The 57,671-nt window shown below is 30.1% G+C and carries 67 protein-coding genes and 8 tRNA genes (1 of these 75 only partly in view); 51 read left to right on the top strand and 24 right to left on the bottom strand.

Going from position 1 to position 57,671, the window contains the following annotated elements; all coding sequences use genetic code 4:
• Positions 1 to 35: 35 nt before the first annotated feature.
• The 3 genes from rplS to rpsP are packed head-to-tail and all read right to left on the bottom strand — an operon-like array spanning position 36 to position 1,371.
• Positions 36 to 401 carry a 50S ribosomal protein L19 gene (rplS, locus tag CJF60_RS01955; protein ID WP_084232426.1) on the bottom strand — a complete coding sequence of 122 codons (366 nt, stop codon included), beginning with the start codon at positions 399 to 401 and terminating at the stop codon, positions 36 to 38.
• Entirely contained in the window at positions 391 to 1,086 is a 696-nt protein-coding gene (gene trmD / locus CJF60_RS01950; protein ID WP_084232425.1) for a tRNA (guanosine(37)-N1)-methyltransferase TrmD, read from the bottom strand. The genes rplS and trmD overlap by 11 nt, the downstream gene beginning before the upstream one ends.
• A 9-nt stretch (positions 1,087 to 1,095) precedes the next feature.
• Complete coding sequence (gene rpsP, locus CJF60_RS01945) at positions 1,096 to 1,371, bottom strand: 30S ribosomal protein S16 (RefSeq protein WP_084232424.1); 276 nt, start codon at positions 1,369 to 1,371, stop codon at positions 1,096 to 1,098.
• 315 nt (positions 1,372 to 1,686) lie between these two features.
• Here rpsP and deoD point away from each other — a divergent pair, with 315 nt between their 5' ends.
• Complete coding sequence (deoD, locus tag CJF60_RS01940; RefSeq protein WP_084232423.1) at positions 1,687 to 2,391, top strand: purine-nucleoside phosphorylase; 705 nt, start codon at positions 1,687 to 1,689, stop codon at positions 2,389 to 2,391.
• Positions 2,384 to 3,682, top strand: a complete 1,299-nt coding sequence (locus CJF60_RS01935) for a thymidine phosphorylase (RefSeq protein WP_084232422.1) — start codon at positions 2,384 to 2,386, stop codon at positions 3,680 to 3,682. Before deoD ends, CJF60_RS01935 begins: the two co-directional genes overlap by 8 nt.
• A gap of 56 nt (positions 3,683 to 3,738) precedes the next feature.
• Here CJF60_RS01935 and CJF60_RS01930 read toward each other — a convergent pair whose 3' ends face one another.
• The 16 genes from CJF60_RS01930 to CJF60_RS01855 all read right to left on the bottom strand — a co-directional run bounded on the left by CJF60_RS01930 (position 3,739) and on the right by CJF60_RS01855 (position 13,399).
• Positions 3,739 to 4,182: a large conductance mechanosensitive channel protein MscL gene (locus CJF60_RS01930; RefSeq protein ID WP_084232421.1), complete on the bottom strand. Its 444-nt coding sequence runs from the start codon at positions 4,180 to 4,182 to the stop codon at positions 3,739 to 3,741.
• Positions 4,183 to 4,529: 347 nt separating this feature from the next.
• The gene (locus CJF60_RS01925; protein WP_084232420.1) at positions 4,530 to 5,333 is read right to left on the bottom strand and encodes a hypothetical protein; all 804 of its coding nucleotides are present in this window, start codon (positions 5,331 to 5,333) and stop codon (positions 4,530 to 4,532) included.
• A gap of 40 nt (positions 5,334 to 5,373) precedes the next feature.
• Positions 5,374 to 6,072, bottom strand: a complete 699-nt coding sequence (locus CJF60_RS01920; RefSeq protein ID WP_084232419.1) for a hypothetical protein — start codon at positions 6,070 to 6,072, stop codon at positions 5,374 to 5,376.
• Positions 6,073 to 6,203: 131 nt separating this feature from the next.
• Positions 6,204 to 7,193, bottom strand: coding sequence for a hypothetical protein (locus CJF60_RS01915; RefSeq protein ID WP_084232418.1), 990 nt, complete (start codon positions 7,191 to 7,193; stop codon positions 6,204 to 6,206).
• A 276-nt stretch (positions 7,194 to 7,469) separates the two neighbouring features.
• Positions 7,470 to 7,545, bottom strand: a tRNA-Phe gene (locus CJF60_RS01910).
• A 1-nt stretch (position 7,546) separates the two neighbouring features.
• Positions 7,547 to 7,623: transfer RNA gene (locus tag CJF60_RS01905), tRNA-Asp, on the bottom strand.
• 1 nt (position 7,624) lies between these two features.
• A tRNA-Met gene (locus CJF60_RS01900) sits at positions 7,625 to 7,700 on the bottom strand.
• A 40-nt stretch (positions 7,701 to 7,740) separates the two neighbouring features.
• Positions 7,741 to 7,831: transfer RNA gene (locus CJF60_RS01895), tRNA-Ser, on the bottom strand.
• A 4-nt stretch (positions 7,832 to 7,835) separates the two neighbouring features.
• A tRNA-Ile gene (locus CJF60_RS01890) sits at positions 7,836 to 7,911 on the bottom strand.
• Positions 7,912 to 7,937: 26 nt separating this feature from the next.
• A tRNA-Met gene (locus tag CJF60_RS01885) sits at positions 7,938 to 8,014 on the bottom strand.
• A 4-nt stretch (positions 8,015 to 8,018) separates the two neighbouring features.
• Positions 8,019 to 8,095 (bottom strand) — tRNA-Ala (locus CJF60_RS01880).
• A 6-nt stretch (positions 8,096 to 8,101) separates the two neighbouring features.
• Positions 8,102 to 8,178: transfer RNA gene (locus CJF60_RS01875), tRNA-Pro, on the bottom strand.
• Between the two features lie 197 nt (positions 8,179 to 8,375).
• A complete protein-coding gene (gene obgE / locus CJF60_RS01870) occupies positions 8,376 to 9,644 on the bottom strand; it encodes a GTPase ObgE (protein WP_084232417.1) in 1,269 nt (422 codons plus the stop codon).
• A 63-nt stretch (positions 9,645 to 9,707) separates the two neighbouring features.
• A complete protein-coding gene (locus CJF60_RS01865; protein ID WP_143823407.1) occupies positions 9,708 to 10,673 on the bottom strand; it encodes an ABC transporter permease subunit in 966 nt (321 codons plus the stop codon).
• Positions 10,621 to 11,541 carry a carbohydrate ABC transporter permease gene (locus tag CJF60_RS01860; protein ID WP_084232415.1) on the bottom strand — a complete coding sequence of 307 codons (921 nt, stop codon included), beginning with the start codon at positions 11,539 to 11,541 and terminating at the stop codon, positions 10,621 to 10,623. Before CJF60_RS01860 ends, CJF60_RS01865 begins: the two co-directional genes overlap by 53 nt.
• Complete coding sequence (locus CJF60_RS01855) at positions 11,531 to 13,399, bottom strand: ABC transporter ATP-binding protein (protein WP_084232414.1); 1,869 nt, start codon at positions 13,397 to 13,399, stop codon at positions 11,531 to 11,533. Before CJF60_RS01855 ends, CJF60_RS01860 begins: the two co-directional genes overlap by 11 nt.
• Positions 13,400 to 13,522: 123 nt before the next feature.
• Between CJF60_RS01855 and CJF60_RS01850 the strand changes: the two genes are divergently transcribed.
• A complete protein-coding gene (locus CJF60_RS01850) occupies positions 13,523 to 15,352 on the top strand; it encodes a P68 family surface lipoprotein (RefSeq protein WP_084232413.1) in 1,830 nt (609 codons plus the stop codon).
• A gap of 60 nt (positions 15,353 to 15,412) precedes the next feature.
• Here the strand turns inward: CJF60_RS01850 and CJF60_RS01845 are convergent, their stop codons facing one another.
• The 5 genes from CJF60_RS01845 to CJF60_RS01830 all read right to left on the bottom strand — a co-directional run bounded on the left by CJF60_RS01845 (position 15,413) and on the right by CJF60_RS01830 (position 20,751).
• Entirely contained in the window at positions 15,413 to 16,645 is a 1,233-nt protein-coding gene (locus CJF60_RS01845) for an endonuclease/exonuclease/phosphatase family protein (protein WP_084232412.1), read from the bottom strand.
• Positions 16,645 to 17,148: a deoxycytidylate deaminase gene (locus tag CJF60_RS01840; RefSeq protein WP_084232411.1), complete on the bottom strand. Its 504-nt coding sequence runs from the start codon at positions 17,146 to 17,148 to the stop codon at positions 16,645 to 16,647. Before CJF60_RS01840 ends, CJF60_RS01845 begins: the two co-directional genes overlap by 1 nt.
• 91 nt (positions 17,149 to 17,239) lie before the next feature.
• A complete protein-coding gene (locus tag CJF60_RS01835) occupies positions 17,240 to 18,754 on the bottom strand; it encodes a type 2 periplasmic-binding domain-containing protein (RefSeq protein ID WP_084232410.1) in 1,515 nt (504 codons plus the stop codon).
• 110 nt (positions 18,755 to 18,864) lie between these two features.
• Positions 18,865 to 18,996 carry a hypothetical protein gene (locus CJF60_RS05380; protein ID WP_268875531.1) on the bottom strand — a complete coding sequence of 44 codons (132 nt, stop codon included), beginning with the start codon at positions 18,994 to 18,996 and terminating at the stop codon, positions 18,865 to 18,867.
• A gap of 66 nt (positions 18,997 to 19,062) precedes the next feature.
• A complete protein-coding gene (locus CJF60_RS01830; RefSeq protein ID WP_084232409.1) occupies positions 19,063 to 20,751 on the bottom strand; it encodes an endonuclease/exonuclease/phosphatase family protein in 1,689 nt (562 codons plus the stop codon).
• 498 nt (positions 20,752 to 21,249) lie between these two features.
• On the opposite strand from CJF60_RS01830, the gene CJF60_RS01825 reads away from it, so the two are divergent.
• The 48 genes from CJF60_RS01825 to CJF60_RS01600 form a co-directional block, all read left to right on the top strand.
• Positions 21,250 to 24,783 carry a hypothetical protein gene (locus tag CJF60_RS01825; protein ID WP_084232408.1) on the top strand — a complete coding sequence of 1,178 codons (3,534 nt, stop codon included), beginning with the start codon at positions 21,250 to 21,252 and terminating at the stop codon, positions 24,781 to 24,783.
• A gap of 322 nt (positions 24,784 to 25,105) precedes the next feature.
• Complete coding sequence (gene rpsJ, locus CJF60_RS01820; protein ID WP_084232407.1) at positions 25,106 to 25,411, top strand: 30S ribosomal protein S10; 306 nt, start codon at positions 25,106 to 25,108, stop codon at positions 25,409 to 25,411.
• Between the two features lie 34 nt (positions 25,412 to 25,445).
• Positions 25,446 to 26,261 carry a 50S ribosomal protein L3 gene (gene rplC, locus CJF60_RS01815; RefSeq protein ID WP_084232406.1) on the top strand — a complete coding sequence of 272 codons (816 nt, stop codon included), beginning with the start codon at positions 25,446 to 25,448 and terminating at the stop codon, positions 26,259 to 26,261.
• A 2-nt stretch (positions 26,262 to 26,263) separates the two neighbouring features.
• On the top strand, positions 26,264 to 27,175 hold the full coding sequence (gene rplD / locus CJF60_RS05275; RefSeq protein WP_200807540.1) for a 50S ribosomal protein L4: 912 nt from the start codon (positions 26,264 to 26,266) through the stop codon (positions 27,173 to 27,175).
• The gene (gene rplW, locus CJF60_RS01805; RefSeq protein WP_084232405.1) at positions 27,175 to 27,624 is read left to right on the top strand and encodes a 50S ribosomal protein L23; all 450 of its coding nucleotides are present in this window, start codon (positions 27,175 to 27,177) and stop codon (positions 27,622 to 27,624) included. The genes rplD and rplW overlap by 1 nt, the downstream gene beginning before the upstream one ends.
• A 49-nt stretch (positions 27,625 to 27,673) precedes the next feature.
• Positions 27,674 to 28,519 (top strand): 50S ribosomal protein L2, encoded by an 846-nt coding sequence (gene rplB, locus CJF60_RS01800; RefSeq protein WP_084232404.1) that lies wholly within the window; start codon positions 27,674 to 27,676, stop codon positions 28,517 to 28,519.
• Entirely contained in the window at positions 28,519 to 28,794 is a 276-nt protein-coding gene (gene rpsS, locus CJF60_RS01795) for a 30S ribosomal protein S19 (RefSeq protein WP_084232403.1), read from the top strand. Before rplB ends, rpsS begins: the two co-directional genes overlap by 1 nt.
• Positions 28,794 to 29,126 (top strand): 50S ribosomal protein L22, encoded by a 333-nt coding sequence (gene rplV / locus CJF60_RS01790; RefSeq protein WP_084232402.1) that lies wholly within the window; start codon positions 28,794 to 28,796, stop codon positions 29,124 to 29,126. Before rpsS ends, rplV begins: the two co-directional genes overlap by 1 nt.
• Positions 29,127 to 29,129: 3 nt before the next feature.
• The gene (gene rpsC / locus CJF60_RS01785) at positions 29,130 to 29,798 is read left to right on the top strand and encodes a 30S ribosomal protein S3 (protein WP_095279122.1); all 669 of its coding nucleotides are present in this window, start codon (positions 29,130 to 29,132) and stop codon (positions 29,796 to 29,798) included.
• The gene (gene rplP, locus CJF60_RS01780) at positions 29,776 to 30,204 is read left to right on the top strand and encodes a 50S ribosomal protein L16 (protein WP_084232400.1); all 429 of its coding nucleotides are present in this window, start codon (positions 29,776 to 29,778) and stop codon (positions 30,202 to 30,204) included. Before rpsC ends, rplP begins: the two co-directional genes overlap by 23 nt.
• Positions 30,204 to 30,404, top strand: coding sequence for a 50S ribosomal protein L29 (rpmC, locus tag CJF60_RS01775; protein ID WP_084232399.1), 201 nt, complete (start codon positions 30,204 to 30,206; stop codon positions 30,402 to 30,404). Before rplP ends, rpmC begins: the two co-directional genes overlap by 1 nt.
• Positions 30,404 to 30,679 carry a 30S ribosomal protein S17 gene (gene rpsQ, locus CJF60_RS01770; RefSeq protein WP_084232398.1) on the top strand — a complete coding sequence of 92 codons (276 nt, stop codon included), beginning with the start codon at positions 30,404 to 30,406 and terminating at the stop codon, positions 30,677 to 30,679. The genes rpmC and rpsQ overlap by 1 nt, the downstream gene beginning before the upstream one ends.
• On the top strand, positions 30,679 to 31,047 hold the full coding sequence (rplN, locus tag CJF60_RS01765; protein ID WP_084232397.1) for a 50S ribosomal protein L14: 369 nt from the start codon (positions 30,679 to 30,681) through the stop codon (positions 31,045 to 31,047). The genes rpsQ and rplN overlap by 1 nt, the downstream gene beginning before the upstream one ends.
• Before the next feature lie 8 nt (positions 31,048 to 31,055).
• Positions 31,056 to 31,397 (top strand): 50S ribosomal protein L24, encoded by a 342-nt coding sequence (rplX, locus tag CJF60_RS01760; RefSeq protein WP_084232396.1) that lies wholly within the window; start codon positions 31,056 to 31,058, stop codon positions 31,395 to 31,397.
• A 3-nt stretch (positions 31,398 to 31,400) separates the two neighbouring features.
• Entirely contained in the window at positions 31,401 to 31,949 is a 549-nt protein-coding gene (gene rplE, locus CJF60_RS01755; protein ID WP_084232395.1) for a 50S ribosomal protein L5, read from the top strand.
• Entirely contained in the window at positions 31,949 to 32,134 is a 186-nt protein-coding gene (locus CJF60_RS01750; protein WP_084232394.1) for a type Z 30S ribosomal protein S14, read from the top strand. Before rplE ends, CJF60_RS01750 begins: the two co-directional genes overlap by 1 nt.
• A 3-nt stretch (positions 32,135 to 32,137) precedes the next feature.
• On the top strand, positions 32,138 to 32,536 hold the full coding sequence (rpsH, locus tag CJF60_RS01745) for a 30S ribosomal protein S8 (RefSeq protein WP_084232393.1): 399 nt from the start codon (positions 32,138 to 32,140) through the stop codon (positions 32,534 to 32,536).
• A 6-nt stretch (positions 32,537 to 32,542) separates the two neighbouring features.
• On the top strand, positions 32,543 to 33,082 hold the full coding sequence (gene rplF / locus CJF60_RS01740) for a 50S ribosomal protein L6 (RefSeq protein WP_084232392.1): 540 nt from the start codon (positions 32,543 to 32,545) through the stop codon (positions 33,080 to 33,082).
• Between the two features lie 13 nt (positions 33,083 to 33,095).
• A complete protein-coding gene (gene rplR / locus CJF60_RS01735) occupies positions 33,096 to 33,452 on the top strand; it encodes a 50S ribosomal protein L18 (protein ID WP_084232391.1) in 357 nt (118 codons plus the stop codon).
• Entirely contained in the window at positions 33,452 to 34,219 is a 768-nt protein-coding gene (gene rpsE, locus CJF60_RS01730) for a 30S ribosomal protein S5 (RefSeq protein WP_084232390.1), read from the top strand. The genes rplR and rpsE overlap by 1 nt, the downstream gene beginning before the upstream one ends.
• A 10-nt stretch (positions 34,220 to 34,229) precedes the next feature.
• Positions 34,230 to 34,664, top strand: a complete 435-nt coding sequence (gene rplO / locus CJF60_RS01725; protein WP_084232389.1) for a 50S ribosomal protein L15 — start codon at positions 34,230 to 34,232, stop codon at positions 34,662 to 34,664.
• Positions 34,664 to 36,079 (top strand): preprotein translocase subunit SecY, encoded by a 1,416-nt coding sequence (gene secY / locus CJF60_RS01720; protein WP_084232388.1) that lies wholly within the window; start codon positions 34,664 to 34,666, stop codon positions 36,077 to 36,079. Before rplO ends, secY begins: the two co-directional genes overlap by 1 nt.
• Positions 36,073 to 36,720, top strand: a complete 648-nt coding sequence (locus CJF60_RS01715; RefSeq protein WP_084232387.1) for an adenylate kinase family protein — start codon at positions 36,073 to 36,075, stop codon at positions 36,718 to 36,720. Before secY ends, CJF60_RS01715 begins: the two co-directional genes overlap by 7 nt.
• Before the next feature lie 16 nt (positions 36,721 to 36,736).
• Positions 36,737 to 37,492: a type I methionyl aminopeptidase gene (gene map / locus CJF60_RS01710; protein ID WP_084232460.1), complete on the top strand. Its 756-nt coding sequence runs from the start codon at positions 36,737 to 36,739 to the stop codon at positions 37,490 to 37,492.
• Positions 37,492 to 37,734 carry a translation initiation factor IF-1 gene (gene infA / locus CJF60_RS01705; protein WP_084232386.1) on the top strand — a complete coding sequence of 81 codons (243 nt, stop codon included), beginning with the start codon at positions 37,492 to 37,494 and terminating at the stop codon, positions 37,732 to 37,734. The genes map and infA overlap by 1 nt, the downstream gene beginning before the upstream one ends.
• On the top strand, positions 37,724 to 37,837 hold the full coding sequence (gene rpmJ, locus CJF60_RS01700) for a 50S ribosomal protein L36 (RefSeq protein ID WP_084232385.1): 114 nt from the start codon (positions 37,724 to 37,726) through the stop codon (positions 37,835 to 37,837). The genes infA and rpmJ overlap by 11 nt, the downstream gene beginning before the upstream one ends.
• Before the next feature lie 3 nt (positions 37,838 to 37,840).
• Positions 37,841 to 38,245, top strand: coding sequence for a 30S ribosomal protein S13 (rpsM, locus tag CJF60_RS01695; protein ID WP_084232384.1), 405 nt, complete (start codon positions 37,841 to 37,843; stop codon positions 38,243 to 38,245).
• A 3-nt stretch (positions 38,246 to 38,248) separates the two neighbouring features.
• A complete protein-coding gene (rpsK, locus tag CJF60_RS01690; RefSeq protein ID WP_084232383.1) occupies positions 38,249 to 38,656 on the top strand; it encodes a 30S ribosomal protein S11 in 408 nt (135 codons plus the stop codon).
• 6 nt (positions 38,657 to 38,662) lie between these two features.
• Positions 38,663 to 39,661 carry a DNA-directed RNA polymerase subunit alpha gene (locus CJF60_RS01685; RefSeq protein WP_084232382.1) on the top strand — a complete coding sequence of 333 codons (999 nt, stop codon included), beginning with the start codon at positions 38,663 to 38,665 and terminating at the stop codon, positions 39,659 to 39,661.
• Complete coding sequence (gene rplQ, locus CJF60_RS01680; RefSeq protein WP_084232381.1) at positions 39,661 to 40,023, top strand: 50S ribosomal protein L17; 363 nt, start codon at positions 39,661 to 39,663, stop codon at positions 40,021 to 40,023. The genes CJF60_RS01685 and rplQ overlap by 1 nt, the downstream gene beginning before the upstream one ends.
• 101 nt (positions 40,024 to 40,124) lie before the next feature.
• Positions 40,125 to 40,703: a hypothetical protein gene (locus tag CJF60_RS01675; RefSeq protein WP_084232380.1), complete on the top strand. Its 579-nt coding sequence runs from the start codon at positions 40,125 to 40,127 to the stop codon at positions 40,701 to 40,703.
• Between the two features lie 74 nt (positions 40,704 to 40,777).
• On the top strand, positions 40,778 to 41,935 hold the full coding sequence (locus CJF60_RS01670) for a hypothetical protein (protein ID WP_084232379.1): 1,158 nt from the start codon (positions 40,778 to 40,780) through the stop codon (positions 41,933 to 41,935).
• Between the two features lie 103 nt (positions 41,936 to 42,038).
• Positions 42,039 to 43,316: a hypothetical protein gene (locus tag CJF60_RS01665; RefSeq protein WP_084232865.1), complete on the top strand. Its 1,278-nt coding sequence runs from the start codon at positions 42,039 to 42,041 to the stop codon at positions 43,314 to 43,316.
• Positions 43,317 to 43,505: 189 nt separating this feature from the next.
• Positions 43,506 to 44,690: a hypothetical protein gene (locus CJF60_RS01660; RefSeq protein ID WP_095279121.1), complete on the top strand. Its 1,185-nt coding sequence runs from the start codon at positions 43,506 to 43,508 to the stop codon at positions 44,688 to 44,690.
• Positions 44,677 to 44,814 carry a hypothetical protein gene (locus tag CJF60_RS05225; RefSeq protein WP_159444225.1) on the top strand — a complete coding sequence of 46 codons (138 nt, stop codon included), beginning with the start codon at positions 44,677 to 44,679 and terminating at the stop codon, positions 44,812 to 44,814. The genes CJF60_RS01660 and CJF60_RS05225 overlap by 14 nt, the downstream gene beginning before the upstream one ends.
• A 3-nt stretch (positions 44,815 to 44,817) precedes the next feature.
• Positions 44,818 to 45,846: a hypothetical protein gene (locus CJF60_RS01655; protein ID WP_084232851.1), complete on the top strand. Its 1,029-nt coding sequence runs from the start codon at positions 44,818 to 44,820 to the stop codon at positions 45,844 to 45,846.
• Entirely contained in the window at positions 45,836 to 45,985 is a 150-nt protein-coding gene (locus CJF60_RS05220) for a hypothetical protein (protein ID WP_159444226.1), read from the top strand. Before CJF60_RS01655 ends, CJF60_RS05220 begins: the two co-directional genes overlap by 11 nt.
• A complete protein-coding gene (locus CJF60_RS01650; protein ID WP_180737976.1) occupies positions 45,978 to 47,651 on the top strand; it encodes a zincin-like metallopeptidase domain-containing protein in 1,674 nt (557 codons plus the stop codon). The genes CJF60_RS05220 and CJF60_RS01650 overlap by 8 nt, the downstream gene beginning before the upstream one ends.
• Before the next feature lie 12 nt (positions 47,652 to 47,663).
• On the top strand, positions 47,664 to 48,137 hold the full coding sequence (locus CJF60_RS01645) for a hypothetical protein (RefSeq protein ID WP_084232857.1): 474 nt from the start codon (positions 47,664 to 47,666) through the stop codon (positions 48,135 to 48,137).
• A gap of 25 nt (positions 48,138 to 48,162) precedes the next feature.
• The gene (locus tag CJF60_RS01640; RefSeq protein WP_084232858.1) at positions 48,163 to 48,636 is read left to right on the top strand and encodes a hypothetical protein; all 474 of its coding nucleotides are present in this window, start codon (positions 48,163 to 48,165) and stop codon (positions 48,634 to 48,636) included.
• 1 nt (position 48,637) lies between these two features.
• Positions 48,638 to 50,671: a type IV secretory system conjugative DNA transfer family protein gene (locus tag CJF60_RS01635; RefSeq protein ID WP_095279119.1), complete on the top strand. Its 2,034-nt coding sequence runs from the start codon at positions 48,638 to 48,640 to the stop codon at positions 50,669 to 50,671.
• Between the two features lie 47 nt (positions 50,672 to 50,718).
• A complete protein-coding gene (locus tag CJF60_RS01630) occupies positions 50,719 to 51,138 on the top strand; it encodes a single-stranded DNA-binding protein (protein ID WP_084232855.1) in 420 nt (139 codons plus the stop codon).
• Between the two features lie 11 nt (positions 51,139 to 51,149).
• Positions 51,150 to 52,310 carry a hypothetical protein gene (locus tag CJF60_RS01625; RefSeq protein WP_084232854.1) on the top strand — a complete coding sequence of 387 codons (1,161 nt, stop codon included), beginning with the start codon at positions 51,150 to 51,152 and terminating at the stop codon, positions 52,308 to 52,310.
• Positions 52,311 to 52,775, top strand: a complete 465-nt coding sequence (locus CJF60_RS01620) for a hypothetical protein (RefSeq protein ID WP_095279118.1) — start codon at positions 52,311 to 52,313, stop codon at positions 52,773 to 52,775.
• Positions 52,765 to 53,142, top strand: a complete 378-nt coding sequence (locus tag CJF60_RS01615; RefSeq protein ID WP_084232868.1) for an Mbov_0395 family pilin-like conjugal transfer protein — start codon at positions 52,765 to 52,767, stop codon at positions 53,140 to 53,142. Before CJF60_RS01620 ends, CJF60_RS01615 begins: the two co-directional genes overlap by 11 nt.
• Positions 53,130 to 54,881: an Mbov_0396 family ICE element transmembrane protein gene (locus CJF60_RS01610; RefSeq protein WP_095279117.1), complete on the top strand. Its 1,752-nt coding sequence runs from the start codon at positions 53,130 to 53,132 to the stop codon at positions 54,879 to 54,881. The genes CJF60_RS01615 and CJF60_RS01610 overlap by 13 nt, the downstream gene beginning before the upstream one ends.
• Entirely contained in the window at positions 54,868 to 57,591 is a 2,724-nt protein-coding gene (locus tag CJF60_RS01605; RefSeq protein ID WP_084232844.1) for an Mbov_0397 family ICE element conjugal transfer ATPase, read from the top strand. The genes CJF60_RS01610 and CJF60_RS01605 overlap by 14 nt, the downstream gene beginning before the upstream one ends.
• Positions 57,575 to 57,671, top strand: the start of a protein-coding gene (locus CJF60_RS01600; RefSeq protein ID WP_084232845.1) for an Mbov_0398 family ICE element protein. It continues 1,010 nt past the right edge of the window; only the first 97 of its 1,107 coding nucleotides appear in the window; the start codon lies at positions 57,575 to 57,577; its stop codon lies off the right edge, out of view. Before CJF60_RS01605 ends, CJF60_RS01600 begins: the two co-directional genes overlap by 17 nt.

Below are 57,671 nucleotides of genomic sequence, written 5' to 3'. Positions count from 1 at the left end.
TTAAAAAACAACCCTTTTTAGGCTGTTTATAATTTTTATTTAAGTGCTTTAAGTCTAGCGCTTTTACCACTTTTATTACGGATGTAGTAAAGTCTTTTACGACGAACTTTATTACGTCTTACAACTTCGATTGAACTTATAATAGGTGAATTTAATGGGAATGTTCTTTCAACTCCAATTCCTCCACCAACACCAACTGAAACTTTTCTTACTGTGAAAGTTGCGCTTGTACCTTTACCAGCACCACTTTTTGTAATAACTAAACCTTCAAAAACCTGAATACGTTGTTTATCTCCGTCACGGATTAAAACATTAACACGTACAACATCTCCTGTTTTAAATTCAGGTAGATCTTGTCTAATTTGACTTTTTTCAACTAATTCAATTAATTTATTTCTCATTTTTTAGCCTTTCATACTTTAGATATAAATCTGGACGATTTTTCTTTGTTTTTGCAATTTGACTTTCTAATCTTGCTTGCTCAATTTTTTGGTGGTTACCACTGATATAAACTTCAGGTACTAAATGCCCTTCAAAATCACGTGGTCTTGTATATTGTTCATAATCTAATAAATGATTATTAAAACTTTCATACTCACTGCTTTCTTGTTTGATTACATCAGGGATTAGCCTGATGTAAGCATCTGCCATTACCATTGAAGGTAATTCGCCACCAGTAAGAACAAAATCACCAATTGAAATTTCTTCATCTACATAATTTAATAAACGCTCATCAAAACCTTCATAACGTCCTGAAATAAAAGTTATTTGTTGATGTTTATCAACTCATTCTTGAGCCATTTGCTGAGTGAAGATTTTTCCTTGCGGAGAAACTAAGACAATAAAATTTTCTTTTGTTTCAAGGCTTCTTAGTCCTTTAACAATAGGCTCTAGTTGCAATAACATACCTTTGCCACCACCGTAGATTTCATCATCTACTTTTTTCTGCTTAGTTTCAACAAAATTTCTTCAGTCAATTACATTAATTTCAACTAAATTTTTTTGTATTGCTTTTGCAATAATGCTCTCACTAATAAATGGATTGTAATAATTAGGAAAGAGCGTAAAAAAATTTATTTTTTTCATATTTTAAGACTATTTCTGAATTGTTGATTTTTGTTTTGAAGATGCAAATTCTTCTCAAACTTTTTGTTCTCTTAAAAGTCTTTTAACAGTATCTGAAGGTTGTACACCTTTTTTTAGTCATTCAAGAATAACTTCTTTTTTCAGATTAAGTTCTTTTCTATGTGGGTTGTATTGTCCAACTTCGTCGATAAAACGACCATCACGTGGTGAACGAGAGTCAGCAACAACGATTTTGTAAAATGCATTGAATTTTGATCCGACTCTTTTTAAACGGATTTTTACCATTTTGCTCCTTTGTTAAGTTATAGATATTTAAAAAATAACTTTTCTATAATACACTAAAATCTAAGAGTTAAGTAAAAATACTTTACACTTTATTTAGTAGTTTTAGAGCAGTTTTTGGCTAGTTTTTACTAGTTAAAATGAGCATTAAAATCATAATTTTAATGCCAATAAGCCCCAAAAACCTGCCTTTTGGTCTAAAAAACCTAGCAAATTCTGCAAAGAGTATGAAAAAAACACTGATTTGCTAATATTTAGTAAGATAGTCATTTTTAAATTTATAATTAGGTTCTATTTAAAGAAATTTGAAAGGAAAATATGACACCACATATTAACGCCAAACAAGGCGAAATTGCCAAATATGTATTAATGCCAGGAGATCCCTTAAGAGCAAAATACATGGCAGAAAAATTTTTAAAAGATTATAAATTAGTAAATACAGTACGTAACATGTTTATGTATACAGGAACTTATAAAGGTAAAGAAATTACTATAGCTGCTTCAGGTATGGGTAATGCTTCAATTGGAATTTACTCTCATGAGTTATATGCTAACTATGGAGTTGAAGCTATTATTAGAGTAGGTTCAGCAGGTTCTTATAAAAAAGATCTAAAACTTTATGATGTTGTACTAGCTAAAGAAGCTTTTACTGATAACACTAGTTTTGGAAAAATTATTGCAAATATCGATTCTAATAAATTTTATGCTGATCAAGAACTTAATAATAAGATCAAAAAAGCAGCATCTAATTTAGGAACTAAAATTCATGAAGAAGTTGTTCATTCTTCCGATGTATTTTATGCAGTTAGAGATCTAGAAGAAACTATTAAATTAACTAATGCAGCATGTGTTGAAATGGAAAGTTCTGCTTTATTTGTCGTAGCCCAAAAACTAGGTAAAAAAGCAGCTTGTTTATTGACAATCAGTGATAACTTAATTACTCATGAAGAAACTTCAGCAGAAGAGCGCCAAACTGCGTTTTCAAAAATGATTGAAGTTGCATTAGAGGCTTTTAGTGTTTAATGTTGTTGATTTAATTGAAAAAAAATATCAAAAACAAGCACACACTAAAGCAGAAATTGAATATCTAGTTAATGGTTTTGTCAGTGGCGAAATCAAAGACTATCAAATGGCAGCTTGATTAATGGCCGTTAGATTCAATGATTTAAATGACCAAGAATTAGCAGATTTAACGTTAGCAATGATGAATAGCGGCGAAATCATGGACTTATCAGATGTTGAAGGTATCAAGGTTGATAAACATTCTACAGGTGGAGTTGGCGATAAAATTAGTCTAATTTTAGGACCAATTCTTGCTGCTAATGATGTTGTAGTAGCTAAAATGTCAGGTCGAGGTTTAGGTCATACAGGTGGCACAATTGATAAACTAGAATCAATTAAAGGTTTAAGAACTGAACTTAGCCAAGAAGATTTTATTAAGCAATTACATGAAATCAAATTAGCAATTATTGGTCAAAATCCTAAACTAGTACCTGCAGATAAATACATGTATGCTCTGCGTGATGTAACTTCAACAGTTAATTCAATTGCTTTAATTGCCAGTTCAGTTATGTCTAAAAAACTAGCAACTGGTAGTGATGTAATCTTACTAGATATTAAAGTTGGTAAAGGTGCTTTTATGAAAAATCAAGCACAAGCCGAAGAACTAGCTAAGCGTATGATTCAAATAGGTAAACTACTTAAAAAAGAAGTTAGAGTTGAATTAACTAATATGGATAGACCACTAGGAAGATCAATTGGTAATAAAAACGAAGTACTTGAAGCTATTAATACCTTAAAAGGTAAAGGAGTTCATGACATTAACACAGTTGTTTATTCTTCTGCAGGACAATTATTATTAATGGCTAAAAAAGTTGATTCTTTAACTGATGGGATTTCACTAGCTCAAAAAGTGATCTATAATGGTTCTGCTTTAAAAGCTTTAGAAAAAATGATTAAAGCACAAGGTGGAGATTGAGATTTAATTAATTCTAAAAATTGATGAAATCCAGCCCATAAATTAGAAGTAAAAGCCGATAAAAGTGGCTTTTTAGTAATTAATGATGCTTTAGCATTTGGACTATTAGCAGTTGATTTAGGAGCAGGACGTCATAAAAAAGAAGATGCTTTAGATTTTGAAGCAGGAATTGAACTTAATAAAAAAACTAATGAAGTTGTTCATCAAGGTGATGTTTTATTTACGTTATATTCATCTTCAAAAATTAACCCTGAAGTCGTTAAAAGAATTGAAAATGCTTACACAATTGAGCAAAAGCAATCACCATCTGCATTAATTTTAAAATCAATGAAATAAACAAAAGAGAATAAAGAAAATCAGGCACGTGCCTGATTTTTAATTTATAACGTATATTAATTTGAACTTCTGTGTGAAAGATTTAATTTTTTCAATTCTTCTAAAATTAATTCTTCAGTTGTAGGAACAACAGGAGCTGGTTCTGGCTGAGGTTTTCTTGATTCTCTTCAGTTAACGATTAAGAAGTAACCAACTAACATTAAGAAGATAAAGAATGCAACAACAACAAAGTTGATTAATGCACCGATGAATAGGTCAACACGAATTGCTCCTGTTCCTCCATCGCTTTCAATTCTTCCAAATCTTAGACCATTTGATAATTCTGCACCTGTAGCAGCAACTGCTTCATTAATTGCTCCCATGATGATACCGTTAGCTAACGCACCAACTAAGGCTCCAAATACTGTTCCTAATAAAAGTCCAATAGCCAACATGAACATGTTACCGCGTTTAATAACGGCTAATGACTGGCTTGACGCTTTTTTAAATTTATTTTTCATACGGAACTTATCTTAACACATAAAAAGGCTTATAAAAAAATATTTTTTAATTTTTTTTACAGTTTTTTCTGAAAAAGTAATTGGCTTTTTTAAAATTAGTCCAAAAAGCCGTTTTTTGGGCACTTTTGGTCGATATTACTTAATATTTGGTATTGATAAAGATTATAAGAAAGTAAAATTTTTATTGGTTTCTCCATATTTTTGAAAAAAATTTTAAAATTTTTTGCTTTGATCGACAAAAAAATTTAGTCAGAACGAACAAAAAGTTCGTCATTATAAATAATTTTTAGACTTACTTTAAACTAAAAGAAAATAAAAATCCAATCAATTGCAGATTGGATTAGTAGTTAAATTAAACTTTGAACACTTGAAATTCTAATAAGGATGTCTCTCATTTTAGACTTTAAAATTTTAAGTTTTAGATTTTTATTCATCATTGGAAAATTAATTCATAAAGAATACTGTCATTTTGAAAGTTCTTTATAAATTTCTAATTTAACTTTATCTTGTGGTGTTTTAGATAAAATTTTTCCAATTCTTTTTTCAGTTCGTAGCTGTAGTCTTCTTATAAAAACACTACCTCTATTTTTATGTTTTGAACTAGGTTTCATTTCTAATAATTCATTAGTAGAAGTAGGAAGGTCACTAAATTTAAATAATTCATTAAAATCAACTCTAATTGGTGCAGCTTTTTTGCTTTTTGCTCTAGCTAATAACTTCAAGGTTATTAAACCAGCAAGGATATTAACACCGTTCAATGCTGTTCCTAATAATGCTAGAATAAAATATCAAAAATGCATTGCTGAGTTGAACCTTTGTAAAGTATCTTCAGAAACTTGACTTCGATCTTGAAATAATATTGAAAGTGGTAAAAGTGCAGAAATTGATCAAAAAATAGTAACATTTATAATTAATGCAAGGACAAATATTTTTCAATAAATTGAAAAATGTGCCTCATAACTACTTGCTTTTGATGCATCTAAAAAGTTTAAAGATAAACCTGTTTTTTGAGAAACATATTTACTTGAACGTGGTACATAGAAAAACCAATAAAGCAAGTAAGCAATTAAATGAAGTGCGAATAAAATAACAAACGGTATAACAAAAACATAGTTTATTACTTGCGAAGAAATATAGATATTTAAAAACATTATTTTCCTTTCATTTGTAAGTATTATACTTTATTATCAATTAGCATTTTTTAAAGTATTCAGTTTTTTTTAATTCATTTAGAACTTTTTTTAAAACATGATTTACAAGATTTAGTTTAGCTTCATCATTAATGTAGTGTCAACAATTTGCTCATGTGAAATTTATTAAATCAGAAATAATTTCATAAATTTGATTGCACTCTTTATCAATTATTTCAGTATTAACAACACTTATAAGTCTTTTAGTATAACGCTTTAATCAAAGAAAATGATCAATAGATCTAAATAGTATCAGTTTATTGAGAAAAAATAATGCTGGATTAGGATAATCAATTACATTAGAACTATTTGACGATACAAAATGTCTTAATTCGAAAATAGATCAAGAATAGTCTTTTTTAAATTCAACACTTTTTAAAAACTTTTTATGATTAATGAATGCAAGTAGCATAAATAAAATGTAAAAGAAAAAACTTACAGCTGTAACGGAAGAAGAAATTATAATACCTCTAATAAGAATAATAGAGGGGTTTTCCGAAAGAGCGGTTAAACTTGGTTCAGCAATTTTGTATATACTTACAAATGAAATTCATAAATATAAAATTGCTGTTCCAGATGGATAGACGTTTAATTTTAAATAAGCATAAAAACTTTGTTTAATAAAATTTCTTTTTCCTAAATCTAAAAAAGAGTTTTTTAAATCTAATAAGTTCTTCATTTTATCGTGCGAAGTTTTCATGTATGAAAATCAAAACCATAAATAGCTTAAAAGGAAAATTAAAAACATAAAAATTATAGGAACTATAATCAGTACAATATTTTGAATCAAGGTGAAGTAACTAGTATTATTCATGTTTGCTTATATTGATTTTACAAAAAAATCTGATTATAAAGATTATCTCTATTAGATTTAATAACTTTTTTAATTTCTTTTAGTAACGAAATTAACATTTTAACTGCAAAAATAAATCCTGCTGTTTTAAGATATACTTCAGAAATTTTATTTGTAGGTTTAGTAATGATATTTGTGAAAATGCCAATAGATGATGTACCATCCTCCAATAACTGGTCTGCAATTGCATCTAAATAACCAAATGTGTTTATCACAATTTCCAATTCAAAATTAGCAACTTCAAACAGATGATCTTGTATTCTTTTTAAAATATTGTCTCTGTTTCTATTTGATTCGGTTATTAAAGTATAAATTACTACTCCTAAAGTAATTATTAATGGATTAAATAAAATGATAGCAGCAGTTATAAGTCCTGTATGTATTGTTTGCAACCTATTTGTAGATTCTTTTAGTTCGTTAATTCGAGTTCTTAATCTATTGTGTAGATCCTTAGCATTTTCTTTTATTCCATAAGAGCTATATCCATCGCCACCTCCATAGATTTTCGTTGAGTAATCATAACGAGATGGAGATATAGGTTGAGAAAAGCGTTTCTTTCTAATTTTAGGTTCATTATCCAACATTGATATTTGGAAGTTTTTTATATTTCTTTGAATAATTTCTTTATCTACCTTTACTCCATTATTTTCGATGATTTGAAGTGCTTGAGATAAATTGAGGTCTTCATTTGCTAATTTAGAGGAAGTTTGATGCATTACAGATTTAACAATTTTTTCTTGCTCTTGTGATAGTTTATTACCAATTATATTCAGAACTATTTGATATTCCTCCCTGATATTTTTTTTGTCAGTTTCTAAACTTACTTCTTGAATAGTGTTTGATATCTTAGATTCAGAAGTTTGTTGAAATGGTGAAAGCGCTACAGTTGATATAATGCTAGCCAATGAACCAACTGAACCAAGCAGCATTAATGATTTTAAAATTTTTGATTTGTTTACTTTTTTCATAAAGTACCTCCCTATATTTTTGATTTATAAAAGTATTTTTTGAATTAAATGTCAGTGAATTCAAAAAAATACTCGGCGTTTATAAAATCAAGACAAACACCAAGCAAATTTTATTGAAATTGCAAAATTGTCAAAAAATAATAATTTGACAATTTTATAGTTAAGTATTTTTATTTTTAAGAGTAGAATTTAGGGCAATAAAAAAATCTGCTTTACATAAGCAGATATGATTTTTTGGAACCTTTAACTTAAGGATTAGCCACACAATTTGTGAAATGGTGGCTCCGGCAGGAATCGAACCAGCGACACACGGAGCTTCAATCCGTTGCTCTACCTACTGAGCTACAGAGCCATGGCGGTCTAGACGGGAATTGAACCCGCGATCTTCTCCGTGACAGGGAGACGTATTAAACCACTTTACCACTAGACCATGGTTGCGGAGATAGGATTCGAACCTATGACCTTCGGATTATGAGCCCGACGAGCTGCCAACTGCTCCACTCCGCGATATATTATTAATTTTTTGGTGATAGATTACTCTATCAAATGGCGGGCAATGAGGGATTTGAACCCCCGCGGGACGTTAATCCCCTGTCAGTTTTCAAGACTGATCCCTTCAGCCACTTGGGTAATTGCCCATTATGGTGGATCTAGCAGGACTCGAACCAGCAACTGACCGGTTATGAGCCGGTTACTCTAACCATTGAGTTATAGATCCGTGCACTATTTAGATGTCATTACATTTGGTAGCGCCGATGAGAGTCGAACTCATGACCTTCCGGGTATGAACCGGATGCTCTAACCAGCTGAGCTACAGCGCCAAATTGGTGGAGAGGAAGGGAGTCGAACCCTCTACCTCCTGCGTGCAAGGCAGGCGCTCTAGCCAGGTGAGCTACCCCCCCAAAAAATGGTGAAGAAGAAAGGATTTGAACCTTCGACCGCTTGGTCCCAAACCAAGTGCTCTGCCAAGCTGAGCTACTTCTCCACTAATACTTATATTTATTCTGGTTTATGTTTATAAGCATTATAAATTATATAGATTTTTGTTGAAAATTTTAAAAAATTCTTAACAAGTTTTAAAGAGCACTTTGCATTATTTAAACAACGCTTTTTTATTCTATAATGTTTTTTAAATTTTTAAATAAAAAAATTTAAAAAGTGCTTAGCAAGATTTTTAGGCTTCTAAAAATCTCGACTGCTTCAGGTGAATTCATGACTAAAAATTCTGACAGTATCGCCTTCTTTGATGCCTTCTTTAGTTAATTGCTCTCAAATTCCCATATTTTTTAAAATTAAGTTAAATCTTCTTCAATTATCATCGGTAGTTAAAGGAATACGGTTATATCAATATTCTACTTTTGAGCCACTAATATCATAATCGCCATCAAAGTTTTTCTTAATTTCATAATCAGGTACATAACTTACATCTAAAACAGCATTAAATTCTGTTTTAAAAACAACTTCTTCTAAAGTTGCTAGTTTAGCAGCAATTTTACCTTTTAACTTATTAATATCACGGTTATATAAAGCAGCGATTTCTACTACTTCTAAATCAGGAAATTTTTGTTTAAAAATTTCTAAGTTTTGCTGAAAACTTTCTAAGTCACTTTTATTAGCAATCACAATTTCACCACGTTTAAGCAGCTCTTCATCATATTGAGCAAGTTCATTTCTAATTAGTAAATAATCGTTAATAGGATCTTTATCAAGGCTTCCAAAATCAATTACGTGAGCGATTAAGCGACATCTTTCAATATGTTGTAAAAAGTTTAAACCTAAACCTTTACCTTCGCTAGCACCTTTAATAAGTCCTGGTAAATCAGCAACTGCAAAAGAAGCATCATCATATTTAACCATTCCTAGTTGGGGCACTAAAGTAGTAAAAGCATAGTCAGAAATTTTGGCTTTAGCATTACTAATTTGTGAAAGAATTGTACTTTTACCTGCATTAGGTAGACCAACAAAACCTACATCTGCTAAAACTTTTAAAACTAAACGTAATTTTTTGCTTTCACCATCTAGACCTAGTTCATTTAAGCGTGGTGCTTTATTTTTAGCAGTTTTAAATTTAGCATTACCACGACCACCACGACCACCTTTAGCAATTAAATAAGGAAAATCACTATCGATGACATCAGCAATTAAATTATCGTTTTCATCATAAACAACAGTACCCAAGGGCACTTTGATGTAAGTATCTTCACCACGGGCACCATATAAGTTTTTAGGTCCGCCGTTAACTCCGTCGTTACCTTTAATATGTTTTAGATAGTATAGATGTAATAAAGTGTTTTTACCTTTATCAGCGATAAAGTAAATATCACCCCCATCACCCCCATCACCTCCTGAAGGTCCACCTTTATCAACGTGAGCTTCACGGCGAAAGGCGATCATACCATCGCCACCTTTTCCTGCTTTTACATCAATTTTTACTGAGTCAATAAATTTCATGAATATCCTTAAATTTTTTATGTTTATCTATTATAAATAGTTTTTTAAGTTACTAGTATAAAACTAGTTAGCAATTGTTGCACTAATTTTATTAATCTTTTTAGAAAAAACAAAATAGAAAATTACAATTGGTAAAAGCGATAAAACTGCTCCTGCAGCAACTACGTTTTGTAGGTTTAAATTAGCTGAAATTGAACCAGATAATCTAAATCAAATTGCTAATACTTTGATTTCACTACCTGCCAAAATAATGCTTGGTCAGATGAAAGAATTTCAGCTAAAAATAATTGAAAAGAAAATACTTATTCAAATTGATGATTTTAAATTAGGTAAATAAATTACTCTAATTCTATTAAATCATGACAAGTTATCTAACTTTGCCATTGCCTTTTTTTGCGCTTCAATTGATTGAAATGCTTGCACAAAAATTAAGGTTATAAAAATAGAAAATAGGTTAGGAAAAATTAGTGCATTTAAAACATTCATACCAGTTGATCAATTAAATTCAGTTGCTTGATATAAAAAACCAATATGCAAAGTTATTTCTGGAATTGAAGCAAAAACAATGAAAAATGTAAATACTATATTTCTGATTTTTTTACTTAAAAGTGTTAAACCATATGCACCTAAAATAAGAATGATTAATCTTAAAAAAACTACAATTGCTACAAAGATAAAACTATATAAAAAAGCACTTAAATATCCATTATTAAATGCTTGAGTATAAGCATCAAAAGAAAAATTATTACTTACAAAAGATGCTTCATTTGAAGTTGCTTGAGCATTTGTAAAAAATGAAAAGGCAATCAAATAATAGATAGGAAATATTACAAAAATAGACACAACTATTATTATTAAAATTTTTAATAATGTAAAAAGTTGAGTGTAATGAAAACGATAAGACTTAATAAAATTAATTAAGTTACTATAACTATTTAAAACATTATTTTTGATGTTTTCAGGCTTTAAATTATTCTTAATTTTTTTGCTTCATGAATTTAAGTTTTCAAACATTTTTAATACCTCCATTCTTAATAACCTTGACAGTAAATTTTATACTAAAATAAAAACTAACTAAACCTATTAAATATAAAATAGTAAAGATAGAACCAACTGCTGCTTTTGCATAATCAGGACCAGTTGTTAATCAATAATAAATATAATTAGCAAGTGTTGAAGCATCATATAAAAGTATTCCTGACGGATCTTTAAAAATTGCATCTGGAAATAGAAATACTGCTTCAAGCATATTTAAATAAATAAGCATAATTAGAGTTTTTCTAATTTCAGGATAATATAAATGTTTTCATCTGTTAATAAAATTTAAGTTATCTAATTTTGCCATTGCAATTTTTTGTTCACTAATTTTAGCTAATGAAAAATATATAAAAATGAAATTAAAACTGAATAATCTTCATGCTAAAAAAATACTTAAAGTTAATAAAGAAGTGAAGCCTTGCGAATCATCACTAAATCTAATATTTGTATTAAAGATTTGATTAAAAACATTTTTATCAACATCAAATAAAAATATAAATGACATTCCAATTGCATATATGGAAACGAAGAATTGTGAAAAATAAGTAGTAGTAATTAATTTCTTTAATCACTTAATTTTCAGTGAATTAATTAAAAAAGCAAATCATAAAGAAAATAATAAAGTGATTGGCATAGTTATGAATAATAAGAAATTGCTATTTCTAAAACTAATTAGAAATAATCGTTCATTTGCAACTGTTGTAAAATTGTCTGTACCTAACGAAAACTGCGAGAAAATCAGGCTATTCTTCACTTTAAAAGCTTCACCGATTGCAAAAGCAAAAGGTAAAATAATAAAAACAATAACTAATAAAATTGCAGGTAAAAGAAATAAAAAACCTTTTAGATTATTTTTCATGATCAACCAAATTTCCGTTTTGTTTATCAAATATCAATATTTTAGATTTATCTAATTCAATTGATACACGTTCAGATTTTAAAAAGTTTTTAGTTGTTATAACTTCCAAAACATTTTTGCCGTTACTAATTTCAATTACATAATAGTTACCATTTGTAAAATTATTTAAAACACTTCATTGACTTTGTTTATCCTCATTAATTTTTATATGATTACCACGAATGTAATAATCATATTTGTCATCACTTTTTAAATAATTAATTTCAGGGTTACCAACAAATTTTGCAATTGCTAAATTATTTGGTTTTTCAAAAAAATCATTAGGTTGAGAAAATTGTTTCACTTCACCATCTTTTAAAAAGATAACTTTATCACTTAACCACATTGCATCATCTTGATCATGTGTAACAAATAAAGTTGTAATCTTTAATTTATTTTGAATCTCCTTAACCCATGACCTAATTAAAATTTTTACTTTGTAATCAAGTGACGAAAACGGCTCATCTAAAATTAATAAATCAGGATTTTTACTAATTGCTTTTGCGATAGCAACTCGTTGTCTTTGACCACCACTTAAAGCAGATGCTTTTTTATTTAAGAGATCATCAATTTCTAATTGCTTTGCACTATTTGAAACTTGTTCTTTAATGTCTTTTATTAAGTCAAATTCTTTCTTATTTAAACGGTATGTTTTAATTATTTTTCTAAGTAATAAAGACAATTTTAAATTAATAATTTTTAATTGAAAATTCTTAATTGTAATTAAAGAAATTTGATTTCTTAATGACTTAAATTCAGAGTTAAAAGCATCTATGTTTGAGTCATTTTTTTGCTGCTGTAAAATAATTTTTATTTTATTAATATGTCATTGAATATTTCACATTAAACTACTTTTAACAGTCAGGAAAATATTTTTATAAACAGTTAAATCATTATATAAAGAATAGTTTTGGAAAACAAAACCAATGTTATGAACGTTATTAAAATTTATCTTTCCAGATGTTGGTTCTAATATTGAAGCAATTGAATTCAGCAAGGTACTTTTACCTGAACCAGAAGGGCCTAAAATTGAAATGAATTCACCTTTAAAGATTTCAAAATTTATGTCTTTTAAAATATGCTTTTTATCTAAATTAATATTTAAATTACTTACCTTTAAAGTAGGTAAATGGTGGTCGTGATAAGGGATTTCTGTGAAAACAAAAGTCTCATTTTCTTGGTTTAATTTTAATAAAAGATCAGGATTAAAATGGGTCTTATTTTTGCTAAAATCTTCTTCATTTTTAAAATAATTTAATAGATAATTTTTAAAATTATTATCCATTTTATTTGCATAAAAAGTTTCAATATGAAGATTTGAAAAATTTTCGAAAACATTTTTTTCAAAATTATTTTCTGAACTAGTAACTAAAATTTTTTGGTTTGAAATAATTTTCCTTGAACTTGAAATATTACTTTCAAGGTTATGTATTTTTCATGTTTTTGCAAGGTCAAAGTTTGAAAATTTAATGACTATGTTTTCATATTCATTATTTAAAAAATTAGTAATTTTATAAAATAAAAAAGGTTTTGAATTTTCTATTAGAAAAAATAATTCTCCATCTCAGGGCGCATAAAACTCTTCGGCAGTTTTTAAAAAAAGATCCATTCCTTTATTAAAAATAACTTCATTTTTGCCTAAATGAAATACTTCTTTATAATTTATAATTGCGTAATCAACATTTCAGGTTTTTGCAATATTTTTAGGATAAGTAAAATATGAATCCTTATTTTTCTCTTCAAAAACAAAATTTATTTTTTGCAATTTTGTAATATCTTTATTAATAAATTTATTGTAGCCACTGTCTTTTTTATGCATTTGTTTTTTTATTTTACACTAAAGCACAGCGTTTTTGTCTATTAAGAAAAAAAGCAAAATGTTGTTTTTTTGATTTTTAAGAATTTAAAAAGCAATTTTTTGCTTTCAGTGTAAAATGCTAATATGAATAAAAATAAACATGTAAAACACAATTTTAAGAAATATTTTTCTTTTCTAGCACTAGCAACAGTTCCTGCTATTGCTGCAACGGCAATTGCTTGTGGTGGCACTCAAGAAAAAGTTGAAAGAGATAAAGTTATTTTTGCAACAGCTCAGCAGAGCACTTTCCCAATGTATAAAGCATTAAAATTAGTAACTGATATTTATAACGAAGAAATGAAAGATAGCGAAGGATTTTTACCTGTTGAATTTCAAGGTACAGAAATTACGGGTACAAATAGCGAATCAACTTTAATCAATAATATTTCTGGATTTTTAAAAACATCTAACCTTTCGAGAATACCTAATTTAGTAATGGCTAACAAAGTTTTAACTGCTCAAGTATATGGTTATGAAAGATTACTTGATTTAAGTAAATCAAAAGTTAATAAAGATATTTTTACTGATGTAATGTATAACTACAACAATAACTTACCAGGGATTAATACTGATAATAATAAAATTTATACAATTCCTTATTCATTAATAGGTGATGATTCGTTAGCATTTAACTTAGATGCCATGGCACACATTTTTAGAGAAATCAAGAAAAACGGTGCTCAAATTGACGAAAATTCAAATATCTATAAGGCTGTCAAAGCAGAAAATGCTAACTTATTATTAGCAGATGATCCTAGTGATTTTAAAGCAGAACCAGATGAAACAGGTAAAGAAGTTTATTCCTGAGGAATAAGCAATAATCAAGCTATTTTTACTGGTGATGATGCAGTAATTAATGACGAAACTTTTGCTAGTTTTGAAAAAATAACTAAGTTTGCTTTATTAGTTTCGAAATCATTAGAGCCTGAAAGTGGTAAAAAATTACCTTGAATAGGAATGCTAGCTTATAACTGAATTTTATTTTCAAAAACTCTTTTAAGTTTATATCCTGATTCAACTGACAGTAATTTCTTATGAGAATTAAAAACAGATGGTAGTGTCAACTATAAATTTTTAGGTGATAGTGCTGATGCTAAAAAGCATCAAGAAAATTTAAAAACTGCTTTTAATTTAATTATCAATGAGCATAGTTATGCGCAAGCTACTAATAAAGAAAGACCTTTTGAAATTGGTCGTTCTGGGGAAACAAGTAATCCTAATTACGCTGCTCCATGACAACTTAGAAGAAACTTAGCGGCCTTTACTTATGGACCAAATGTTGAATATATTCATTCAGTTGATAGTAAAAAATCACGTGATGATTTTAAACCTACAGAAGCTCAATTAGCAACTTGACTTAAAAAAGATGAAGTGCTTTGAAAAGAACAAATGTTTAAAATTAGAGCAACAGATACAGTTGGAGGATTTATTCCTGATGGTTCTGCATTAGTAGGGATTAAGTGGGATGGTGATAAAGTTGATAAAGCAACAGTTGCATTTTTAGAATGATTATTCACAGGTACACTTAAAAAAGATCATGGAATTTTCAAAGCAAATACTAAAGTTGTTGATGTAATTTCGCAAACTTCAGGATACTTAATTGGAACAAAATCAAGTGTAACAACTGAAACTGAAAAAGAATTTACTAGAGCAAAAGATGCTAATGAAAATTTTGGTAGTGATGCTGAAAAAGAAACTAATTTTTATAGTGTAAGTTCAGCTCTTTTGACTTTAAAAGATTTACAAAATAATTTAAATAATCCTAATAATAAATTAATTACATTAGATAATAATGCAAAAATTCAACAAGTAATTAATGCGATTGAAACATCACTAAATAATGCTCAAAATAATAAAATTACAGCAGAGCAATTTTTAGAAAATATCATTAATGTAGCAAACTCAAATAAATAAGAAAACGCCCTAAAATGGGCGTTTTTAGTATCAATTTTAATTAATTTTAAGTAATCAAAATTAAGCAGTTTTTTTAGCCATTTCTTTAACTTGTTCCTTAGTTAAAATTGGTAAAGTTCCTTCTTTAGTTAAGGATTCATCATCTTTATTTAAATGTAAAATAAAACTTACGGGAGCATGATCACTAATCATTGATCTTACATAACCTTCTTCTCCAGCATATTTTTTTCCTCTAATTTTATCTTGCCTAGATTTATATTCATTTCATTTTGATAAAGTAAATAATTTATCATCTCCAACTAGATTTCAGATATCAAGTTTTTGAGCAGAAGATACTTTTAGATTTCCTTTATAAAAAATCTTGTCATATGGATTTGCGTATTGATTTTTTTGGGTTGCTAAAGATGTTGCATCTTCTTTTGAATCATCTAGTAAATTAGCAAAACCATCATCTATCAGAGTTCTGAAACTTACTGCTTCATTACCTATTTTAATGTTTGTATCACCCATAAAAAAGATTTCATTATTAATGCCATCTTCTAAATCAAGTGCTTTTAAAACATTCGCAAGTTGTAATGATTCCTCTACTTCTTGATTACCTTGAGATGGTTTTAGTTTAGCACTAACTTCACCCCTGTCAGAATCAGTTCCAGGAGAATCAAGGTGTGATGAAACTAATGTGAAAGTGTTTTCAATGTCACCTAAAGTCTTAAATTGTGCAACAAATGGTGGTCTTGCATAGTAATAAGTTTTCTCATCATTTTCAAGATGTGTCCCTTTTCATCCTTGATCATCATAAATTTTAACTAAATCAGTCACTTCAACTTTTTTAGATTTATAAAGAATTACATAATATTCGAATTGACCTGCTTGAGCAGGGTTTTTACTAAGTGATTTTTCTGATTCAACTGCTTTTCAATCTTTTTCTGGATCAAGTTCATTTAGTAATTTAAGTAATGTATCATCAGCAATAACTTCATCATCAACTGCATTAATCTCTTGCACACTAACAATATCAAATTTATTTTTATAAATAATATTTGCAAAAATTTCACTTCTAACTTCCTGTTTTACATCACCTGAATAATTTAAAAGATTTCAGGTAGCAATTTTTAAACTTTGGCTATCAGTATTTATAGTTCCTGTTCCAGGATCAGGAACTGGCGCAGGAGTTGGAACAGGTTGTGGTTCTGTTGGGTGTGTAGGTTGACAAGCAATTGTTGTTATCAATGAAGCTGCAGTTGCAGCGATTGATAATGTTATAAGTAATTTTTTAAAACTTAACTTCTTCATTATTTAAACTCTCCACTGTCTGTTTTTAAACTAACTTCTAATTTTTCAACTGCTCTGATTTTGACATTGCTTTGTTGTAAAATAGTTTTACTGATTAAATTATCTTCAGTTTTATCGTAAAAATCATCCAAGTAAACAACTTCTTTAATGCCTGCTTGCACAATTGTTTTAGCACAATTAGAGCAAGGAAAAAGTGTTGTAAAACAAATTGTGTTTTCTAAATTTGTTTTACTATTTAAAATTGCATTAGTTTCTGCATGCACTACATAAGCATATTTTTTATCTTTTTCCTGCATTCCTTCACGGTTTCATGGAAAATTGTCATTACCTTTAGGCATTCCGTTATAACCTAACGAAACTATTCTTTTGTTGTCATTAACAATGACTGCTCCAACTTTAGTATTAGGATCTTTAGAGCGAAAAGAACTAACTTTTGCTAGCGACATAAAATATTCATCTCAGGAAATATTATGCTTTTGGGTTTCATCTTTTTTACTATTCATATTTCAATTTTATGATAAATTTTTAAATCCTGCACAACATAAGTAAAATAAATTAAAAATAATGAACATCTGCTGATGTTCATTATCAAAATTATTTGGGTTTATTTGCTTCGTTAACTTGAGTGTTAACATTTGCTTTAAAAGCTTCTAAGAAGGCATTACTGCTTGCATAATCAGATTTAATTAAGCCATGGTCATCTCAGGCTTTTCAATAACCTTCAGCTGTTGGTCATTTAGGCTGATTAATATTTTCTTTAGTTTGATCTAAAACAGCGTTAACTACTCCTGAATAAAGGTTTTTAATAGCATTTTCAAAACCACTTTGAGCAATAAATTTAGTTAAATCAATTTTTTTACGTGGGTCTTGTGGATCTTCAATTGTTAATAATTTAACATCAACTTCTCGAGTGGCATCATCTGCTGCTGAAATTTTTCCTGCGTTAGTAATTCAAGCGCTTGAAATTTCTTTTGAAGTTAGAATTTGGGTAAAATAATTAGCAAATGCTAATTTGCCATCAGCCGCTTTTGTTTTATCACTACCTGTAGCATTCGCTAGTGAAACACGGTTTAGTGCATAACCTCAACCTGCTTTAAAGTGAAGCATTTGTTCACCATTATATTTAGGTAGTTTTTGAGCACTTATTTTATTTAAAATTTCAACTGCTTTAGCAGGATTAGAATCATTTTGTTTTAAAACAAAACCAACTAAACGAGGTAAAATCGGTGGTCCTTCAATTGTTAAAGAAACACTACTATCTGCTAAAGATTCAATAATAACTTTTTCACGTTGGTCTTTTGAATTAGCAATTTGTTTGTATTTTTCGTTATCACCTTTGCGCAATTTATTATAGTAATCATAAATTTCTTTAACTCTAGCTTGCACCTTTTCATTAGCAATAAAAGGTGCACTAACTTTATTTTGTGCATCTCATGATGCTCAAAAGTTAGTCGCTTTAGTTGCATCATTATCGTTAATAGTTTTAAATAAACCATTAAATAAAGTTGATCCATGTCATAAATTTGCTGCTTGAAAAGCAAATTTTTTCTCAACTGGATTAGCCATTTCATCTTTGATATCGCTAATTCCATTTGCATAAGCATCTTTATTATAAAAAGCAATTACTGATTCAGTATTTAAAGGATAAGCATAATATTTATCTTGAATTTTGACATTATCTCTTTGTTGTTTATAATCACTTAAATAATTTTCAGGAATAACTGTTACTATATTTCTATCAACTAATCCTTGAAAACGATCTAGTGGCGAAGCAAAAACATCTGCTGAAGTTTGAGCACTATTATAAACTGTATTTTGAATGTAATTAACTGATTGTCCAGTATCAATTGGAATTAACTGAATGCGACTTTGCATGCTTTCAGGTAGTTTTGAAATTGCTAGATCTAAAGCAGGTTTTCAATTAGTTTCATAAGCAACGCTTAATTTACCTGTTCAATCATTTAAAGTTTCAGTTGCTTTAGTTTTTAAATCCCTTGTATCGTTAATTGGATCACTAGGATTGCTTTGATTTGTACAAGCTATTGCTAGCGAAGCACTTAAAATTGTTAAAGCACTAATAGGCATTATAATTTTTTTAATTTTGTTCATATTTTTCCTTTTTAAATTTTGTCTGAAAATGATTTTAGCAAGTTATTAAAATTGCTAAAGAAAAACAAGTATTTGACTACTTGTTTTCATATTATTTTGCAGGTTTTAAGCTAAACAGTAGTTTTAGCCATTGCTTTTACTTGTTCTTTAGTTAAAAGTTCTAATGTTCCTGCTTTAGATGTTGTTTCATCTTTAGCATCCATATGCAGTTTGAAACTTACAGGAGCGTGGTCACTAATCATATTGATTCAGTAGTAATATTCTTGACCTGGATTATAAGCACCTTTTGTGCCACCACCACGAACTTTTTAAATAAAGATTTTTTTGTAATTTTCTCATTCTTCTTCACTAAAGACTGAACCAACTACTTTCCAAAGATTATATCTATTAGCATCCGATACTTTTAAATTACCTTTGTAAAAAATCTTGTCATAAGCGTTATCAAATTCCTTGTTTTTGTTTTGTTTTAGAGTTGAAGCATATTCTTTTGAATCATCAAGTAAATTTGCATAGCCATCATCAATTACAGGTTTAAAAGCGACTGCTTCATGTCCTGTTTTAATGTTTGTATCACCCATAAAAATAATTTCATTATTAATACCATCTTCTTCATCAAATGTTTTTAAAACATTAACTAATTGCAATGCTTCTTCAACTTCTTGATTACCTTGTTTATTACCTAAACCTGATGGTTTTTCGTTTCGTGTTTTGGCATCGTTTCCTGGTGCATCTAGATGTGCTGAAACTAATGTAAAAGTATTTTCAATTTTTCCTAAAGTCTTAAATTGAGCAGCAAAAGGTGGTCTTGCATAGTAATATGTTGTATCGCTATCTTTAAGATTTGTTCCTGCTCAACCTTTATCTTCATAAATTTTTGATCAGCCTGTTGCTTCAACTTTTGATGATTTATAAAAAACTATAAATCATTCTGCTTGACCTTTTTGTCATGATTGTTTACCTAGTGACTTGGGCGAAAGAATAGCTTTTCAATCTTTATCGGGGTCAAGTTTATTTAATTCAGAAACCATAATTTGATGAGATGTTATAGTTTCAGACTTATCCTTATAATCGGCAGGTTTTATTTCTTGTGCGCTAACGATGTCATATTTATTATGGAGAATTATTTTTGCAATTAATTCAGTTTTTAAAAATGAATTTTCTCTACCGTAATATTCTTTTAAATTTCAGGTAGCAATTTTTAAACTTGAAACTTCAGTTTGAATAGTTCCTGTACCAGGCTCGCCAATTGCATTTTCAGGTGACTGTTTTAGATCTGTAATTTTAATTGACTTTGTTTTAAGATCTTCACCTTTACTTACACTCAAATTAATAGATAAAGAATTTTTAGAATCATCAGGTTCTACTAAAGTTATCTTTGAAATTTTATAATCATCTTTTAAAGATGTTTCAAATTTAGTTTTATCAGAAGTATCTAATAAACTTAAAAAAGTGGTTTGTACATCAGCACCTAGATCTTTTAATTTTGTTTTTAATTTATCTAGATCTTTATTATCTTGGTTTGTCTTAATTTCACTAGGCAAACTGTCGATAATAGATTGAGCACTGACAGTATCTGATTTTTGTTCTTGAACTAAATCAGTAATTTTAATTGTTTTAGTTTTTGAATCATCACCCTTACTTACAGTTACTATAACTTGTAAAGATGTTTTTGAAGTATCTGAAATTACAAGGGTAATTTTAGAAATTTTGTAGTCATCTTTTAAAGCAGTTTCGAATTTAGTTTTATTAGATTGGTCTAACAAATTTAAGAATGAATTTTGCACATCAGTGCTTATCTTCTTCAGGGTTTCTTTTAGTTGTTCCAGTTTTAAGTTAGAACTGTTTGTCTTTATTTCACCAGGTAAACTATCGATGATTGACTGTGCAGTTACTGATTCTTTAGGAGTATCTTTTACAGGTGTACAGGCAATTGCTGTCGTAATTGCAAATAGTGGTGCGACACCAACTAGCAATTTAAAAAGTTTAGATTTTTTCATATATTCTTTTCTTTCCAAAACAATTTCTTTTGAATTGTTTCACTAAATTTTTATGTAGAAATTATATAAAATAAATAAACCAGTTCTAGTTAATAGTGGAAAATCATACCTATTTATGAAAATCAAAAACTAATTTTTGCAGAAAAAAATAAATAACAAATTTTATATAGCCAATGTGTTTTTGACAAAAACTGCAAAAGAAAAATGAAATTTTTCATAAATTTCAAAATCCCTGATTTTTAGGGGTGTTTCGTAAACCTTGGTTTTTAGGTGTTTTTAGACCGTAAAAAAACCGAAAAAGCCCTATTTTAGGGACTTTTAGATTTTTGTTTCTACAGGATTTTGAGCAGATTTGCAAAAAAAACTAAAAAATTAATTTTTTTTGAGCATTTACCGTTAAAATCCTTAAGAAAAAAATGTTTTTGTGTAATAATATAAACGCAAAAACGTAGTAGCAATTGCTACTATTAAATTAATTGCAATTTGTAAAGGAAATAAGTGAATAGATTTTATTGTTTATACGCCCCTAAATCAGCCCCATATTCATGGGTTTTAAAAGAGGTCAAAAGCTCGGCAATCGGTCACTTTCAATCACGTCTTGATGCCATAGATTATTTTATTGAAAACTATGGTCAAACAGATGCGATGATTTGATTCCACAATGTTCAAGAAATCTTTGAAGGAAATTTAAAAGTTGAAGAAGATCCTAGTGGAGATTTTAAAAAGAACAAACACTATTTAACGATTTCAAAATTTTCTCGTGAAAGTGCAAGTGAATTAGAATTAAAAATCAAAAAAGTTCATAAAGAATTTTATATTGATTTAAAAACTAAATATCGCATTTTACCTGATGATAGAAAAAATTGAGAAGGTACTCAAGAGTACATTCTAGAAATGAAAAAGACTCGTGAAAAACAGTCTGAAGCTAAAAAAGACAGAAAAATTCCTAAGAACTATAATGATGGTTTAATGGACATGCCTTTATTTTATGCACAGCAAACTACTTCTCAAAATAGTGATCAAAAAGAAGAAATCAAAGTCGATGAAGTTGAAGAATTAAACTTAGCAAAAATAGTAGAACAAAAAGCTGCTATTCAAGAAGCTGAAGAAGTAATTACCAAATCTGACTTTGATGAAACTTTGAAAAAAATGAAAGCAGAATCAGAACGACTTGACAATGCCGAAAAAGTTGAAGTTGATTTATCTAAAGAATATTTGGAAGAATATAAAGAATTAGAACAACGCTTTCATGAAGAACATAATCAACTTGAACTAGAAAAAAATGCACGTTTAGCAGAATTAAATAGGCAACTAGAATTGCTGCAAAAAGAAAATGCTGAACTAGAAGCTAAATCTAAAGAGTCTGAAAAAACATATGAATCAGAAGATAATTATGAAACAATTCAGAAAGAACTTGAGGCTTTAGAAGAAGAATCAAGGGCAAGATTAAAAGCTAAAGAAGAAGCTGCAAGAGCACTTTATGAACAACAAGTCAAAGAGTATGAAGAAGCTTCTAAAGAGTATCAAGCTGAACAAAGTTATATTGATTCTCAATTTCAAGAAATGCAAAATTTTTATGAACAACAAATTGAAGAATCACGTAAATTTTATGAAGCACAAATTCATGAACGTGAAGAACAACTAATTAAAGAACGTGATCAAATTATTAGTGAACACCAAAAAAATCTTTTCTTAGAATATCAAAAACGTCTTGACCATGAAGCTGAAACTAATAAGCAATTATTAAATGAATTATTAGCACAGCAGCGAGATGAATTATTAAGCGAGCAAGAAAAAACTTTAAAACGTGTTAGCGAAAAAGTTATTTCTGAGCAAAGCGAATTCATCGCTAAAATGAGCGATAGCCAACGTCAAGAATACCAAAAATTACTTGAAGAGCAAAAAGCTTCTTACGAGCATGAAATTGCTGAAAGAGTAAAATTACTAGGTGAAAGACAACGTCAAGAATTTGAAGTTTTATTAGCTGAAAGTGATCGACTGTTTGAAGAATCACAACGTAAGTTACATAAATCAAATGCTGAATATACACAGTTATTGGCTAATCAAGCAGGTTGATATGAAGCTCAATTAGTTGCTATGGAAGATGCTTATAGTGCCCAATTAACGATGGCACTGGAAAATGTACAAACTAATCAAACTTATGAATTAGTTAGTCAGCAACAACAAAGTGAATATAACTTTTACAACTTCCAAGCGCAAATGCAAGCACAGATGCAGGCTAATTACCAAGCATATCAAGTTGAACTAGAACATATGAATCAAGCATTCAATGAACAACGTGCTCAGTGAGAGTATCAATTATGACAAGAGCGCAATAGTTGATTGCAAGAACAAGATTTTCTACGTCAAAGTATATTTGAATATCAACTTGCTTTAGAACGTGAAAGACATCAATTTGAAATTGAACGCAATAACTGATTTCAAGAGCAATTTATCGCTCAAAATCAGCACTTGCAACAAGTTAATCACTTACCAATAAGTGATTCAAAATCTAGAAATTCAAATTCAAAAGCATCGAAGATTTTGCATAATAATCATTTCAATAATGAAATTGAAAGGCAAAAACAAGATCGCACAGTTAATATCGATTTTGATGAATTACAAAATCAAGTAAAAAATCATCACGAAAATTTAACAAATACTGCTTCTCTACATTATAATACTGTTCAAACTTACATAAATGATAATGTTACTACAGCAGAAATAAATCTAAACCAACAGGAGAGAGAAAAAACAATGTCATCAAAAGGTAATCAAAATCAGCACAATCGTGCTAATCAGCAAAATAAAAATATTAACAACCAGAACCCAAACGTTCAGCAACCTAATAATTTTGCTAATCAATATAACACAGGGCAATTTGTTCCACAAAGACCAGTTAACCCTTATCTAACTCAACAATTTAACAGAAATGTTAATCCACAACAACCTCAACCAACACCTCAAGGACCAGTAGCGCCACAGCGCCCTGTTAATCCTTATGTAACAGGACAGTTTGTTCCACAACAACAACCTCAACGTCCAGTTAATCCTTATGTAACAGGTCAATTTGTTCCTCAAAGACCACTTAACCCATACGTTACACAAAGTTTTCAACCAAGTCAAGCACCTGCTGCAAACCAACAATATAATGTTGCACAACAACAAATCGCAACTCAACAACTTGCTGCTCAACGTGCTTTAAAATCACAATTTGATCAAACATTAGAAATTCTTCACGATGAAGAAGAGCAAATTAAAGAATTAAAACGTCAAGAATTACTTGAACGTGCTCGTCGTTTAAGTGAAATCAAAGATATTGATAAAGAAGTTCACGCACAACGTCAACTAAGAATTCAAAAGCAACTTCGTGCTACAAAAGCACTTCAAGAAGAAGAAGAAAGAATTTACAACACACGTAAATTACAAATTAAAGAGCAAGAAATTCGTGTTAAAGAATTAATTACTGCCGAAATTGAAGCATCAACAAAAAGAGCTGAAGATTTCAAACGTGTTAAAGAAGCTCTAGATAAATCAATTTCTGAAAAAGATAAAGAAATTGAAAAAGACGATGAAAAATTATCAAACGTAATTAGAATCGTTGAAAGTGATGTTAAAGTTGTTTCAAACACTGAAGTTGTTAAAGAAACTGTAAATGAAGTTAAAACTGAAACAGTTTCAAGTGCATCTTCATCATCAGTTGTAACTGAAAAAGTTGAAGAACCAGCAGCTGCTACAGTTCCTTCTTTATTTGAAGAAACTCTAGATGAAATTCCTTCATCAGATACTTCATACAAAATTAAAAGTAAAGATGTAGTTCACGATGTACAAGAAGACATTTTCGTACCTGCAAACTTAGAAGAAGAAGCAGATTCTCCTGAGTGAGTTACAGTTGAAAATGCTGTTGAACCTAAAACTAAAAAAAGTGGTGAAGTAATCGGTAAAAAATGATGAGGTATCCTTGGTGGTGCTATCGGGATTGCCGTTATCTTAGTTATTGTTCTAGTTTTAGTACTAGTTAAAGTTATCTAATAACCAAATTTATAAACCTAAAATCAAGGTCAAAAAACCTTGATTTTTTTATGCTTTTTTAACGAGTTTAAGAGACTAATTTGCTATACATGTACACGTTTTTGAGGTTATTTAGCCTTAAAGCATCTTCAGGCAATTTTCTTGCTTTTAAGTCTATTCAGGAAAAATTTTTTTAATAAAAATAACTAATTTAAAAAAATGTGGTAATATTGAAAATACAACAGGCTTTGAAGTGCAAGGTTGTTGATACATCAACCACCGTTGTTCATGATTATCAAGTTTTTGCATGGAGCCAGTTCAAATAAGAACAAAAGGAGCAACAATGAGTAAAATAGCTGTTAAATTGAGAAGTTTTGAACATCAATTAGTTGATCAAGCAACTAAAAAAGTTATTATCTTAGCAGATAAAAACAATGTTAAATTCTCAGGACCTGTACCACTTCCAACCAAACGAGAAGTATTTACAATTTTACGTTCAGTTCACGTTAACAAGAAATCACGTGAGCAATTCGAAAGAAGAACATTTAAAAGATTATTCATCTTTGAAAATGTTGACAAAAAGTTCATCGAATTACTGAACCACTTAGAAATGCCTGCTGGTGTTTCACTAGAATTAAAAGTTAAATAAATTTTTAAAAATTTAAATTTTGAAAAGAGGAAAAATGAAAGGAATCTTAGGACGCAAAGTTGGTATGACACAAATTTTCAGTGACCATGGAGCATCAATTCCAGTTACTGTTATTGAAGTTACACCAAATGTTGTTACAAAAGTTTTAACACAAGAGTCTAATGGTTACAAAGCAGTGCAACTATCTGCTTTTGACAAAAAAGAATCTCGTCAAAATCGACCTGAACAAGGTCATTTCAAAAAAGCAAATACAACACCTAAGCGCTTCGTAAAAGAAATTCGCAATATGGAAGGATTTAATCTTGGAGATCAAGTTGATGCTTCAATCTTCCATGTTGGTCAATTAGTAGATGCTACTGGTATCTCAAAAGGTAAAGGATTTGCTGGGTCAATTAAAAGACATAACCAAAAAATCGGACCTCGTTCACATGGTGGTGGGGGAGGATCTCAACCAGTTCGTCAAGTTGGATCTTTAGGAGTTGTTACAGATAACAAAGTTCGTAAAGGTAAAACCATGCCTGGACATTTAGGACACGTACAAAGAACTGTACAAAACCTAGAAATTGTTTTAGTTGATGTTACAAACAATTTATTATTAGTAAAAGGATCAATTCCTGGTGCTAAAAAATCATTCGTTTTAATTAAAGAAGCAGTTAAAGGATTACCTGACCATCAACCAGTTAAACTAGTTGATTTAGTAATTCAAGCAAAATTAAATGACTTATTCGAGCGTGCTCGTAAATTCGGTCATTTAAGTGTTAACGCTGACATGGATGTTAACGAAATTGAAAAATTAGTAGTTGAAGCTGAAAAACAAGCAGAAGCTTCACATAAAAAAGATGGAGAGTAATCATGGCTGAAGAGAAAAAAGTTAAAACTACTAAAACAACAGCAGCTAAAGCAGATAAACCTGCTACAAAAAGTGCTCCTAAAAAAGCAGCAGCAAAACCTGCTAGTGAAACTAAAAAACCTGCAGTTAAAAAAGCTACTACTAAAACAACATCTGCTTCAAAAAATGATACAAGTACATCAAAAGTAAAAATTACAAAGTCTTCAAAAGCACCAAAAGTTAAAGAAGAAAACGTAGTTTTAGCAACTAAAACTGAATCAGGTGCTTTAAACGTAAGTACAAAAACTAACGAAACTAAAAAAGCAATTCAAGAACCTTTAAAAGCAACTGCAAAGTCAAAATTAAATTCAACTATTTGATCAGTTGAGAAAAAATATGACCAAGCAATTTTTGATACCATCATGAGTGAACGTGCATCAAGACGTCAAGGTACTCACCATACTAAAACTCGTGAAGAAGTTTCAGGAACAGGTAAAAAACCATTCCGTCAAAAGGGAACTGGTAATGCTCGTCAAGGTACTCTAAGAGCTCCACAAATGGTAGGTGGGGGGATTGCTTGAGGACCAAGAAATACCCGTAACTACAAATTAAAAGTTAATAAATCAACACGCCGTCATGCTTTAAATGCTGCTCTAGCATATGCATCAGAGCGTGAAGCAGTTGTAATTGAAAATTTAAAAATGGCAACCATTTCAACTAAATCTTTAATTACTAAACTAAAAGAATTTAATGCAGATAAATTAAGAAGAGTTTTAATTGTTTCAGATGATGAAAACTTATTCTTAAGTGCACGTAATTTAAGAAACGTTAAAATTACAAAAGTTACTTCATTATTAGTTGAAGATTTAATCGCTTTAGATGCACTATTTATTAGTGAAGACGATATCAAAGTCTTAGAAAGTCTGGTGGGATAATGCTTGTTAATGAAATTATCAAAGCGCCAATTTTAACTGAAAAATCTTACTCATTAATGGAGCAAAGAGTTTACACTTTTAAAATTGATAACCGTGCAAATAAGATTGAAATTGCAAAGGCTGTTGAATTTATTTTTAATGTTGAAGTTGAAAAAGTAAATTTAATGAAAGTAGCGAGAAAACCTAAAAAGGTTGGACGTTTCAGTGGATTTACTTCTTCATATAAAAAAGCCTATGTAACCTTAAAAGAAGGTCACGTAATTAACTTCTTCCCAGAAGAAGCAAAAGACGACAAAAAAGCTAAAAAAGCAAAAGTCGTTAAAGAAGATGTTGTCGATAAAGACAAAGCTGATCAGGCTCAAGCAAAAGCAGCTGCAAAATTAGCAGCTAAAACTTCAAAAACTGCTACGGTTAAAAAACCGATTAAAAAAGCACGTGAAGGTAAATAATACTTAGTAGAAAAACTAGCCAAATATTATTAAGTAGAAAGGATTTTACATGGCAATTCGTAAGTTAAAACCTACGACTAACGGACAACGTCACATGACCATTTTAGATTACAAGGCTAATCTATCAGGTCACGCTCCTGAAAAATCTTTAATGGTTTTATTAAAGAAGAATTCAGGACGTAATAACCGTGGTGTAATTACCGTTAGACATCAAGCTGGGCGTAATAAAAGATATTACCGTCTGATTGACTTTAAGCGTAATAAAGACAACATTCCAGCAACAATTAAAACGATTGAATACGATCCTAATCGTTCAGCAAATATCTCATTAGCAGTTTATGCAGATGGTGAAAAACGCTACATTCTAACTCCAAAAAATTTAAAAGTTGGAGACAAAATTATTTCAGGAGAAAATGTTGACATCATCGTTGGAAACACACTTCCAATGCGTAACATTCCTGAAGGTACTGAAATTCATAACATTGAAATGCAACCAGGAGGTGGTGCTGTAATGGCACGTTCAGCTGGTTCATACGCACAGATTTTAGGAAATTCTGAAGATGGAAAATACACCATTTTAAGATTAAAATCAGGTGAAGTTAGAAGAGTTCTAAGTTCATGTCGTGCAACAATCGGTGTTGTCGGTAATGAAGAACACAGTTTAGTAAGTGTTGGAAAAGCCGGAAGAATGCGTAAAATGGGTACTCGCCCAACAGTGCGTGGTTCAGCAATGAACCCAGTAGATCACCCTCATGGTGGTGGTGAAGGTAAGCAACCAATTGGTCGTAAAGCACCACTTACTCCTTGAGGTAAAAAAGCTCTTGGTGTAAAAACAAGAAGTACAAAGAAAAATAGCAATAAGTTAATTATTCGCCGTAGAAAGGATAGTAAATAATGGGTCGTTCACTTAAAAAAGGTCCTTTTGCTGATGATCATCTACTTAAAAAAGTAGAAGAAGCAAACAAAAGCAATTCTAAAAAACCAATTAAAACTTGATCACGCCGCTCTACTATCTTTCCACATTTTGTTAACTTAACTTTTCAAGTACATAACGGTAAAGAATTTATTAGTGTTTTTGTAACAGATGACATGGTAGGTCATAAACTAGGTGAATTTGCACCTACAAGATACTACAACGGTCACGGTGAAGACAAAGGGAAGAAAAAATAATGGAAGCATACGCAAAATTATTAACTACAAGAATTAGTAGTCAAAAAGCTAATTTAGTGGCTGATTTATTCAGAACAAAAAGAGTTAGCGAAGCTATCGTGATCTTACAAAATACTAATAAAAAAGCAGCACCGTTATTCTTAAAATTAGTAAATTCAGCAGTTGCTAATGCTGTTAATAACCACGGTTTAGATGCATCAAAACTAGTGGTTTCAAACGTTATGGTCAACCAAGGACCAACTTTAAAACGTTTTCAACCACATTCACAAGGTCGTGCTACAAGAATTTTAAAAAGAACAAGTCATTTGGCAGTGACTGTAAAGGAAATATAATCTATGGGACAAAAGACAAATCCAAATGGTTTCCGTTATGGAATTACTAAAAACCGTAATTCCATTTGACACGTTGACAAAAAAGATTTTGCAGATTTATTAATCGAAGATCAAAAAATTTACCAATTTTTTGACAAATTAGTACGCCAATACCAAATTGCTAAAGTGGAAATTAAACGTAACAAAGAAAAAGTTAACGTTTTAGTTCATACTGCTAAAAAAGGTGCAATGTTAGGACAAGATGCATCAAACATTGCCACAATTACAACCAACTTACAAAAAGCACTGCGCAAGAAAAATTATCCAATCAAAATTGATCTAATCAATTTAGATGATGCTAATTTATCAGCTAGATTATTAGCAGAACAAATTGCTATCGATTTAGAAAATCGTCGCCCATTCCGTATTGCACAAAAATTTGCAATCCGTAATGCTTTAAAAGCAGGTGCTAAAGGAATTAAAACTTCAGTTAGTGGACGTTTAAACGGAGTCGACATGGCTCGTACAGAAGGTTATGCTGAAGGTTTAATGAAATTACATACACTACGCCAAAATGTTGATTATGCAACAGCAACAGCTAGAACTACCTATGGTGCAATTGGTGTAAAAGTTTGAATCTCATTAGGAGATATCTACGAAGAAGGTAAACATGCTACAACCAAAGAGAACTAAACACCGTAAAGTTTTCCGTATTCGTCACGATAAACGTGATGCGCAAAGAGGAAACAAAGTAAGTTTTGGTAGTTTTGGACTACAAGCTGTAACTTCTGCTTGAATTGATGCTCGTCAAATCGAATCAGCTCGTATTGCTGCAACTAGAAGAATGGGTCGTGAAGGACAAGTTTTTATTAGAATTTTCCCCCACTTTTCAAAAACTTCTAAACCAATTGGAGTACGTATGGGTTCAGGAAAAGGTAGTCCTGATAAATGAATCGCTGTCGTGCAAAGACAAACAGTAATGTTTGAAGTTAAAGGTGTTAGTGAAGAAATTGCTCGTGATGCCTTAAGACTTGCAGGTCATAAATTACCTGTTAAGTGAAAAATTATTACAGCAGAAACAACAAGTGAGGTGGCATAATGAAATTTAAAGAAATGTCAAAAAAATCACGTGCAGAAATTAAGCAATTATTAACTGATGTACGTGCTGAATTATTTACATTAAGATTTCAAAATCGCACAGGTCAACTAGATAAAACTCACAAAATTAAAGAGTTACGCCGTGAAGTGGCAAAATTATTAACTGTATTACAAATGACAGAAAACGAAGGAGAAAACTAATGCAAAGAAGTTCACGTAAATCATTAGAAGGTAAAGTGACTCGTGCTTTTGCTCCTGAAGTAAATCGTAAAACTATTACAGTTACAGTTGACACTTATAAAAAACACCCCCTATATTCAAAACGTTTCAAAAGTAGTAAAAAATTTCAAGTTCATGATGAACTAAATATCGCTCGTGAAGGTGATTTCGTACAAATCATGGAAACTCGTCCTTTATCAGCAACTAAACGTTATCGTTTAGTAAAAATCCTTGATTCAGCAAAGGTTGGTGAATAATGTTATTAGAATTATCACGTGCCAAAGTTGCTGACAATTCAGGTGCTAAAGAAGTTGGAATCATCCGTAATTTAGGGGGTTCTCGTAAAAAAACTTCAAATATCGGTGACATTGTGGTTTGTTCAGTTAAAAAGGCAACACCTAATGGAATCGTTAAAAAAGGTCAAGTTGTTAAAGCAGTTATTGTAAGAACTAAATACGGAATTAAACGTGATTCAGGTACACACATTCGCTTTGATGACAATGCAGTTGTAATTATCAAAGAAGATAAAACACCAAGAGGAACTCGTGTTTTTGGACCAGTTGCTCGTGAATTAAAAGATAAAGGCTACGCTAAAATCGTTTCTTTAGCTAGTGAAGTGTTATAGGAGTAATAATGAACGTTAAAACTAAATTAAGAAAAAACGACGATGTCATTGTTATTGCTGGTGCATACAAAGGTCAAAGAGGACAAATTTTAAATTTATTCCCTAAAACCAACAAAGCAACTGTTAAAGGTGTTAATGTTGTAACAAAACATAAAAAACCTACCCAACAAGACCAAAAAGGTGGAATTGATACTTTTGAAGCACCAATTCACTTATCAAATTTAGCGCTTGCTTTAAATAAAGGTAAAAACGCAAATAACCAAACTACTAAATTGCGTATTGATGTACGTAATGATGGTAAAAAAGTAATACGTACACGTATTGCTAAAAAATCAGGAAAGGCAGTTTAATCTATGAGTTTATTAAAAACACGTTATGAAAAAGATGTCAAAGCTGCTCTTTTGAAAAAATTCAATTATAAATCTGTAATGCAAATCCCTAGAATTGAAAAAGTTGTTTTAAATATGACTGCAGGACGTGATGTTAATGACACTAAAAGTGTTGATGCAGTTATTGATGAACTAGCTTTAATTGCTAATCAAAGACCTGCATATACAGTTGCTAAAAAATCACTAGCTTCATTTAAATTACGTGAAGGAATGAGAATGGGTGGTAAAGTTACACTACGTCGTGATCAAATGTGAGATTTTCTAGATAAATTAGTAACTGTAGCAATTCCAAGGATTCGTGATTTTCGCGGGTTAAACACTAAAGCCTTTGATAATTCAGGAAACTATTCATTAGGAATTAGTGAACACTTAATTTTCCCAGAAATTGAATTTGATAAAATTAAAAAAATTCGTGGTTTAGATGTCATTATCGTGACAAGCGCTAAGACAAGTGAAGAATCATTAGAATTATTAAAAGCAATTGGTTTACCATTTGCTAAAGGAGCAAATTAATGGCACGTACAGCGTTAAAAGAAAAAACTAAACGCCATGCAAAATTCTCAACAAGAAAATACACTCGTTGTGAATTATGTGGTCGTCCACACGCAGTTTTAAGAAAATTTAAAATCTGCCGTATTTGTTTCCGTAATTTAGCTCACGAAGGTAAAATTCCTGGCGTGAAGAAAGCGAGTTGATAAAAAATGGCATTCATCATTGACCCAATAGCAGATATGTTAACTCGCATTAAAAATGCTGTTAAACGTAAACATAAAAATGTGGCTTTTCCTTATTCAAATATTAAAGAGCGCATTTTAGAAATCATGGCTAAAGAAGGTTTTATCGTTGGTTATACTATCGAAGGTAACGGCGTAGAAAAAACTTTAGTTGTAGAATTAAAATACAAAGGTTCAACATCAGCAATTTTTGATCTTAAACGTGTAAGTAAACCTTCACTAAGAGTTTATGTATCAGCAAATGAAGTACCTAACGTATTAAACGGTTTTGGATTAGCAATTATTTCTACTTCAAAAGGTTTATTAACTGATAAACAAGCAAGAAAGGAGAATATCGGTGGCGAAGTAATCGCTTACATCTGATAAAAAAATATGTCAAGAGTCGGAAAGCGTATTATCACAATCCCTGCTAACGTTGAATTTAATTTAGTAAATTCAGCTTTAACAGTTAAAGGACCACTTGGTACTTTAAGCCGTGAATTTTCTCCATTAATCACAATTAAAAAAGAAGAAAATCAAGTCACAACCATCAGAGCAAACGAAGAAAAACATACAAAGCAATTACACGGTACAACTAATGCCTTAATTGCTAATATGGTTAAAGGTGTTTCTGCTGGTTATGAAAAAACTATTTTAATCGAAGGTGTTGGTTACCGTGCAATTCTAAAAGGTAATATTTTAGAAGTTGCTGCAGGTTATTCACATTTAGTTAATTTAGAAGTTCCTACTTCATTAAAAGTAGAACTACCAAAACCTACAACAGTTATTGTCAAAGGAATTGACAAACAAGTTGTTGGACAATTCGCTGCTGAATTAAGAGCAATTAGAACTGCTAATGTTTATTCAGGTAAAGGAATTCGCTACTCAGATGAAGTAGTTAGAAGAAAAGAAGGGAAAAAAGCTTCTAAATAGAAGTAGTTAAGATATGGCAAATTTATCTCGTAACGAACAACGTTTGAAAAAACATTTAAAAATTAGAAGTCACATCAAAGGGACAGCAGAACGTCCTCGTGTTAGTGTTTTCCGTTCTCACCGTAATTTTTCAGTGCAAATTATTGATGATACTAAAGGTTTAACTTTAGTTTCATTATCAACTGCTAAAAAAGGTGACACAACTTACCATGGCAACATTAGTGCAGCAACTGAACTTGCTAAAAACATTGCTCCATTAATGAAAAAAGCAAACATTGACAAAGTTGTTTTTGACCGTTCAGGTTATTTATATCATGGACGTGTTAAAGCTTTTGCAGAACAGCTAAGAGCAGAAGGGATTAGTTTCTAATGGCTGAAAATAATAAAGAAACAACAGTTCCATCAGGCGTAACTGTTAAAAAAGAGCAAAATAACGCTCCTAAAAAACGTGCTCAACCACTAATTCGTGGAACACGTGATTTATCAGCAAAAAGTGTTGCTGTCAAGCAACAAGGTCGCTCACCTAAGAAAATTCCAGGTCAAGCAGCTACTTCAGATACAGTAGAATTTGAAGAATCAAAACTACGTAACCGCAATTCAAAACGCCCTAATAACCGTAATAATAAAAACCGTGAAGACAAATTAGTTTCAGAATTTGAAGAACGTGTTTTAGATATTGCTCGTGTAACAACTGTTGTTAAAGGGGGAAGACGTTTTAGTTTTTCAGCCTATGTAGTAATTGGAAATCGTAAAGGAAAAGTTGGTTTTGGACATGGAAAAGCTAACGAAGTACCTGATGCGATTAAAAAAGCAGTACGTAATGCGCAAACTCATTTAATTACTGTTCCAATTATTGATAAACATACTATCGCTCACGATGTTACTGGTAAATATTTATCATCACGTGTTTTATTAAAACCAGCTCCTAAGGGAAAAGGTATTATTGCTTCAGGAACTGTTCGTACAGTGACTGAACTAGCAGGATATAGCGATATTTATTCAAAAAGTTATGGTTCAAGAACCAAAATGAACACAGCCAAAGCAACTATTAAAGCATTAGAAAAAATGCGTACAGTAGAGCAAATTGCTGAATTAAGAGATGTTAGTGTGGAAGCACTAAAATCAAAAGTAGCCTAAGGAGCACGAGATGAAATTAAGTGAATTAAAAGCAAACCCTGGCTCACGTAAAGAAAAACATCGCGTAGGTCGTGGTCATGCTGCTGGTAAAGGTAAACAAGCTGGAAAAGGGCAATCAGGTCAAGCTAAAAGATCAGGCACAAAAGCAGGATTTGAAGGGGGACAAAACCCATGATTCAGAAGATTACCAAAACGTGGATTTAATAATGTAAACCACGTTGAATACCAAGTAGTCAACTTAGGTGTTTTAAATGAGCGCTTTGAAAATAAGACAGTGATTGACATTGAATTATTAGTAAAAGAGCGTTTAGCAAATCGTACACTACCTGTTAAATTATTAAATAAAGGTAGTCTAGAAAAATCATTTACTATTAAAGTAAATGCTGCATCAGAAGCAGCTAAAGAAGCTGTGAAAAAAGCAGGCGGAAGCGTCGAGGTTATTTAATTGTGAAAGGATTACGAAGAATTTTCGAATCCTTTTCGTTATTTTTAGCCAATAAAACTTTCAACCTGCGTCACGCTTTGATTGCTTTTTGAAGCGATAAAGTAATTACTAAAAAAGTTATTTACACAGTTACACTATTAATTATTTTTGTGATCGCAGGAACTATTACAGCTCCATTTGTGCGCTTAAATAATGCTAATAATATTGATTCAATTCCCTTTTTTAGTATCTTAAACTTAGTTGGTGGTGGTGGTTTAAGACAATTTTCATTAATGGCTCTAGGGATTAACCCTTTCATTACAGCCAGTTTAATTATGACTATTTTACAATCAAGGCTTTTTCCACCGATCCATAGGCTTTCACGCTCAGGTCCAGTTGGAAGGCGAAAAATCAACATCATCACTAGAGTTTTAACGCTGCTTGTGGCTTACCCTCAAGCGATTGTGTTAACCCAAACTTTATCTAGAAATAACGGTATTATTACTTTTATTGAAGGTCAAGGAACAATTTTAAATATTTATTTCATTCTACCTTTTATTTTAATAGCAGGTGCAATGGTAGCTGTTTTTATTGGTGAGCAAATTACTGAAAAAGGTGTGGGTAACGGAACCAGTTTATTAATTTTTACAGGAATTGCTGCTTCTTTACCAACTCAGTTTCAAAACGCTTTTAACACTCTAGTAGGAACAAATGGCGCAACTTATTTCACAGGCGCATTAAACTTCATAATTTATTTACTAGGATATTTAATTCTTTTATTCATTATGACAATTGTGCAACTCGGCGAGCGTAAGATCCCAATTCAATCAACAGGTGCAGGGCTTAGCCGCAACCTTGAAGAAATGGGAGCGCTGCCAATTAAGGTTAATCCTGCAGGAATTATGCCCGTCATCTTCGCTAATATTGTGCTATCAATACCACAATTAATTGCTGGTTTACTAGATCCTAATACTAGCGTGGTGCGTAATTGAATTGAAACCAATTTCACTTTTACAAGTGCAATTGGCCTATCAGTTTTATTAGTTTTAACTTTTATTTTCAGTATCTTTATGGGTCTGCAACAATCAAAAATCGATCGCATTAGCGAAGATTTTCAAAAAAACGGTACCTTTATTCCAGGGCTTAAACCAGGAGAAGAAACTGAAGATTATCTAATCGATGTTGTGCTTCGTTTATCGTTATTTTCAGCTTTTTATTTAGTTGTAATAGTGGGAATGCAGCACGTTATGATTATCGCAGGCGTGCCTCAACAAGTTGCTTTTGGAGGAACTGGAATGATCATTTTAGTTTCAGTTTCACTAGAAACTTGAGATCAAATTTCTGCAAGAAGAAAAACAACTAACTTAGCAAAATCTAAAAAATTAAGTAAGAATTCACAAAATTCTAAAAACAAAGAAAGTGGTCTATTATGATAAAGAAATTTATTATCTTTGGTCCTCCAGGTATTGGTAAAGGGACACTAGCTTCGCAAGCTGCTAGCAAATATAATTTAGAACACGTTTCGACAGGAAATATTTTCCGTGAAGAAATTGCTAAAAAAACTCCTTTAGGAATTAAGTTAAAAGAAATTGTTGATAACGGTCTTTATGTTAGTGATGAAATCACCAACGAGATCGTTAAAAATAAATTAGCAGAACTTGAAAGTCAAAACCGTGGTTTCATTTTAGATGGCTATCCACGAACAAAACACCAACTAGATTATTTATTTTCATTATATGATTATGCAGACTTTAGTGCGTGAATTTTAGAAGCAGATGATGCGATAATTTTAAAAAGATTAAGTGGTCGTCGCTTTTGTTTAACATGTAAAGCAACCTATCATATTGATACCAAAAAGAGCCAAAATGGGGACTTTTGTGAAAATGATAATCAAAAATTAATTCAACGAGCTGATGATGAACCTAAAGCTGTCAGCAAACGTTTAGAAGTGTATCACGAGCAAACAGCACTTTTAAAATCTCAGTTGATTTCTCTAAAAATTGCTAAAATAATTAATGCTGAAGGAACTCCTGAAGCTGTTTTAAAAGAGTTAGAGAAAGTAGAAGATTTTGGCTAATAAGAAAAAATCATCTATGATTAAAACAACTCAAGAAATCAAAATCTTGAGTGAAGCTGCTCAACTCCTGGCAGATGTCAAACAAATTGTTTACGATGCCGTAAGACCAGGTGTTTCGATAAAAGATTTGGATACAATTGCTTTTATTGAAATAAAAAAACGAGGCGCAACACCTAATTTTCTAAATTATTTTGGCTTTCCAGCCAGCATTTGCGCAAGTTTAAATGAGGAATTGATCCATGGCATTCCCGATGATCGCATTCTTAAAGAAGGTGATTTAATCTCAATAGATATGGGATTGCTTTATCAGAATTATCATGTAGATTCAGCTTTTACTAAAGGCGTTGGTCAAGCACATAATTCTGAAAACGAATTTTTAATTAAAGTCGCTAAAGATGCTTTTGAAGCGGGCTTACAAGCGATCAAAAAAGATGCTACATTTGCCGATATTGGTCGTGCAATTCATCAGGTTATTAGAGCAAATAACTGTTTTACTCCTGAAAATTATTCAGGCCATGGAATTGGTAAACAATTACATGAAAGACCTAACGTTGCTAACTTTGATGATTTACATAATCCTGATCGCAATTTAAAAATTGCTAACAACATGGTCATTTGTATTGAACCGATGATCTTACAAGGTTCAAAGCAAACTTTTACTAAAAAAGATGGCTGAACAGTGGTAGCAAAAAGTGGCTTAAAAGCTTCTCATTATGAGCATACAATTTTAATTAAAGATTATAAACCAATAATTTTAACGAAGGGGATTTAATGTCTGAAAAAGCAATGAAGTTTAAAGCACGTGTTGAAAAAGTGCATAACTCAGATATTTGTACTGTACGTATTTTAGATAACAACATGCTAATTCAAGGGTATATCTCAGGTAAAATGCGTAACTACAGAATTCGCATTTTACCAGGAGATATTGTTGATATTGAAATCAACCCTGTAGATTTAACAAAAGGGCGTATAACATATCGCCACAAAGAAGAAAAGAGTCAAAATGAAAGTTAGACCGTCAGTTAAAAGAATGTGTAAAGACTGTAAAATTATTAAACGTAAAGGGATTATCAGAGTTATTTGTATAATTCCCAAACATAAACAAAGACAAGGATAATCTATGGCACGTATTTTAAATATTGAGATTCCTAATGATAAAAGAGTAGTTGTTTCACTTACTTACATCTATGGAATCGGACCTAGTTTAGCATCTGAAATCATTAAAAAAGCAAACGCTTATTTAAAAGCCCACAAAATGGAAAAACTTGCTTTTACTGAAGATGCAAGAGTTAAAAGCCTAAGCGAAGAGCAATTACAAGCAATTCGTGAGGTTGCAAAAGAATATAAAACCGAAGGTGATTTACGCCGTGAAACTCAATTAAACATTAAACGTTTAATGGAAATTAAATCATATCGTGGAATCCGTCACCGTCGTGGTTTACCTGTAAGAGGACAAGTCACTCAAAAAAATGCTCGTACTCGTAAAGGACCAAGAAAAACCGTTGCTGGAAAGAAAGGTAAATAGAAAATGGCTGCACGTAAACATGATGCTCCTAAAAGAGCAAAACGCAAAAACATTGCTGTGGGTATTGCACATATTCACAGTTCACACCAAAATACTATTGTTACTTTCACAGATGAAAAAGGGAATGTAATTTCTTGATCATCATCAGGAGCAATTGGTTATAAAGGTACCAAGAAAAAAACAGCTTATGCAGCAGGTTTAGCTGCACAAGCAGCTGCTGAAAAAGCTAAAGAACACGGAATTAGCGAAGTTGATGTTAAAGTCAAAGGTATCGGTCAAGGACGTGATGCTGCTCGTAAGCAAATCGAAGTTAGTGGAATTAGTGTTAAAAACATTTATGATTTAACCCCACAAGCTCACAATGGAACAAGACCTCCAAAAAGAGTTTTAAAACGTGAAAAGGCAAGGTAATAAATTATGAGAGCAATGCCACAAATTTATTATTCAGAAGACAAAGCACGCAAGGTAAGTGACACAAACACAGTTTTTGTTATTAAACCTTTAGAAAGAGGTTTTGCTTCTACAATTGGAACTGCAATTAGAAGAACTATGTTATCTACTATTACAAGTGCTGCTCCTTTTGCAATTAAAATTAAAGGTTTAGAACATGAAATGGCAACTATTAAAGGTGTTGTTGAAGATGTGCAAAGCATTATTTTAAATGTTCGTGCCGTTAATTTTATTTATGATCCAACTGTAATTGAAGATGGTAAATTTTACCGTGGAAACATCAACGTTAGCGGTCGAGTTGTTAAAGCATCTGACATTACTTTTGATTTACCAATTAAAGTTTTTAACAGTGAACAAGTAATTGCAACTTTAAGTACAGATACTTCATTCCAAATGGAAATTTTCATTATGTCAGGTAGAGGTTTTGTTGATTTTGAAACAAACAAAATGTTTATCGAAGAACATGAAGATAAACTTGTTTCAAACATTAAAAAAGGTAAAACAATTGCTGTTGATAGTAATTTTTCACCTGTTAAAAGAGTAAAAATCAACACAAGTGAAATCAACACTTCATCAGTGCATATTGAAGAGCAACTTGAAATTGAACTAGAAACTAATGGTACAGTTTCAGGTAAAGAAATTATGTCAACTGCTTGTGAAATTTTAATTTCACATTTCCAAGTAATTGGAAATATTGATAACCTAGATAAAATTAATATTTTTGAAGAAAAATCAAATTCTACAGTTGGACCTAATAACAGTGCTAATAAAGATATTAAGGACTTGAATTTATCAGTTCGTTCACTTAATGCATTGCAACGCCATGGTTATTCTAAGTTGAGTGACATTGCCACTTTAACTGAAGATGATTTAGCATCAGTTAAAAACCTTGGTAAAAAATCAGTTGATGAAATTCTTGCACTATTAAAAGAATACAATATAAGTTTAAGTAAAGGAGATAAATAATGGCTAATCCAACACAACTGTTTCGCCGTAATACTAAGTGAAGAACATCAATGATGCGTTCACTAGCAACTGACGTTTTAGTATATGGAAAAATTGAAACAAATTTAACCCGTGCTAAAGAGTTAAGAAAATGAGTTGATCGTTTAATTACTTTCTCAAAAGATAATACTTTAGCATCACGCCGTCGTGCTGCTAGTATCTTAAGAGATGTTTACACTAAAGATAATGTTCCAGTTCTAAAGTACTTATTTGATACTCTAGGACCAAAATATAAAGACCGTAATGGTGGTTATACAAGAATTATTAAAATTGCTCCCCGTTTAGGTGACAACACCAAAATGGCAGTAATTGAATTAGTTTAATTATCAATGCCTATTAACTAAGTAACTCGGAAATTATTCGAGTTATTTTTTTATCTATTAAAATATATAATAATATAATTTAATTACGAAATAGGTGAATAATGTCAAAAGAAATTAAAAATACAACTTTTATTACTAATGAAGAAGACTTTAAATTAGTTTTTAAAGAGCAAGTTAAAGAGAATGATTATCTTGTTTTAGATGCTAAAATGGTCAAAAAAATGCTTGGAAATTTTCTTGATTTTAAGCACAATAACACTATCAATTCTGATGCTAAAAAACAGACTATTAATGACATCATAAATTTACTAAAAACCCCTAAATTAGGGCTTTTTGATACTAATTTGACAAGTAATAATAGTTATGAAAACTGCTCTCATAATCATCCAAATTTAGAAGTTTTATTGAAAGCTTTTGAACTTGAAAAAGAGCAAATAATTAACACTGGTATTGAACGTGGAATTGGTAATTTTAAAAGAGAACATGAAAAGAATTTGTTTAAATTACAACAAGAATATAACCAGTACAAAACAATGTCTGAAGCAAGACTAAAACAGCGAGAAGCTGAACTTGAACAAGCAAATAATCTTGCATCATTAGAATTTGAAAAAAAATTAAAAAAAGAAAAAGAAAGTCTAAACGATAAATTCTGAATCAAAAAGAAAAACCAAGACAAGTAATTTGTTAATCTTTTAACTCATTTATTTTAATTTTTTAATCAATTTAGAGACTAATTTGAAATATAATGACCATAATGAAAATTAGAAAATCAAAAGTAATTTTACCCTTCATTGCAACAATAGCGACTACTTCAATTTTGGCAGTTGCTATTTCATGTAATAACAATGGTAGGTCTGATAGTGAAGAAGTTAGAAAAGCAAGATTAGAAACTGTTAATCAAAGTTTAGAACTTGCAACAACAGTTGTTAATTCAGTTAGTGATTTAAAACTCGCAAATAATGTTGATGCTCTTCGCTTAAGAAATCAGCTTTTAACTTTACCAGCAAGCACAAGAATGTTTTTAGCGCTTTTTGATGAAGAATCAAAAACAAAACTAGAACCAGCTTTTAAAAATGTTACATTCAACGGAATAGAATCTGCTAATCAGGTGGAAATTTTAAAAGAAGACAATAGTTCTATTAAATTTACTTTTTCACTTAAAGGTCAATACCTAGGTGAATCAGCAACAACATCTGCAAGTTTGACTTTAGATAATTTAACTCCTTATACAAGCAATGAAACAATTAAAAATAAACAACTTTCAGAAATTAGTCAAAGGTTTACTAATTTAGAATTTAGTGCTAAAAATCGTATTGCTACTGTTGAATTTATAAAGGAAGTAAATAGCGTATTAATCATTAATAAAGTTGTTTTTTCTGAATTTTTAGATACTCAAGATAAACAGAGATTTTTAGATAATATAGGTGATGCAAAAATTTCCTTAATTAATTCAATGACTGTCAATAAGCAAAATTCAAGCCTACTTGATGTATCATTAATAATTGATTTACAAGGTGCTTCTCACAGTCAAGAAATTAATTTTAAAATATCTAATTTGATCACTGAAGAAGAATTTTTAAAAAATCAAGCAATCAATGTTTTAACTAAAATAGAAGAAAATTTAAATCAGCATGATTATGTTGTCAATGATTCTCAACTTACTAGAGAAGCCTTTAAAACTGCTTTAGAAAAACAATTTTCAAAGCAAATACTAGAATCATATTTAGAAACAACCTCTATTAAAAATTTAAATACTAATCTTTCAAATGCCATCATAGGTTCACTAGTAAGTGCAACACTTTCAACTACAGATAATAAAGTTGTGACCTTAAAATTCAACCTAACAACTACTTATGAATCAAAAGATTACACAAAAGAAATTCTGGTTAATATTTCAGGTTTTAAATGGTAGTGTGCACCTGCGGGTGAACTACCTTTTTTTAGTTCCGTTGTTGATGCTTTAGAAAGTGAATGCAGTCGAGTTAAAAAAAACCTCTCACCTTGCGATGAGAGGTATGGAACAGGCTGTAAAAGAATTGCACAATCATTATACATCAAAAACACTGCAAAAAACAGTAAATGAGAAAATAAAAAATTCTCCTTACAACTATCAAGCAAAAATCAGAATGTTATACCTTGCTGCATGATTATATGAATCATTTGTCAAAGGTAAACAAATTAGCAAAGGGAATGTACATGCAATACATAGCAAAAAATTTTTCAAACTATTAGGTAGCGAGTACCTATCAATCATGGATGCTTTAATCAGTTTAAAACTTCTAACAAGAAGCAAAACCTACAAAGTTCAACATCACTCAAAGTTTTACACATTTGATCAAATTTGATATGAACCCGAAACAGTTGATATTGACTTTTGAAGAGTGAAAAACTTCAAGATGAAGAAAATACATTTTAGAGCACCCGTTGAAGAATTTTTAACTAACTTTGTAACAGTCGGAAAAATCATTGTTGATTGAAAAATTTTACTAACAGAAATTAACAAAAAATTTAAACATGGAAAATTTAAATCGATCGATAATTTTATTGAAGTAGCTAAAGCAAAATCAGAGACTGCAACTAACTACAACCTGCATGCATGAATTTTGCAAGAACTGCAAAAACTAGATAATCAAGACAAAATTACAATCAAAAAAGCAAAGAGTGAATCACAAAGAATTTTCAACTTATTTTGCTCAATGCCTAAATCATTTCGTAAAGCAATTAGCTTTAATGGTTCTCAACTTTTAGAAGTTGATCTTAAAAGTTCACAAGTGACTTTCGTGATCAATGAATTTATTAATGAAGTATCTGATGATGATCACGAAGCTCAAAAGGAAATCAAGGAATTAAGTCAAATGCTTAATGAAGGTGATTTTTACGAGAACTTATTAAGTGCTGGAAAAGCAGAAGATTTTGAAAGCTTTCAAAATCTTACTCGTGCACAAGTCAAATACTTATTTATAGCTAATGGTTTATATGCACATCGCATGCATAGTTGAAATGCTGTTATGCGACTTATTAAATCTAGATGGTCAAAATTTTACAGGTTCTTATCAAGGAGTAAAAAGATCTATGGTGCAAGCAGGTTTGCAATCAAAATGCAAAATGCTGAAGCCGAGATTATTAATCAAGTTGCTAGCGAATTTAATCTAGTCTCAATTTATGATAGTGTCGTAGTTAGACAAAACGATCCTTCGAAACTAAAACAGGTTATAAATCGTTTTACAGATTTAATGAATCAAAAACTGCACCCTATGCTTCGGAAAGGGGGTGGTTATTTAAGTATTAAATAATTAGGAAAAATGCACTTTTAAAGCAAAAAAATTAACCCTGATTAGTAAGGGATTAATTAAACATTCAAATCGTATGAAAACAATATATGGTATATCAATTGGTTATTATTGTTGTTGTGTGTGTGTTGTGTTGTTTGTATTATTAATGTATTTGTTTAAAAAAAAAAAAAAAAGAAGGAGTTGGTTTATTTGAAATCAGAAGAATTTGTTCTATTCAAAAAAAGTTATGTTCATCACAAAGATAAAGATAAATTTTTATTTCATAAAGCAGGTAAAAAAATACTTTATCTAATTCGTGATGAAGCACTGGTTAATTATGAAGCTAATGTTGATGAGCAAAATTCTGATCTTGATTTTGTTTCACAAATATCAAAAGGTAAAAAAACTAATTCTGGTTTATTCAAATTAGTAACTAACGACTTTGGAATAACAACAAGCAAAGAAATACAACCTGATGAAGCAATTAGCAATGTCAAATTGCTTAATGACAAACAATTCATCTGAGAAGGAGTCATTTCATTATCAAATGAAATGGCTAACAAGTATAAATTTGGAAAGCAAAGTGATTTTGCAAAACTGATAAATACTTACATTCCGCCTTACTTAAAAGCTAACAACTTCAAAATTGATGATCTGCATTTTTATTTTGTTGTACATGCTAATACGAAAAACCCTCATAGTCATATTTACTTTTTTGAAAAGCAAGCTAACTATTTAGCAGATCATGAAAAAGTAAATTATCGTGGTAAAGGTGCTTTCAAAAAAAGCAGTATTAACGATTTTAAAAAATTCACAACTGAATATATCAAAAACAAAAATGCTTTACAAGAGCTACGACTTAAACGTGAAAGTTTATGAGATAGCAAAAGTGCATTTAAACAATTATTAAAAAAATTCTCTCATGGTTATAGTGAAGTGTTATTAGTCAATGACTTATTAGCTGCATATAAAAGCGGCAAAAAAACTTTTGCTGCAATTGGTAATAAATTGCAAACAAGGCTGATTGATTATTTTGAAACAAAATATTCAAGCGATGCAAATTTAAAAGCAAACTATGACAAATGAAAAGATGCAATTCAAGAACTTAAAACAAGTCAACTAGGTAAAAAAGTTGCAGCTAAAGAAGTCAAAGAACTTAGACAATTTATCGGCAACAAAATGTATTCAGATATCATGCACTCGTTTTTTGAATCTAAAAAATTGCAAAAAAGCATTAATGATCAGAAGTTCAACGACAAGCTTAAAAAGTCTTCACTTCTAGATTCATTAAAAAATTTAAACACCTATATGGACAAATATAGTTGAGATAAAAAAATTAAAGCATTGCAAACATATCATGCAATGATGAAAGGAAATTCTTATGAAGAAAGATAAAAATCAAACTCAAGCTAAATCAATTTTTGACACAATTCCTGAAGTGAAAAAAGTTGAATCTAAAAAAGATGCAGCTTATTTAAAAAATCTTCTTAACAAACAAGTTAAAGAAATCAAAGAGTAATTTATGCTTGAAAAATTTACAATTTTAAAAACTAAATACAAACAACATCAAGAGTGAGCAAACATCATGATTTTTGCTGAAGATAAAGAAAAATACTTTTTCTTAGAAATCTATGATGAAGCTTCACCTTATTCAAATGTCAATTTTGAAATCAAAACTGACATTAAAAACTTTTACACAAATAGTGCAGTTACTTATGAAGTATCGAAAAAGTTTTTGCACAACAATTTTGTAACAGTGCAACTAGAATCAAATTTCAAAGGTAGTTATTTTGAAAGAGATATCACCGTTAATAAATCTTTAAAAATCAAGCAAATTGATCAAAATCAACAAAAGCAACTAATTAAAGAAATCGAAACTAATTTGGATAATGTTTTGCAATCAAACATTATGCAAAAACATGTGGAAATTACTAAAGCAGGCGCTAAAAATGATTTCACTCATGCTGATGCAGAAACCGATGCTTTAAGCGAAGCATTAGATTCTGCTTTTGAAGAGCAACCGAAAACTGAAGAAAAAAGCAAATCATTTTTTGGAAAAATCAAAGAAGCAATTTCTGAAAAGAAAAAAACTAAATTTCATAACATGCAGGAAGAGCTAGCTAAAAAAGCAGAAACTACTTTTGCAGAAGAACCGATGGAAGAAGTTACGACTTTTAAAGCAATTGCTAAACCTTCAAAAACTAAAAATGCAACTTTAGCAAAAGAAATTATTGAAGAAGCAAAGGTTAATGAAAAATCTGCTAATTCAATTGCATCACAGGTTATTAGTTCCTTAAAAGTTCTAGGGTATCAAAAAAGTCAAATTGATTATGCTATGAAAAATATTGTGCTAGCTGATACTCGTGAAAAATCAATTGAAAGAGCAATTGTTGCAATTGCACAATCACCTGATGTAAGAACTGTAAAAGCTGAAACAAAAGATCAAAATATGAGTGCACAAACTTCACAAATCAGACTTAAAAAACGTGCAGTTGCACAAGCTAGTGTAACTGAATTACAAAACGAAAGGGGATTACAAAATGAGCAATAAAAATCAAAATTTGAATTTGTCATGCGAAGCATTACAAAACTTAATTGAATCAAATGAGCAAATTCAAATGACATCTGAGCAATTAGAATTTTATTCTAAAAATTGTAACGGTGAAATTTTAGAGGTTGATGATGAATAAAAAAATCGAAGATCAACGCAACGAAATCACCGAAACACTAATTAAAGCAATGGAAGCAGGGATTAACCCTTGAGTTGCTAATTTTAATAACTATAACGGTTTAACTGGAAACCGTTATAACGGAAACAATATTTTAAGGCTACAAGCTGCAAGATTACAACAAGGTTTTAAAGATCCTAGATGGATGACTTTTAATCAAGCAGTTTCAAAAGGTTTACATATTAAAAAAGGTTCTAAATCAACTAATTTAGAAACTCTAGTTGAAGTTGTTGATAAATATTCGAGCATTAAAATTGTTAATTTAACTGATGAACAAAATGCAGAGTTCAACAAGAAAAAAGTGATGGTTAACTTCAAAGTTTTTAATGCTGAACAAATCGATGGACTAGCAAAAATCGAAATTCCTCAAATGACAGTTGAACAAAACAATACCTTAATCAAATTAGTTGAAGAGAAAATGGATCTCAAAATAGTGATGTGAACGCATTCTGATCTTCCTAATTATCAACCCTTAAAAGACACTATTTTCATTAACCCGATGGAAGCATTTAAAGAAAATGAATTTGCACTAACACTTTTACATGAAGTTGCACACGCAACTCAACATAGTAAAAGATTAAATGATGATACTCGCAAATATAACACTATCGAAGAAAGAGCAAAAGAAGAATTAATAGCAGAATTATCTGCTACAATGATTGCTTTTGATCTAGGTTTAAATCTAGGAGATTTTGGAATTAAAAATAGTGCTTCATATTTGGATAGTTGATTAAAAGCCTTAAAAGCAGATAAAAACTATATTTGAGAAGTTGCTAAAAAAGCAAATAAAGTTGCTAGTTATGTAAAAGAGAAATTGGATTTCAGTTTTAATAATGACTTTACTTCTAATCTAATTGAAAAAGATGAACAAGCTAAATCTGAAACAATTTCTGATGTAAAAATAGAATCTGAAAAAGTTAATCTAGATTCTGAAACTACGATTATTAAAACTATTTCAGAAACAATTGAAACATCTAAAATTAATGAAACTAAAGAACAAGAAGCTATTGATAAAGCAGATTCAAAGTTGCAACAATTAATCAAATCTCATTCGATTAATTTCACTGGTTTATCGAAAAAAGAAGAAGATGTAAGAATCGAAGAAGCTGCAAATGATGATCAACCTAAATTAGAAACTTATCATAAATACGTTAAAGGTAAAGATGAAAGCAATATTGCTTTCATGTCGGACGCAGAAGCAAAGTCTGATAAACCTTATCATTTGAAAAAAGAAGAGCAATTTACTACAATTGCAACTCATGTAAATCATGAAGGAAAAGTAATTAGTGAAACTGCAATTTCAAAAACAGACAATAAAATGGTTCATATCTATTTTGATGAAGCAGAAGCTTTAAAAGCTTATGAAGAAGCATTAAAAGCCGCAAAATCAAAACGCAAAAAAACTGAACAAGAACAAATTTTAATGGCTAAACCTATTGCTTCAAATTCTGATAATGAAACTGAAGAAGTTACTTATAAATTTGAACTTATTAGCGAACATGAATCAATTAAAGAATTAGCAATTAAAAAAATTGAAGCTGCAAAAGCTCGTGCTAAAAAACGTACACAAGCACAAACTAGTGCTAAAACTAATTTAAATAGTGAAGCACTAGCAAATACAAATTAGTAGGCTTTATAAATGTTACCTTCATTAACACCTTTAAAAATGAAAGACATTTTTAGGTATAAAAAACAGCATTATAATGGTCATATTATCGTCATTAGCGAAGATGAAGACAGTTATTTTTTCTATGAATTATACAAAGATAGATCATTAGGAAACTATGCAATCAAAACTGAAAAGCAAACTTATTACATCGACAAATTTACTTCTTATGCAGTTGAAAAACAATACATTAATCATTTAGTGATTAATGAAAATGATGAACAAAATAAGTTGGATGTAACAAGTCAAGTTCGCTTAATTCGGGATGTTTATGATTCATGAGAAAAAAATTTTGATAATCATAAAATTTTATATTTAAAACCTAATGCTAATTACAACCTGAAATCCAGTGATCAAGTTGCAGCTGCAAAAGCAAGACATGAAAAATTAGCATCATTACAAAGTAATGCTAATTCATATCAAGATGAATTAGCAAACAATAATTAAAAAATACAAAAGAAAGTAGGTTTAAATGCTACCTTTATTAACGCCTTTGAAAATTAAAGATCATTTCAAATATAAAGAATATCAGCAAACAGATGAAATCATCATCATTAGCGAAGACAAGGATAGTTACTTTTTCAACGAGTTATTCAAATATGAATCACATGGTAATTATTCTATAAAAACGCAAAAGCAAAACTATTCTATTGATAGATATGTTAGCTATGAAATCAAAAAAGATCATTTGGATAATTTAGTTTATGATCAAAATGATGAAACAAATGTTTTACTTGAAAAAGACAAAATTAAATTGCTTTATGATATTCATAAATCACTAGAAAAAAATATTGATGATCATACAATTGTTTTTCTAAAACCTTATCACGATAAAAAACCTGAACTTTTAGATCAACTTGCAGCTGCAAAAAATAGACATCAAAAAATTGCTAATGCACAATCTAGTGCTTTAACAAATGATGATGAACTAGCAAATACAAAATAAGATGAGTAAAATCAAAATTAAATATTTATGGATTTCGCTATTCAATCTTTTAATTTTTAGTCTAGTTTTAATTCTCGGTATTTTCTTATTTTCGACACTTATTTTTATCTTCATTAATGGCTTTTCTCAAGTTGATAGTTGGGGTAATTCAAATAATTACATCAACAGCATTGCTACAATTTTAAGTGAAAAGTGATACATCGTAATCGGCTTAATTTTATTAACCTTTTTAATCTTATGACCTTTTATCAACTGGTGATGATTAAAAGAATGATGGTTAACTAAAACTAATAAGAACAAAAATATTAGTCCTTGATTTTATAATGAAAATGAAGGTTCACTTAATTTAGCAAAATTCAAATCTAAATTTGCAGATAACAAAAAACCTGGATGAGTTTTAAAATATTTTAAAACTAAAGCAAATGATGTAAGTCATTATTATGTCAATAATGATAGCACTCATTTAGCAATTCTAGGAACAACTAATAGTGGTAAAAGTCAGTACATGATTTTAAATAGCATTTACTATAATTGTGCTTTAGTTGATGAAAATAAACCTAATATGATCATCACTGACCCTAAAGGTGAATTACTTAGTTTACAAGGTAATCGCCTAATTAATAACGGCTACGATATTAAAGTTTTAGACTTAAATGATGCTCGTTATTCGATCGCCTGAAATCCCTTATATATGGCTCAAAAACATATTTTTAATGGAACTGATGCACCTGATTATTATGCTGCATGAAATAGTATTTTAGAAGCGGTTGATTCATTACCTTGAAATGCAAAAGATGAAAAATCAATTTGAGTGCAACAAGCTAAAGACTTAATTTTTAACATTGCAAAATTTATTTTGCTATTCAGTTTAGAAGAAAAAAGTTTTTTAGAAAATTTCAATTTTGAAAAAATCCTTTACTTTTTAAATGCTGAAACATTTAAAAAAGGTAAGTGAAATGATGTCATTATTGATTTAGCCGAAAAAAATTCGCACTGGTATGAACTATATGATTTTATCGTTGCACAAGCAAGAACTCCTGATGTAACTTTCGGTGGTTATCTAGCAAATGCTCGTGACATTTTAAAAATATTTAGATCTAATTCACACGTAAGAGAAATCACAAGCTCAAATGATTTTGATATCGTGGAAGCTATTAAATCTGATAAACCTTTTGCTATTTTTGTTAAGTTTCCTGATCATAAAACTAGTGGTCATTTTCTAATTTCAATGTTTATTGATCAAATTTATTCACAAGCAATTGAAGAAGCAAATAAACAAGAAACTGGAGAATTAAAACGTAGGTTACAATTTTATATTGATGAATTTGGTAACCTACCTAATATCCCGCAACTAGCAAATAAATTATCAATTGCTAGAAGTCGTAATGTTTTATTCTCGCTAGTTTTACAAGATTATGAACAACTGAAAAAATATGACACTGGTAGTCATGAAGATAAAATTATTAAATCGCAATTAGGCTTAACTGCATTTTTAAATACTAATAACGAAAACACCTTACAGGAAGTTTCAAGGATGTTAGGTGAAAAAATAGTTAAGAAAAAATCTGTTTCAACTTCAAAAAACAATAAGTCAGTTTCTGAAAGTGAAAGCAAAGAAAAAGTAATGGATGTTGCCGAATTAAAATCTAAAAATAGTGATGAGTTGATCTTCTTCAAAATGGGCTTAAAACCGTTTTTATTAAAAGCAAATATGTTTTATGTCATTAATAAAGACAAGCGTTATTTTGCAACTCATAGCAACTTATATACAAGTAAATTGATTAATAATTGAAATATCTCCGATATGCAAAATAGTGAAACTGATTATGCTTATAAATCTTTAATCGAACAAGATGAAGAGATCAAACAAGCACAAAAAACAAAGACTGATTTTGACATTGTCTCGGAAAATAATTATCAAAGTAAAACTATTTTAAATAGTTATGAAGATGATGAAGTTTCTGATGATGATCAAGATCAAGTAGCTAAATTAAAATTTCAAAGCAAGTATGCTGATACTGATATTGATGTTTAGCAAATTTAAAAAACATTATGAATTAAATTCATAAGAAAGAAGTAGCAATGAACTTAGTTATCATTCAGGGTAAAATTATGAACAACATATTTTTACAAACTAAAATTAATGAAAAAGATGGAGAAAAACAAGTAGTTGAATTTTTAACTAATACTGTTTTCTCCTGAAACAAAGCAAAGAATCAAGGTAGTAATTATGTGCCTATAATTGCATTTAATCATACTGCAAAATACATTGCTAATAATTACAAACTTGGCGATGAGATTTGGTTTAAAGGTTACTTTAAATCAAATTCATATGAGAAAAATGGTGTAAAAAAATATACTTACACAATTGTGGTAGATGATGTCTATCAGTCGTATAATAGTTTTAGTAATCTTGAAGAAGAAACAAAATCAGAACCGATTTTGGGTCGCTCAAAAGAGATGATCGAGAATCTAACTCAAGAAGATTTTTTTAGTGAGTAGGAAAAATTAAAATGTTGAAAATCAAAAGACTGTTTAAATTTAGTTTATTAGCAATTGCTAGTGCATCAGTTTTAACAACTGTTGCCTGCAGTATTTTTAATAATGACCCTATTTTCAAAGATAAGCCGCAAGACCCTAAAGTAGAAATTGGTGAAGGTGGAGAGAAAAAAGTAAAAGTTGCAGTTGAAAATGATGAAACAATTTATTATGAATTGCCTGAAATCAAATACACTCAAACTGAATTTACACCTTTACCTTTAATCGATTACATCATGGGAATTGAAAATTTAACTAATTTAGATAGCGACAATAAACCTATCAAAGATGATTTTATTGCTCTTGATCAAATGAAAAGTAAATACGAAGAAATCAGAAAATTAGTTGCTCAACCTGGTGGTATTGTTCGTGGTTCAGTTGCTGGTGAATATCATAAAAAATTGAATGACTTGTACTCAAACACAAGACTATTTAGCAATGATAAAGGTTCTAACATGGAAGCAGACTATGAATTGCAACCCTTTTTTGAAAACTTTATGAATCTAGAAGAACGCATTTTAATTGATAGCCGTAAACCTGAAAGTTACAATAGATGATCAGAGTCACTAAAAGATCAACAATTCTTTGCTAGACATGAAAATTTTATTGCAGCAGGTTTATTTGCAGCTACAACTTATTCAATTGCAATGGGTCATAAGTTAATTGACTTTTATCGTTCATTCATCGAATATCGCCTATGAATGCTAGGGCTTTCAGGTGGTGATTTTGAGACTCACTTTAAAAGTGAAGAAGCAAAAAAACACTTAATTGCAGTTCTAAGTAGTTTAAGTGAATACTTAAACGTTTTAAAAAGTCAATGACTATATTCTGAAAAAGAGTTATTCATTAACAAGTTTTGAGAAAAAACTTATACAAAAATTGTCAATCTGGTTTCAAACGAACTATCACCTTTAATGCAATATGCCGAGACAGATTTAAAAGTGGATAGTACTCGTTACACAAACACTTTAAAAGATCTAACTTCAGATAAAAAAGCATTAATTCAAAGAGCACAAAATCTACTTAACAATATCGCACCTATTAAAAATAGCACTAGTTATACAGCTGATGAAATTACTAATTTCATTAGTAATTTTCAAACTAAATTTACTAAACGTTTTCGATGAAACTTTTAGATGGCTTTTAATCCGATTTTACATAAAGCAACAATTAATTTCGTATACACTCACCCTAAAACAAATAAACGCAAAGTCTTGAGAAAAGACAACTACTATTTTTTAATAGTAACTCATATAAATTTGAAAAAAGTTCTGTTGATTTACACAACAAAACTTCAATTTCTTTTTGCAATTAGGATAAAGGATTATAAAGATTACTTTACTTTTGTGCAAAAAAAAGACCGTCATATCTTTATGCCTAACCCGATTAAAAAACGGGTTCATAAAATGTATTTAGCAGATAAAATTGCTATTTTTGATCCTATTCGTGAAAGAGAAAAGTTTCATATTTGACTATCAATGAAAAACTATTGAGACTATAAATGAAACCCTTCACGTGGATATATTAATTACATGCAAAGGCGTAAAGAACGACTGGATAAAATTAATAAAACTAAGAAAAGAGGAAACAATGATAAATAATATTTATCAATTTCTAAGCAACATCATATTATCAACTGATGCACGTGGCAAATTAAAAGAAGGGCTTGAAGAAGTTTCTAAGGAATCGCTAAAATACGCATCAATTTTTTTCGGTGCAGTTGCGGGTTTAGTTGCTGTTGTTTTAATAGTAGCAGGAATTTATTATGGTGTCATGTTAGGAACATCAACCGATGCCGAAAAAAGACAAAAATGAATCAAAAACATTAAATGACTGCTTGTTTCATTTGTAGCAATTTTAATTATTTGGGGTCTTGCTTCATTAATAATTGGTGCAGTCAATGGTGTGTTTAGTCAAGAAATAAAAGTTAAAAGTTTAATATTTGATAATCATTTATGGGTATTCTAGATGCACTTGCTTCGGTAATAACTTACCCTTTACTTGCAGCCGCTTGATATTTAGTGGTTTGATTGCCGATGACAATTTTAAAGTATTTCAGTATGGCTTTAAATTTAATCGGCTTAAAATTGGCTAAGTTTTTGATTTACAAAGATGGTAGCGAAGTTAATTTTAGCGACTTACCTAAGTTTTTTTTAATGTTTACAGTAATTGCTGTTTCATTTTGAGCCGTAATTTTACTTTTAATCTGAATTAGAAGTGCTTTTATTAGTGAACGCAATAAAATTGAATCACTTAAAACAGGTTTTAAATATTCTTTTGCTGCAATTGGAATTATTTTTTTAATACCTTTAGCAATTGGGATATTTTTATTGCTAATTCAGTTATTAATTAATTTAGTTTTTGGTAATCAAAATGGCGATGTCACGGGTATTTTAATGGATTCAATTAAACCTAATTCGATTAATGGAGCAGAATGGCTTAAAGTCAGAAATGAATTTAAACTTGTAAAATTTGACACATATTTTTGAATGCAATCAGGCGACATGGCTAAATTTGTTATGCAGGCGTTAATTATCGGAATTGATGTTTTAGTTGGTTATGTTTTTTCATTTGTAACAATTTTACAAAAGAGTTTTGATCAACTATTTTTATTTATCATCTCCCCCTTTGTTGCACAAACAATGATGATTGATGGTGGAAAACGGATGTCGAGTTGAAAAAATCAAATGATTTCAAAATCATTAGTAATTGCAGCTATTTTAATTGGTTCAGTTTTATTTATTAATGCAATTACTTTATTTGTTCCGAATGTACAACGTTTTACAAATAATGATGATGTATTTCTAAACTTTGTCGTAGTTGCAATTGTTTCAATTGGTGGTGCATTAAGCATTGCTGAATTTGGAAATATAGTTGCTAGTTTTATTGGTGAAAGTTTTAGTATCAAAGAATCAGCAGCTGCAACACGGAGTTTAATCAAAGGAGCTACAACGATGGTTAGCGTTGGTAGTGCAATTGCAGCAGGTCCTGGTGCAATGGTTGCTAAAGCTGCTTCATTACCTGGTAAAGTAGCTGAAAGAGCACTTTTTGGTAAAGATAATGAACTTATGAAATTAAGGGGACAATTAGATTCGGGTCAACTCAATAAAAGTGAATACAAACAAAAGAGAAACGATCATATTGAGAAAAGAAGAAATGATCTTCAATATGCAAATGACTCTACTGGTGGCTATGGCATCAGAAAAGCAACTTTAGCAACTCGTGCTTTTTTTGATAGAGTAAAGAACAAAGGTGATTCACCGCAAGCAACAAATAGTTCTGGAGCACAACCTGAACAAGCAAATACAGCACAATCACAAGCTTCAACAACAGTTTCAAGTACTAGTTCTAGCCCTAATCTTACTAATAATATTATGCAAGGTGTTAATACAACTGCAAATGTTTCATCAACTGCTTCAACTATTAAAAATCAAACTGCAAATGCAAATCAAGCACCTAAAGTAGTTAATGTTAATACTAATACGCAAGCACCTAAAAATAGTGCTTCAAGCAAAATTTCACCTTCATTAACTAGTGAAACAAAAACATCAGCAACTCAAAAACCTGTAGCTTCTGAAAGTTCTAAATTTCAAAATAAACATACCTCTATTAAACCGACATCATTAAAATCACCTAACTTAAATAAGTTAAAACCTTCAAGTAAACTAGATAAAAATTTAGGAGACAAAAACAATGATAATACCTAAAGCATTTAGAAAATTAAAACTAATCATTTGAAAATTTATTTCATTATATGACATTATTTTTATTTCCCTTTTTGCAACTATTGCAGTCGGTATTTCAATTCCTTTACCTTTAGATGAAATTTGACAAAAATTTCTAGTCGGCTTTAGTATTTTTCTAGTGCAATTAGTTTTAATTGCTTATAGCAAACATCACGATGCAAAATTGTATGTGATGCTTTATCGATGGTTCAAATATCTTTTTATTATCAAACTATTTGATAGCAATAAAAAGAGTAAAAATGCAAGCATTAAAAATTTGATACCGTTTCAAACTTTTAATGAAAAAAACATTGTTTCAAAAACTATTTTAGGACAAAACAAGGTTTATATTATGGCATTAGAAATTAGTGGTGTTGATATCACTAATTTAAATAGTGAAGCAAAAATGGTTAAAATTGAAGCTTTAGCAAAATTTTTTAATTCATATAGTGACAGGCTAACTTTTGTAAAGCAACTAAAGCAATATGATTTTAAGTCTAACTACAATTTTTTAAAAAAACAAATTGAGAAAAGTGATAGTGCATGAAAATACGAATGATTTGAAAGTCTATATCAGCAGTTTCAAATTCAAAATGCAGAAACTGTAAAAGAAATTTACAACATCATTTTCTACGGTAAAAATTCATATGATTTACATATGAATGTTGAAGCTGCAAAAGTTGAATTAGCAGGTATAGGTTTTGACAGTAAAATCTTAAGTGGTAATGAAATTGGTGCACTGAATTTAGGTTTATTTTTTGAAAACAGCATTGCTGAAAGATTAAATAAATTAGAAGTTAAAGCTTCACATTTAAAATTAAATGATACCTACGTATCAATTAATTCGGTTTCATCATTTCCCTTACAAACTAACTTTTTATGACTAGCAAATATTTTTGCTGTACGTTCAAATGTTGTCATGCAAATTGATAATGTCGATTTTGAACAAGCAAAGAAAAAGATACATCAAGCTAGTTTAAATTTGCAAGGTAATTTAAATGAAAATTTAAAAACAGTTGAAACTAAAGAACATCAACTATATGCAGAAAGTATCGAAATTTTAGCTAATGAAATTGCTGCACAAAAAATCAATTTGAAAAAGATTCAATGCTTTTATATTACTAATGCAAAAAGCGAAAGAGAACTTAAGGAAGTTGAAAAAGCAAACCGTAAGTTCTTAAAAACACAAAACTACATTTTAAATAAATTAGTTTATTTGCAGCTTGAAGCATTTAAAGATTGCTTTTTCAAAACTTATGATTATTTAAAATTCTGACAAGAAATTTCACCCGAAACAGTTGCTTTTGGTTGACCGATGAATGATTCAGAATTAAATGATCAAAACGGTTTATTGCTAGCAAAAACCTTCAATGATGAAATCATTGTTTTTGATCAATTTAAAATCACAAACAATCGACCTAGTCATAACATGGTTATTATGGGTAAAACTGGTTCAGGAAAATCAACTTTAACGAAAAAACAACTAGCCTACAATTTAGCAATTGGTAATAAAGTAATTATCATTGACCCCGAACGTGAATACCGTGCAATGGTTGAAAATTTTGGTGGCTCATGAGTTGAAATTGGTATGGGTTTAAACACCGTTATTAACCCTTTAGAAGTTAGAGTAAGTTTAACTGATGAAAGTGAAACTGCTGATAATTCTAAAGTTATTGCTTCTCATTTAGAGTGATTAGATTCATGGTTTAGAGTCTTATTTGCAGAGTTTACAGATGGACATATTAGGCTTTTAATTGAATCAGTGCAAGAGATTTATAAGAAATTAAATTACTATGATGAATCATTTAAACTGGATGAATTAGAGCCTAATCAATGACCGATTATGAGTGATTTAATCAAGCTAATTGAAGCAAAAATTAATGTTTCTAAAAAGAAAAAAGACACTCGTTACAATTTGATTTTAGAAATTTTGGCTTTCAATTTTCAAAGAGAATCAATTTTATCTGATCTTTATAACGGTGCAACTAATATTAATCTAGATCACGATTTAATTGTTTTTGATGTGCGTAACTTATATAACGGTGAAGTTAATCCGAGTATTCGAGCAAGTATTTTTACAATTCTTTCGTTAGTGCAACAAAAAATTGTAAAACACCGACAAGACAATTTGAGCTTAGATCGTGATAGTAAAAAATGACTTGTAGTTTGTGTCGATGAAGCACACTTACTATTAGATGAAACTAATCCTGCAACTTTAAATTTTTTAATCAGAACTGCAAAAAGAATTAGAAAGTATTTTGGTGGTTTAGTTTTAACTACACAAAATCCTAGTGACTTTAACACATCAGCATTAAGCACTGGTAATGCAAATGCAATTATGGCTAATATGCAATATTCTTTTTTTATGAAATTAGAATCAAGAGATATTGATGCAGTTGATCAGATGTTTAAACATATTGGTGGTTTAACTATTAATGAACGTAGGTTTTTAGCTTCAGCTGAAAAAGGTGCAGGAATTTTTAGTTATTCATCTACTAATAGAAAAACTATTAAAACTAATTATACAGATTTAGAAATGCAGCACTTTTTTGACAAAGAAGATGTGACAAAACAAGTTGTTTATGAAACTGTTTTAGCAGATGATGATAAAGCAATGTTAGTAGACAATTGGCTAGTTAGAATTTTAGTCAAAATATTTGCAAGAAAGAAAGTTAATGAAAAAAAATCATAATAAAACTGAAGTAAAAGTTGATGATGAAGAAGTAATTTTAGATGAATCTAGTAGTGAAACTGGTGTAAACATCGGTGAAG

This window comes from Mycoplasmopsis agassizii, from assembly GCF_002272945.1.
In the GTDB taxonomy this organism is placed as follows: Bacteria; Bacillota_I; Bacilli_A; order Mycoplasmatales; family Metamycoplasmataceae; genus Mycoplasmopsis_B; species Mycoplasmopsis_B agassizii.
Note: the sequence above shows the minus strand (reverse complement) of the source record. Positions and strands in the feature narration are given on the sequence as shown.